Source organism: Streptomyces shaanxiensis (assembly GCF_039537145.1).
Lineage (GTDB): Bacteria > Actinomycetota > Actinomycetes > Streptomycetales > Streptomycetaceae > Streptomyces > Streptomyces shaanxiensis.
The window spans coordinates 229410-287080 of the sequence record NZ_BAAAZY010000024.1; the positions used below are offsets into that span (position 1 = coordinate 229410).

A 57671-nucleotide genomic window follows, 5' to 3' on the forward strand; every position below is an offset into this window, starting at 1 on the left:
GGCGGCACCCAGGGCTGGGCCGGGCTCGGGCACGAACTGCACCGGCCGGCATCGGGCACGCGTGCCGCGTGGGCCATGGAGCGCCAGGTCCGCTTCACCGCGGGCACGATCGTCCTGGCCGGCCTCGCCCTCGGACTCCTGCACCCGGCCTGGCAGTTGCTCTCCGCGGGGGTCGCGGGCGGCCTGGTGTTCTCGGCCCTCACCAACACCTGCGGCATGGCCGCACTGTTGTCGAAGCTGCCGCACAACCGTCCGCGCCCCGCCGACCTGGAAGTGACCCTGGCCGCTCTGGCCGAGCGCGGGCGGCCCGCGGTCACCTGAGGAAGTCCCGGACGGCCCGGGCGAGACCGGCCTCGCCCAGGCCGTCCGTGTCGCCCAGGGCCAGCAGGCGGTGCGGTACGTGGACGAGCGTCTCGGCGACGTGCCGGGCGGACAGTCCGGGCTGCCCGGGCTCGACGAGCACCACGTCCGCATGGTCGGCGGCCAGGACAGCTGTGCGCAGGCCGACCTCGTCGAAGGGCCGGACGGTGGCCGTGTAGAGCACGGTCAGGTCGAGGCCGGCCGTGGCACGCAGGACGGGGTCCAGGGTGGCGCCCACCGCGGCGACGACTCCGTCGAGCCCTTCGCGGACGAGCTCGAAGCCCTCGGTCGCGCCGCGTGGTTCGGCGTTGGAGACGCCGGACACGTGCACGTACGCCCGGTCGCCGCGGCGCACGGCGCGCTCGATCGCGCGGCGCACCTCGGCGGGGTGGCCGGGGACGTGCACGGCCCAGCGGGGGTCGGTGGCGAACCTGGTCAGCTCGTCGGCCGTGCCGTAGCCGACGAGGACGGTGCCGGGCGCCGCGGGCGCGTGGGTGCGGGACCGGGGAAGGGCGTCGGCGGCGGCGAGCAGCATGTCGGAGTTCATGGGGGAACCTCCTGGGAGCGGATTCATCGCGGCGCGTCAGGAATTCGTCAAGAAAGCGTTCTGACGGTCCCTCACGTGCCCATTAATTGCCCGGAGTCACCCGTTCCACCACCATGCGATTGAATCTTTAACAGCCCTACAGGAATATGGCCGTCTCTTTGCCTGATCCGGGCGCACCGCTGGGTGAGCGCATGGGACTCCGGTGCGTAGCTTGAAAGTGGTTCTTTCCAGTACGCCGAGCGGTAGGGGAGTCCCGCCATGGCCGAGAACGAAACACGTCCCGTGGCCCGTCCAGCCGTCCATCTGATCGCGGGGCCGACCGGGGTCGGCAAGAGCGCGGCGGCCACCGCGCTGGCCCGGGCGACCGGCGCCCCGGTCGTCGTCGCGGACCGTCTGCAGTGCTTCACCGACCTGGCCACCACCAGCGCCCGCGCCGGGGCCGACGTACCGGGCGTGTGCCGGTACTGGCTCGGCGACCGGACCTTCGCCGACGGCGACTTGCCCGCGTCCGAGGCGACGGACGCGCTGATCGCGCTGGTCGAGCGGCTTGCCTCCGAGCACCCGCTCGTGATCGTCGAGGGTGGCTCGATCTCGCTGCTGCGAGAGCTGTGCGACCGCCGGGCGGAGCTGTCCTGGCGACTGACGGTCCGTCTCCTGCCCCTGCCCGCGCACGACGAGTACCTCGCCACCCTGACCCGCCGGGCCCACGAGATGCTCACCCCGAGCACCTGCGGCCCCGGCCTCCTCCAGGAACTGGCCACGCTCTGGCGCGATCCCCGCCGGCGGTTGCTCGCGGCCTCCGTGAACGGATTCGAGGCCGTCCTCGAATGCTGCGCGAAATATTCACTGGACGTGGCGAGCATCGACGAACAGGACATCTCCGAGCATGTCCTGAACCGTATCGCCGCGCTCATCGCCGAACGGCACGCGGAGCACGGTTTCCTCCAGCATCGGGTGTTCGGCGAAATCTTCGAAAACCCGGTTCCGGAATCGGATTTCGGAGTGGGTGCGCTGGAGCGTGCGGCATGAATACAACTCCGGATGTGAAGGAGGCGGCCGTCGATTTCGGCCACATCGTCGACTCGCGTCCGCTCGGCGTCCTCACGGCGCCGTCCGCCGCCGCCGTACAGGAACTCCTCTGCTTCGCCGCTCCGCACGGGCTGCCGGTCTCCGCCCGCGGCGGCGGACAGGCCCTGTTCGGACAGGGGCAGGCGCACGGTGGCTACGTCGTCGACATGGCCGCGCTGAACGAGGTGCGGTGCGCGCCGGGCGAACGGACGCTGACCGCCGGGGCCGGCGCGTCGTGGCACGATGTCGTACGGGCCGCGCTCGCCGAGGGCCTGACGCCCCCGGTCCTCCCCGACCACCTCGGCAGCAGCGTCGGCGGGGTGCTGAGCACCGGCGGCTTCGGCGGCTCCAGCCACCGGCACGGTCTGGTCGCCGACCAGGTGCGCGAGGTTGAGGTCGTCACGGGCACCGGCGAGCATCTGACCTGCTCGCCCGACCGGCATCCGGACCTGTTCCGCGCCGTCCTCGCGGGACTCGGCCAGTGCGCGCTGATCGTCGGCGCCACGCTCGCGCTCGTGCCCGCCCCGACCCATGTGCGCCGCTACCGCCTGTACCACGACTCGCCCCACACCTACGTCGCCGACCAGCGGCGGCTGGCCCGCGACGACCGCTTCAGCCATGTCACGGGGCAGGCGCGGCCGGCGCTCGGCGGCGGCTGGCAGTACATGATCGAGGCGGTGGCGCCGTACACCGACCAACCCTGCTTCCGTCAACCGACCGCCGACGACGAGCTGTTGGTCGGCGACCTGGACCACGACCGCGACACCGAGGAGATCGCGGACCTGTCGTACGCCGAGTACCTGCACCGCCTGGACCGCGACGAGCGTCTCCTGCGCGCCACGGGCGAGTGGCACCGCCCGCACCCATGGCTCACGCTGCTGCTCCCGGAGGCGGCCGTGTCCTCCTTCGTCTCGGCCCTGCTGACCGAGGACGCCCAGCACGGCCTGCGTACCTGCGGCACGGTCCAGCTGCGCCCCTTGACCGGCCGGAACCTCCACGCCCCGCTGCTGCGCAGGCCCGCCGGCGAACTCCTGTGCCTCCTCTCCCTGATGCGCACGGCACCGCCCGACCGGCCGGGCGTCGTACGTCGCCTGGTGGCGGCGAACCGGGCGCTGTACGAGCGGTCCAGGACCGTCGGTGGGGTCCTCCACCCGGTCGCCGCCCTGCCCATGGGGCCCGACGACTGGCGCTCCCACTTCGGCCCCGACTGGCCGGAACTCGTCCGCGCCAAGGACCGGTACGACCCGCACCACATCCTGACCAGGGGGTACGGGCTGTGGGCGTGACAACGGTGACCGTCTTCTGCGGGGCCTCCCCCGGCAGTCGGCCGGACCATGTGCGGATCGCCGCCGAGCTCGGCCGTGCCCTGGCCGAGGCGGGCCTGCGGCTGGTGTACGGCGGTGCCCGCATCGGTCTGATGGGGGCCGTCGCGGACGGCGCCCTGGCCGTCGGCGGCTCGGTGACCGGAGTCGTACCGAGCCGCATGGTGCCGTACGAGATCACCCATACCGGGCTCACCGGCCTCGAGGTGGTCGCGGACATCCATCAGCGCAAGGCACGCATGGCCGAGTCGGGTGACGCCTTCGTGGCTCTGCCCGGTGGCCTGGGCACGGCCGAGGAACTGCTGGAGGTGCTGTCGTGGGCGCAGTTGCGGATCCACGACAAGCCGTGCCTGCTCCTCGACCCGTTCGGCTTCTACCGTCCTTTGCTGTCGTTCCTGGAGCATGCGCGGGACGAGGGTTTTCTCCATCCGGGGGATCTGGAGCGGATCGTCGTGTGCGGGTCGGCCGAGGAGGTGGTCGCCCGCCTGACGGACCGGGCCCCGGTGGCCCCGGGCAGGGCGGCCGTGGTGCGGGCACCGGCGGGCCGGACCGCGTTCCTGTTCTCCGCGGCCGGGTCCCAGCAGCCCGGCATGGGGCGCGAACTGTACGGCTCCTCCGCCGTCTTCGCCGACGCTCTCGACGAGGTCTGCGCGCGCCTCGATCCGTATCTCGCCCTGCCCCTGCGGGACATGATGTTCGCACCGGCCGGGACACCCGAGGCCACGCTGCTCGACCGTACCGTGTTCGGATATCCGGCGATCTTCGCGCTGCAGGTCGCGCAGTACCGGCTGCTGGAGGGCCAGGGGCTGGAACCGGACGTGCTGTTCGGGTACTCGGCGGGGCACATGGCGGCCGCGCACGCGGCGGGTGTCTTCTCACTCGCGGACGCCTGCCACGCGGTCGGCACGCTGTCGTGCCTCATGAGCACCTTGCCGGAAGGGGGACGCATGGCAGCGGTGGAGGCCTCCCCCGAGGAGCTGCGCCTGGGGCCTACGGCGGTGATCGCGGCGGTCAACGGACCCCGGTCGGTGGTGGTGTCGGGTGACCACGACGCGGTGACCGAGATCTGCGGGGAGTGGGCGGCCCGCGGTCGCCGCACCCATCTGCTGCGCGCCGACGTGGCGCCCCACTCCCCTCACTTCGAGCCGCTGCTGGCCGACTACGGCCGCGTCCTGGACACGCTGGACCTGCGTGCGCCGCGTGTCCCGCTGGTCTCCGACACCACCGGCGAGCCGGTGGGCGCCGAGGCCGCCCGGCCCCACCACTGGGTGCGGGCACTGCGCGATCCCGTCCGTTTCGCGGACGCGGTCACCCGCATGCGGCGTGACGGTGTGACCGCCTTCGTCGAACTGGGGCCGGGCGAGGTCCTGTCCGGCATGCTCGACGCCTGTCTGCCGCACGGGGACGACCGGCCGATCGTGCTCTCCGTCGCCCGGAACTGGCACGCCCCGCACAGCCGGGCCGACGTAGCCTGAATGCTCCGTCCGACTCCGAAGGAGCGCCGTGAGCACAGACCGGACAGCGACCGACCAGCCCGCTTGGCGGCTGCTCCTCGGCTACGTACGGCCCCACCGGTGGGCCCTGCTGACGGGCGCCCTGCTGTCGCTGGTCACCGGGGCCACGGGGCTGCTCCTTCCGCTGGTGGCGCGGGACTTGATCGACGACCTGTCCCACGACCGGGCCATCACCGGGGCGTTGCTGATCATGTCGGGACTGGTGGTGGCGAACGCTGCGCTGGGCGCGCTGGGCTCGTACGTGCTGCGGCGCACCGCCGAGTCGGTGGTGCTCGGCGCGCGGCGCGCCCTGTCGTCGTATCTGCTGCGGCTGCGCATCACCGCCGTGGACCGCAGTGAGCCGGGCGATCTGATGGCCCGCATCACCTCGGACACGACGCTGCTGCGCGAGGTCACCACCGACTCCCTCGTCGGCCTCGGCACGGGCGGACTCACGCTTGTGGCGACGGTGGCGATGATGGGCCTGGTGGACCCGGTGCTGCTGGCGGTCACGCTCGCCGTGATCCTGGGCGCCGGCACGATCCTCGGCGTGATCGTGCCGCGCATCAACCGGGCCAGCCGCCAGGCGCAGAACGCGGTCGGCGTGATGGGGGCCTCGCTGGAGCGGATACTCGGCGCGCTGCGCACGGTGAAGGCGTCCGGCGCCGAGCACCGGGAGGAGCGGACCCTGCACGAGGCCGCCGAGGAGTCGTGGCGGCAGAGCGTACGGGCCGCCAAGTGGTCGGCCGCGGCGGGCAACACGGCCGGACTCGCCATGCAGATCGCCTTCATCACGGTGCTCGCGGTGGGCGGGGCGCGGGTGGCGACCGGGGCGGTCGACGTCGGCACGCTGGTCGCCTTCCTTCTGTACGTCTTCTATCTGATGTCGCCGATCCAACAGGTCGTCGGCGCGATCACGCAGTACCAGACGGGTTCGGCGGCGCTCGCCCGGATCCAGGAGGCGCTGCAGCTGCCCGCCGAACCGGCCGCCGCGCCCGAGCCGTTGCCCGCCGCCGGGGTGGAGCCCGCCGCGCTCGCCTTCGAGGACGTCCGCTTCCGCTACGCCGACGATCTGCCCTACGTCCACCACGGGGTGACGTTCGCCGTGCCCGCGCAGGGCATGACGGCGTTCGTCGGCCCGTCGGGCGCGGGCAAGACCACCGTCTTCTCCCTCATCGAACGGTTCTACGACCCCGAGTCGGGGACCATCACGCTCGACGGGTGGGACCTTGCGGACTGGGAGCTGCCCCGCCTGCGGTCCGCCATCGGCTACGTGGAGCAGGACGCCCCGGTCCTGTCGGGATCCCTGCGGGACAACCTGCTGCTCGGCAACCCCGACGCGGACGACGACGCCCTCGCGCGGGTGCTGAAGACGACCCGGCTCGACGGCCTGGTCGCCCGGCTGCCCGGCGGTCTCGACACGCTCGTCGGACACCGCGGCACCAAGCTGTCCGGCGGGGAGCGCCAGCGCGTCGCCATCGCCCGCGCCCTGCTGCGCCGCCCCCGTCTGCTGCTGCTCGACGAGGCGACCTCGCAGCTGGACGCGGTGAACGAGGCGGCGTTGCGCGACACCGTCGCCGATGTCGCCCGTACGACCACGGTGCTGGTCGTCGCGCACCGGCTGTCGACGGTGACGATGGCCGACCGGATCGTGGTCATGGACGCGGGGCAGGTGCGCGCGGTGGGCACGCACCGCGAACTCGTCGCGGAGGACCCGCTGTACGCGGAGCTGGCGGCGACGCAGTTCCTGGCGACGGCCGGCTGACGACACCGACCGCGCCGTCGGGGGCTCAGCCCTCCAGCCTGCGCAGCCGTTCCGCGTCGCAGGTGCGGGGGCAGGTGGAGCATGCCTCGTCCGGGCGGATCGTGTAGTACATGCAGCAGCCCGCGCGGGTGCGGGTCGGGTGCCGCTGTCCGTCAGGGGTGGTCAGGTAGCGGAAGTCGGCGCCGCCGGGGTACGGGGCGACGGAACTCGGCAGCAGTGCGGTGGCCGCGCGTACGGCGTCGCCCTCACGGCCGAGGATCCGGCCCAGATACCAGATGCCGGAGACGAGGTCGTCGGAGACCATGCCCCACAGGGCGCGCGGGCCACGCCGTACGAGTGGGCCGATCGCTGCCAGGAGCGGCGCCATGTGGTCGGCGACCACCTTCCTCAACTCTGCGCGCAGCGCCTCTTCGTGAGGGACCGTCAGCGCGTCGGGAAGGCCGGCGTCCGCGTCGTCGGGGAGACAGGCGAAGTCGGTCCCGGGGGTGAGGGTGAACACGGCCGAGTCGAGATCCAGCCGCAGTTCCTCGGCCCGAATGCGCGGCACCCTCCGCTCCAGGTACCAGGGTCCGCTCATGAGCAGCGCGACCGACCAGGCGTAGTCGTGCAGGGCGCGCGAGGCGGCCGCGTCGCGGCGCGCGGCGACCGTGTAGCGGTCCTGGATTCGGGCCGCCTCGGCGTCGACGAACGCTTCGAGGACGGCCGGTTCGGATGCCAACTCGGCCGCTGTCACGCCCGCCTGTCCCGCTTCCTCGCCCGGCTCGGCGACCCGCACGGACAGGACTTCGCAGAGGTCGGTCAGTCGGCGGTAGACGTCACCGAGCGTGCGCCGGGGCGGGGCGTCGGTCGGCGGGGTCGTCAGGGCCAGGGACATCGACGCTCCAGTACGGGATTTTGCACATGCCGGTGAGGTAAGGCTTACCTTATACACGTTGTCGCTGGACAATCACTTGATCACGTCCGGAACGCGATCTTCTATTGCGAACGTCACAGAGATCACACAGCAGTTGAAATCTAAAGCAAGGCTAACCTAATCTCACGGCTTGTGACTGCGACCCAACAGGGCGCACCCCCCACAGGTGTGCCCTTCCGTGCCCTCAGGCACATACCGATCTTCCTCACCGGCATCGCCGCCCTCGCCCTCTGCACCGCCCTGAGCCTCGCCCTCGGCGCCCGTTCGGTGCCCCTGTCCACGGTGGCCGGGGCTCTGTTCGGCGACGCCCATGGGCGGGACGCGCTCGTGGTGACCGGGCTGCGGCTGCCGCGTACGGTCATCGGCCTGGCGGTCGGGGCCGCGCTCGGGGTCGCCGGGGCCGTCGCACAGGGCATCACCCGCAATCCGCTCGCCTCCCCCACAACGCTCGGCATCAACGCGGGCGCCGGTTTCGCGGTCGTCGTCGCCATCTTCGCGCTGAAGCTCAACAGCCCCGCCCAGTACGTGTGGTTCGCGTTCGCGGGCGCGGCAGGCGCCGCCGTGTTCGCCCAGGCGCTGGCCCGGCGCGCCGGGGACATCGACGCCGTACGGCTGGCGTTGGGCGGCACCGTCCTCCAACTGGTGCTGCTGTCCTGGACGTCGGCGGTGATGCTGATGAACCAGCGCACCCTGGACGAGGCCCGCTTCTGGCTGGCCGGGTCGCTCTCCGGCCGCACCCTCGACGTGCTGTGGCCGGTGCTGCCGACCCTGCTGCTCGGCCTCGTGGTCGCACTGGCCGTCTCCCCCGCCCTCAACGCCCTTGCCCTGGGCGACGATTCGGCCCAGGCGCTCGGCGTCCCGGTGGCACGAATCCGGCTGGCCGGCGGCATCGCGGTCGTGCTGCTCGCCGGGTCGGCGGTGGCGGTGGCCGGTCCGGTCGCCTTCATCGGGCTGGCCGCGCCCCATCTCGTACGGCCGCTGCTCGGCGGCGACCACCGGCTGCTGGTGCCCGGCTGTCTGCTCGCCGGTCCCCTGCTGCTGCTCGCGGCCGATGTGCTCGGCCGGATGGTGATCCGCCCCTCGGAGCTGGAGGTCGGCATCGTCACCGCGTTCCTGGGCGCGCCGCTGCTCGCGCTCCTGGCTCGAAGGGTGGCCCGATGAGCACGACGAAAAGTGGCTCCACAAGCGCCACGAAGGGTGGCTCGATGAGCGCCACGACCGTCCCCGTCCGGCCGAGGTCCACGGCTCGTGCCCGGATCCGCCGCCGCGTGCTGCTGTTCGCCACCACCGGTCTCCTCGCCCTCTTCGCCCTGCTCACCGTCTCCCTGACGACGGGTGAGATCCCGATGCCCGCCGGCACCGCGCTGCGCGCGCTGATCGGCCTCGGGGATCCGGGCGACGTGCTGGTGGTGCAGGAGTTCCGGGCGCCGCGCTCGGTGGCCGCGATCGTCGCCGGCGCCGGGCTGGGCGCTGCGGGCTGTGTGCTGCAGCGGCTGTTCCGCAATCCGCTGGCCTCCCCGGACGTCATGGGCATCACGGGCGGCGCGTCACTGGGCGCGGTCGCGTTGATCGCCGCCGGGGCCTCGCAGTCGCTGATCCCGGTCGGGGCCCTGGGCGGCGGGCTGCTCTCGGCGCTGCTGCTGGGCGTGTTCGCCTGGGGCTCGGGCCTCGCTGTCACCCGGCTGGTGCTCACCGGGCTCGCCGTGCAGGCCGGGCTCGCGGCCGCCGTGAACCTGATGATCGTGCGCTTTCCGGCCGAGCTCGCCGGATCCGCGCTGCAGTGGACCACAGGCTCGGTGTACGGGCGGACCTGGGTGGAGGTGTGGGGAGCGGGCGGCGCCATGGTACTGGCGCTCGCCGCCGCCCTGGTGATGAACCGTCAATTGGCCGTGCTCGACCTCGGGGACGACTCGGCGGGCGCGCTCGGTCTGCGCACCTCCCGCGCCCGGCTCCAGCTTCTCGTCCTCGCCGTCGTGCTGGCGTCGCTGGCCGCCGCGCTGGCCGGCCCGGTGACGTTCGTGGCGCTCGCCGTACCGCACATCGTGCGGTTCCTCACCGGGCCGCCGACCGCCGCGTCCCTGGCCCTCGCCGGACTCACCGGCGCGGTCCTGCTGCTCGCCTCCGACCTCGTCGTGCAGCACCTGCTGCCGATCGAGGGGCTACCGGTCGGCGCGGTCACCGCCACGCTCGGCGCACCCTGGCTGCTGGTGCTGATGCTCCGCCAGAGCTCGCCGGTCCAGAGGAGCCACGGATGACCGGCGCGCCGGACGAGCACACGACCGGCCTTCAGGAACCGCACATGCCGCCCACCGGCCGTCAGCAACCGCACCCCCAGGAACCGCACATGCCCCCGACCGGCCCCCAGGAGCCGCAGATGCCCGCCACCGCCAACCAGCTCTCCACCCAGGGCCTCGACCTGCGCTACGGCGACCGGCTGGTGGTCGGCGGTCTCGACCTGACGCTGCCCGGCGGTGCCGTGACGGCCATCGTCGGCCCCAACGCCTGTGGGAAGTCGACCCTGTTGCGGGGCCTCAGCCGGCTCCTCGCCCCGGCCGCCGGGACCGTCACGCTCGACGGGGCCGACATCCACCGGATGTCCGCGCGGACGCTGGCCCTGCGCATGGGTCTGCTCCCGCAGCAGCCGGTCACCCCGGAGGCGATCACCGTCGAAGCGCTCGTACGCCTCGGCCGGTACCCGCATCAGCGGCTGCTGAGCCCCTGGTCCGCCGCCGACCAGAAGGCCGTCGACGAGGCCCTGGAGCGCACCGGCACCGCGGCCCTGCGCGACCACCCCGTCGACCGCCTCTCCGGCGGTCAGCGGCAACGGGCCTGGATCGCACTGGCGTTGGCGCAGGACACCGAACTGCTCCTGCTCGACGAGCCCACCACCTTCCTCGACCTCCGGCACCAGCTCGACGTACTCGACCTGGTCGCCGCCCTGCACTCCGAGGCGGGCCGCACCGTGGTGATGGTGCTGCACGACCTCGGACAGGCCGCCCGCTACGCGGACCACATGGTGGTCCTCAAGGACGGCCGCCTGGCCGCAGCCGGCGCCCCGGCCGACGTCCTCGACGCGGAGCTGGTCAAGTCCGTGTTCGACGTGGACTGCCGGGTGATCCCGGACCCGGAGACCGGCACCCCGCTGGTCGTCCCCAAGAGCAGCGCGGTACGGCACTCCGCCGTGTCCGGCTGATCAACCACTAACAGAAAGTCCCCCACGCTCATGCGCTCTCCCCTGCGCGGATTCGGCCGGCTCCTCGCCGTGCTGCTCTCCGTCCTGCTCGGTACGGCCGTGCTGGCCGCCTGCGGCAGCGAGAAGTCGTCCGACGAGGCCGACACGGCGAAGGCCTCCGGCGCCTCGTCGACCGCTTTCCCCCGCACCCTCAAGACCGTGATGGGCGACGTGAAGATCCCGTCCCAGCCGAAGCGGGTCGTCGTGCTCGACACCGGTGAGCTGGACGACGTCACCCTGCTCGGCATCGACCCGGTCGGCGCGGTCGCCCCGCACTTCAAGACCGAGGGCGGTTTCCCGACCTACCTGGACGGCGAGTTGAAGGACACGGTCGACGTCGGCCCGCTCCTGGAGCCGAACCTGGAGAAGATCGCCTCCCTCAAGCCCGACCTGATCCTGTCCTCCAAGGTCCGGCACGAGAAGGTCTACGACAAGCTCAGCGCGATCGCCCCGACCGTGTTCACCGAGACCACCGGCGGTGTCTGGAAGGAGAACCTCAAGGTCCACGCCGAGGCGCTGGGCCTGGAGAAGGAGGCCGCGGCCAAGCTGAAGGAGTACGAGACGCAGGCCAAGGCGCTCGGTGAGGCCATCAAGAAGAAGGACGGCGGCACCATGCCGACCGCGTCCGTGGTCCGCTTCATCGCCGGTCCGACCCGCCTGTACCAGTCCAACTCCTACAGCGGCGTGGTCCTCAACGACATCGGCCTCCAGCGCCCGAAGACGCAGATCTCCAGCGACCCCGAGGTCACGATGAAGGACGTCAGCCCCGAGCAGATCGACCAGGCCGACGCCGACCTGATCTTCGTCACCGCCGCCGACGCCGAGGACAAGACGCAGAAGGCGCAGGTCGTCTCCAACCCGGTGTGGAAGAGCCTGCCCGCCGTGAAGGACGGCAAGGTCTTCGAGGTCCCGGACGAGACGTGGATGTCCGGCATCGGTGTCCAGGCGGCCGAGGAGATGCTCAAGGACGTGGCGAAGGCCACCGGCGTGGAGCTCCCGGCGAAGTAACCGCCGCTGTTCTTCCGGGGCGGGCCGCGCGCGACCGGCTCGGCCCGCCCCGACCCCCCACCCGCTAGCGGAAGTTGCTGCTCTGCCATGCGCCTGTACCTGCTCGCCCTCAACCCGACCGACTCGGTCACCGAGGGCTTCCTGCCCGCCGCCGCCCGCCTGGGCCTGGACGTCACCGTCCTCACCGACCAGCCCGACGCCCACCGCCGCACCTACCCGGAGATCGAGGTCCTGGAGTGCGACGTCCGGGACCACCGGGCCGTGATCACCCGGATCTCCACCCACCACCGCCCCGACGCCGTCTTCACCAACAGCGACCACCTCCAGACCCAGGCCGCCCTGGCCGCCGCCTACTTCGACCTCCCCGGCAAGGACTGGCGGGCCGCCCTGCGCTGCAAGGACAAGGCCGAGATGCGCCGCCGCCTCGCCGCGGCCGGCGTGGACACCGTCTGGTCGGCCGAGCTGACCGAACCGGTCGCTCCCGGCGACGCGCCGTACCCGTGCGTGGTCAAACCGCGCGAGGGCGTGGCCAGCGAGGACGTCGTCCTCGTCCACGGCCCGGAAGACCTGGTGGCGGAAACCAAGTCGATCCTGGACCGCCGCCCGGACGCGGTCCTGGTCGTCGAGGAGTACCTCCCCGGCGAGCTGTTCACCCTGGAGACCCTCGGCGACGGGAACGTCCGCCATGTGCTCGGCGGCTTCCACACCGAGCTGTCGCCGCCGCCGTACTTCATCGAGGAGCGCCTCACCTTCGTCCCCGCCCACCCCGAGCCGGTCGTCGAGCAGGTCCTGGCGCAACTGGACGCGCTGGGCGTCGGGTTCGGCGCCTGTCACACCGAGTTCGTGGTGCACGAGGGGCGGGCGCGGATCATCGAGGTCAACTACCGCGCCATCGGCGACCAGTGCGATCTGCTGCTGGCCCGCCTGCTGGAGATCCCGCTCTTCGAGCACATCCTGCGCACCCACCTGGGCGAGCCGCTCCCGGCCGACCTGGGTGCCCGGCGCGACGGCGCCGCCCGCCTGGAGTACCCGTGCGCCGACCGCGCCGGCACCCTGGTCGGCGCCCCCGAGGCCACGGACCTCGACGTCGACGGGGTGCATCTGACGTACCGTCCGCTGCGGTCCGTGGGCGAGCGGCACGAGCTGTACATGACCAACCGGGACTACCTCGGGGTGCTGCGGGCCACCGGAACCGACCAGGGCACGGTGGACCGGGCGGTGGCCGACTTCCTGGCCGAACGGCAGTGGGAGATCCAGCCGTGACCGCCCCGACCGTGACGGACACCTGCGAGGCGGAGCTGCTGCTCACCCGTGTGCTGAGCGCCCTGCTGCGCGAGGACGTGGTCGGGCTGCGCACGCGCAGTGTCCTCGAGCACCGGCCGAACGGTGACTGGCTGAGGCTGCCCACACCCGAGGGTGACGCGCTGCTGCTGCCCGTCGAGGAGGACGGCTACCAGTGCGAGTACGCCGCCCGGCTGCCGCTCCTCGTGCGGGAAGCCGACGGCACCGAGCTGACGTCGTACGACACCGTGCTCGGCGCGCTGCGCGAGCTCGCCGAGCCCGTGGACCGGGGCGGCTTCGACGCCTTCGCCGAGGAGTGCCGGCAGACGCTCGCCACGACACGGCTGCACGCGGCGACGCGGACGGAGGTCCTGGCGCGGCTCGAACCCGGGACCGGCCTCGGCGGCGCTCTGGCGTACGACGCGCTCGCCGCTCGCCTCGACCACCCCGTCTACCCGACCGCGCGCGGCCGCTCCGGACTGACGGCGGAGCAACTGCGGGCGTATGCCCCGGAGTTCCACCCGCGCTTCGCGCTGCGGTGGCTCGCTCTGCCCCGGGAGGCGGTCACCCTGACCGGCACGCTCCCGGAGCTCTGGCCCACCCCGGCGACGCTCGGCCTGACCGAGGTGCAGGACACCCATCTCGCACTGCCCGTCCACCCGTTGACCGTCGAAGCATTGTCGGACGCCGACGGCCTCCCGGACGGCGCGGTCCTCGCCGACCGCGCCCACCTCGACGTCGTACCCACCCTGTCGATGCGCACCGTCGCCACGGTCGCGGATCCCTCCCTTCACCTCAAACTCCCCCTGGCCACCGCCACGTTGGGCATGCGCAACAAGCGGACCGTCAAGCCCGGCACACTCGTCGACGGCGCGGTGGGACAGCGGCTGCTGGAGGCCGTGATCGCCCGTGAACCCCGCTTCCGGGACACGATCCTGCACGCCGACGAGACGACGTACGCGCACGCAGGCCACGAGCTGCTCGCCGTCCTGTGCCGCCGCTACCCCGCCGGGCTCGACGACTCGACGGTCGTTCCAATGGCGGCCCTCCTCGCGGAGGCCTCCGGCGGACGGCCGGTCGTCGACCATCTCGCCGACCGCTTCTACGGCGGCGACCCGCTAGCCCTGCTGGACGCCCTCCTGACGCTGCTGTTCGACTGGCAGACCACGCTCTTCGGGTACGGAATCGCGCTGGAGTCGCACCAGCAGAACATCTCGGTGGTGCTCCGGCCGGGCGGCGACCTGCGGCTGCTGTTCAAGGACAACGACGGGCCGCGCATCAACGCCGAGCGGCTGGACGCCGTACTCCCCGGGCCGTGGGACTTCGACGACGCGCGGATCTTCGGTACGGACGACGGGCCGGTGGCCGATGTGTTCGCCACCATCACCGTCCATCTGTGCGCCGGGTCCTACGCGTTCGGACTGCCGAAGCATCGTGACGCCCTGCTGGACCTCATCCGCGACCGGCTGTCGGAGGCCGTGGACCGGCTCGGCGGCGACGCGGCGGCCGTCCTGCGCGCCCGTGTCCTGGACGCGCCGCGGCTGCCGGTGAAGGCGATGGTCTCGGCGGGGACGCTGCTGTCCAAGGAGCGCTCGGGTGCGGCCGACATCAACAAGCACTACACGAGCGGCCCCAACTACCTGCTGCCCGGCGGTGGTTCGGCATGAGCGCGCAGGCGCTGCGCATGCCGCGCTCCGGGTTCGGGCGCGGGCATGTGCAGGCGGTGGCCGGCTGCTACTTCGTGGCGTCGTTCGCGGCTCTGGGGCTGCCGCCGTATCTCACCGAGATCCTGCCGGAGCTGGGCGACCACCAGGCCCGCTGGGCGGGGGTGCTGTACATCGTGCCGACCGTGTTCGGCGCGCTCGGCGCCCCGCTGTGGGGGCGGCTCGCGGACCGGTACGGCCGTAAACGGCTGCTGCTGCGCGCCCAGTTGGGGCTCGCGGTGTCCTTCGTGCTGGCGGGCTGGGCGGACTCGATGGCCACCTTCACGGTGGCGCTGGTGCTGCAGGGAATCCTGGGCGGCACGTTCGCCGCGTCCAACGGCTATCTGGGCGCCGCGCTGGAGGGCCCCGCGCTGTCCAAGGCGCTCACCCTGATGCAGGGCAGCGCGCGGGCGGCGCTGGTCGTGGCGCCGATCGTGGTCGGCTCCCTGTCGGGCTGGCTCTCCCCGCACCGCCAGTACGCACTGCTCGCCGTACTGCCGCTGACGGCCGCGCTGTTGCTCGCCGCGCTGCCCGAGCCCGAGCCCGTAGAGCGGCCACAGAGCCGGCCGGAGGCCGCCGACGAGGCGACCCCGGTGGTCTCACTGAAGGTGCTCTACGCCCTGGAGTTCGCCTTCGTCTTCTCCACGGTCATCTCCTTCCCCTACCTGATCGCGCTCGTCGACGCCCGAATACCGGGGACCTCACCGGTCCTGTCCGGTGTGCTCTTCGCCCTGCCCCACCTGGTCTATCTGGTGTCGGCGCTGGCGGTGCACACCGCGTTCCGGGACCGTCCGCGGGCCGGGATCGCGCTCGGCTTCGCCTGTATCGCGCTCGGCCTCGCCGGACACGGGATTGCCGGTTCCCTGGCCTCGCTGATCCCCGTACGACTGCTGCTGGGTGCCGGACTCACCCTCGGCCTGGTGTGCCTGTCGGTGCTGGCCGCCGACTGCGCCAAGGGCCGTGCGCCGGGCGGCATGTTCGGGTCGCTGGAGTTCTTCTCCAAGGCCGGCGCGATCGCCGCCGGCGTGGCCGCGGCGGCGGGCAGTGCCCGCTTCGGACCGGCCGCGCCCGTGCTGATCGGCGGCGCAGCCGCCGCCGTCACCGTCTTCGCCACGCTCCTCCCCTCCTCACTCCCCACACTGAACCACCGCACCCGCCGGAGCAGCTGATGCCCTCCCTGACCGACTCGCTCGGCAGCGCCCCCAAGCTCTCGACCTCGCTCGAAGAGGTCGGTACCCCCGTCGCCCGCACCTCTCTGCCCACCGCCGAGGACGCGGTGGCCCACACTCTGCTCAACTGCCTGCTGCGCGAGGTCTCCGGCCCCGAGCACCAGACCGTGGTCACCGACGGCCACCTGCTGCTGCGCCTGCCCCGCCGCGGGGTCCTGCTGCGCGCCGCCCTGCGCCGTACCTCGCTGCTCGGGGCGCACCGGTTCACCGGGCCGGTGAGCGAACAGCGCGACGGCGACTGGACCGAGGTGGACTGGCGTCGCCTGGCCGAGTACACGCACGACGAGCTGACGCTGCGCACGGGCGTGCGCAACGAGGAGTTCCTGGAGCAGATCGCCTCCAGCCACGAGGCGGTGGCGACCGCGCTGTCCGGCACGCGGGGTCCCTCGGACTCCGCCTCCGGAGACCGGCTCTCCGCCTACCTCGCCTCCGAGCAGTCCCTGCTCTTCGGCCACCGCTTCCACCCCACGCCCAAGGCCCGCACCGGCGATCCGCGCGCCTGGTCCGCCTACGCCCCGGAGGTCGGGGCCGCCTTCCCGCTGCGGCACCTCGCCGTGCGCGCGGACCTGGTCGCCGAGGAGTACGCCGACGCCTCGGCCGTCGCCCCGCTGGACGGGCAGCGCACGGACCTCCCCGAGGGCTACCGTCTGCTGCCCGCCCACCCGTGGCAGTACGAGACGCTCAGCGAGCACCCGTTGCTCCGCGCGGCCCTCGACCGCGGCGACGTCCTCGACCTCGGCCCCGGCGGACGGCCCTTCGCCGCCACCGCGTCCGTCCGCACCCTGTACGACGGCGACAGCTTCCTGAAATTCAGCCTGAACGTGCGGATCACCAACTGCCTGCGCAAGAACAGCAGTTACGAGCTGTCGGGCGCCGTCGCCCTCACCCGCGTCCTGGCCCCGGCCCTCGCCGACCTGGAAGAGCGGTTCCCCGGCAGCGCGGTGCTGCGCGAGCCCGCCTACCGCACGCTGGCCCTCCCCGGCCCGGACGGGACGCCGGACCGCGAGCTCTTCGAGGGCTTCGGCGTCATCGTCCGCGAGGGCCTGCCGCAGCGGCTCGCGCCGGGCACCACTCCCCTGCTGGCGGCCGCGGTCGCCGACGAGTACCCGACCGGCGCCGCGCACATCTCCCGGCTCCTCGCCGGCGCCGACGAGCAGGCGGCTCTCGACTGGTGGTCGGCGTATCTCGACCTCCTCCTGCCGCCCGTCCTCGCCGCGTACTTCGACCACGGCCTGGTCCTGGAACCCCACCTGCAGAACGTCCTGATCTGCGTCGACGGCGACGGCAGGCCCGCCCAGGTCCTCTTCCGCGACCTGGAGGGCACCAAGCTGGTCCCCGACCACCACGCGGACACGCTCGCCGGGCTGCCGCCCGAGGTCGCGGGCCCGATGACGTACGACGCGCAGCGCGGCTGGGACCGGGTCGTGTACTGCCTGCTGGTCAACCATGTCGCCGAGCTGCTCGCCGCCCTCGCCGACCTGCACCCGGCGGCGGAGGCCGCGCTGTGGGCGCGGGTGCGGGCCACGCTCGAGTCGTACACCGACCGGTTCGGCTGCCCGCCGCGCATGGCGGCCCTGCTCGCGGGCGTGCCACTGCCCGCCAAGGCCAACCTGCTCACCCGCTGGGAGCGCAAGGCCGACCGTGAGGCCGGCTATGTCCGGCTGCCGTCCCCGCTCGCCGAGGCCGTCCTGGGCGGCGCGACGAGGGCCACCGTCCTGCGTGACACGACCGGGGGCACCCGATGACCGAGCCGACACCCGCGGTCCGCGACCGCGCCCTGTCCCTGCGGCCCGCCGAACTGCCCGCGTACATCTACGACTTGGCGTCGCTGCGCGACCACGCCGCCGCCGTGCGGGACGCCCTGCCCGAGCGGGTCGAGCTGTACTACGCCGCGAAGGCCAACCCGGAGCCGGAGATCCTCGCCGCGCTCGGCCCGTACGTCGACGGGTACGAGGTCTCCTCGGGCGGCGAACTCGCCCACGTCGCCGAGGCCGTGCCGGGCCGACCGCTCGCCTTCGGCGGTCCCGGGAAGACGCCGGACGAGGTGGCGGCCGCGCTGGGGGCGGGAGTCGAGCGCTTCCACGTCGAGAGCGCGTACGAGCTGCGCGTGCTAGCCGAGTTGGCGCGGGCGCACGCGCCGGGGCGGCGGGTGGCGGTGCTGCCACGGGTCAACCTGCCGGTGGCCGACGGGTCGTTGGCGGGCAGCTCGCTGGCGATGGGGGGCCGTCCGACGCCCTTCGGGACGGACCCGGCGCAGACCGTCGAGATCGTGCGTGCGCTGACGGACGGGACGTATCCGCACCTCGAACTGCGCGGCATCCACGCCCACTTGGCCAGCGGCCTGGAGGCGGCCGAGCAGGTCGCGGTGGCGGAGTCGATCGTGAGCTGGGCGACGGGCCTGGGTGTGCCGCTCGCCGAGGTGAACGTCGGCGGCGGCATGCACGTCGACTACGCCGACCCGGAGCGCCGCTTCGACTGGGCCGCGTACGGCAAGGGGCTGGCCCGCCTGACCGAGGCGCACCCGGGGCTGACCCTGCGCATCGAGCCGGGCCGGGCGCTCACGGCGTACTGCGGCTGGTACGCCACCGAGGTGCTGGACGTGAAGCGGAGCCACGGCGAGGAGTTCGCCGTCGTGCGGGGCGGCACGCACCATCTGCGGACCCCGGCGACGAAGGGCCACGACCAGCCCTGTTCCGTGCTGCCGGTGGACTCCTGGCCGCACCCCTGGCCGCGGCCCGCGGCGGAGGGCGAGCGGATCACGCTGGCCGGTCAGCTGTGCACGCCGAAGGACGTGCTGGCCCGCCGGGTGCCCGCGGCCGGGCTCCGTGCCGGGGACCTAGTGGTGTTCTCACTGGCGGGCGCCTATGCGTGGAACATCTCCCACCACGACTTCCTGATGCATCCCGGGCCGGGCTTCCACTTCCTGTCGCCGCGGGACGGAAGCGCCGGGTAGCGAGTCGTCACTCTCGGCACACACGAAGGGCCGCCCGGCACGATCCGGGCGGCCCTTTCGGTGTGTCGGTGCCCTAGCGGAGGTGTCCCAGCTGCGCCGGGTTCAGGGCGTTGATGCGGTCGAGGTGCCCCAGCTGCTGGGAGACCCGCGGGACCCGGGTCTTGTGCTGCTCGGGGATGCCGGTCGTGGCGAGCGAGTCGAGCGTGCTGATCGGGTTCAGCGGTCCGCCCGCGTTCCGGGTGTCCACGGGGTGCGCGTTCGCCAGCGGAGCGGCGAGGCCGGTGATGCCGGCGGCGAGACCAACGGCGGCTGCGATACGTCGTGTTGAGATCATGCTTTCAGCAACGCGGGCGGCCCGCCGCCGGACACGGCCGCCCGGCGGCGCTCACCCGTCAGGCCCAGCGCACCGGGCGCGCTTGCCGAGTCCGGCGAGGCGGAGGACTCTCGGAGGAGAGGTCTTCGCGGCCGCCCCTCGTCCTGCCGCGGGCCTCGGAGGAGGTCACCATGGGCACCGCCACAAGCCCTTCGTTCGACACCGAGACACTGCGCCGGGGCATAGAAGGACAGACCCCGGAGACACTTCTGTCGCTGTACGCGGACGACGCGGAACTGCGCGTCGTCAACCGCAACGCCCAGCCCAGCCACCCCAAGGTGCTGCACGGCCGGAACGAGATCGCCGACATGCTCCTCGACGTCTACAGCCGCGACATGACGCACAAGCTGGAGGGATGCGTCATCCAGGGGGACCGGGCGGCCTACAGCGAGTCGTGCGAGTACGCGGACGGGGTGCGCGTCCTGTCCGAGTCCATGATCACGCTGCGCGACGGCAAGATCTCCCGGCAGATCCTGATCGAGGCGTGGGACGAGTAGGAAAGGCGGGAAGGGAACGGCCGACGGTCCAGGCCACCTCACGGCTGACCTGGACCTTCGCCATGGTCTAAGGGGTTCTCAGCGTCGTGACCAGGTCGCGCGGCAGTCCGTGGGTGTCATGGAGGTAGCGGTAGTCCTCGTCGCTCAACGGGCCGTCGAACTCCGGCCTGCCGAGCACCCGGCGCCCCCGCTCCAGCAGCCTGCCGAACCGCCGTTCCTCGTCAAGCAGCACCTCGCGCACCGGACCTGTTCCGCCGGGCCGGCGGAAGTGGTCCAGCGTGTGCCGCAGAACCTCCTCGGGCAGGTCGGAGAGGGTGCGCGAGGGGTCGTCGCGCCACAGAGTGGTGAGGGCACGGCGGATCAGCCTGCGCAGGACGTAGCCGCGTCCGGTGTTGGAGGGCCGTACGCCTTCGCCGATGACGACGATGCCGGACCGCAGGTGGTCACAGACGAGGCGCCGCGACGTCTCGTCCAGGTGCCACAGCGAGGGCAGGACCCTCATCCAGGGTTCGAACAGGTCGCTGTCGTACACGGAGTTGTGGCCCTGCAGCACCGTCACGAGCCGCTCCAGTCCCATACCCGTGTCGACACCGGGCTGTTGGAGGGGCTGGAGACTGCCGTCCCCGAGCCGGCGGTAGCGCATGTTCACGTGGTTCCACACCTCGACCCACCGGGGGTCGGTGGTGGGGGTGCCCTGTGGTGGCGTGCCCGGATCACCGGTCCAGACGAAGATCTCGGAATCGGGGCCGCACAGGCCGACGGGGCCGTGGGACCACCAGTTCTCCTCGCGAGTCAGCTCGACGGGCAGCCCCAACTCCCGCCAGGTGCGCAGCGATTCACTGTCGGGGCCGACCTGGTCGTCTCCCCCGAAGACGGTGACGTACAACCGCTCCGGCGGGACACCGAATCCGTCGCGCAGCAGCTCGTGTCCCCAACGCAGGCTCTGTGAATGGCCGTAGTCGCCCAAGGACCAGGAGCCGAGCATCTCGAACATCGTCAGATGGGTCGGGTCGCCCACCTCGTCGAGGTCGCTGGTGCGCAGACAGCGCTGGACGTTGACCAGGCGCCGTCCCAGGGGATGCGGGCGGCCTTCCAGATAGGGAGTGAGCAAGTGCATGCCCGAGGTGGTGAACAGCACCGGGTCGGAGGGCGGCGGCAGGAGGGTGCCGCCGGTGACCTGCTCGTGGCCCCGTTCGCGGAAGAAGTCGGTGAAGGTGCGGACGATCTGGTCGGTGGTCGGCGTGGTGTTCATCGCGGGTTCCTTCGGGTCGTCGGGGCATGACGACCGGAACGAGCCGCGGAACAGAGTGCGACGAGGAGGATGAGGGTCGCGCACACCGGCGGTCCGTTTCCGGCCGCCGGGAGAAGTGGGATCAGGCGTGGGCAGCCGGGGAGCTGGTCGCTCGCGCGGCTGCGGTGCGGGTGTGCCTGATGACCTTCATGGAATCGACGGTAACAGCCGGGCTCCGAGCCGTCGCCGGGATTTTCCGGGCCCGAGCCTTGAACAGCGTGCGTGGCCTGAGCAGCCTCCGTGGCCGCGGACAGCCTCCGCTATGGTGGCCGTGGGCCGTGACTGGCGCTGAGGTGGAGTACCACCGGGGAGCGGCCTCGCAGAGTCGATGCCGTGCGCCTGGGCGAACCGGACACCCAGCCCAGGAGTGGATCATGACCCAGGCCAGACTCATGGACGGCACCGCGCTCGCCCGGCGCATCGTCGAGGAGACCGCCAAGCGGGCGGCCGACATCACCGAACGCACCGGCACCGCGCCCTGCCTCGCGACCGTACTGGTCGGCGAGGATCCCGCGTCCGTCACCTACGTCCGGATGAAGCGGAACCGGTGCCGCACGGCCGGTATCACCTCACGCCATGTGCCGCTGCCCGCCGACACCACCACCGAGCAACTCGTCGGCACCCTGCGCGAGTTGTCGGCCGATCCCGGTGTGCACGGCATCCTGCTCCAGCACCCGATGGGCCCGCACATCGACGAGCGGGCCGCGTTCGAGGCGATCGCGCCGGAGAAGGACGTCGACGGTGTCACCTTCGCCTCCTTCGCCACGATGAGCTTCGGGCTGCCGGGGTTCGTGTCCTGCACGCCCGGCGGGATCATGCGGCTGCTCGACGAGTACGGTGTCGATCCGGCGGGCCGTCGTGCCGTGGTCGTCGGCCGCAGCGCGATCCTCGGCAAGCCGGCCGGCATGCTGCTGCTCGCGCGCGACGCGACGGTGACGTACTGCCACTCCCGTACGACGGACCTGTCGGCGGCCGTCCGCGAGGCGGACATCGTCGTCGCGGCGGTGGGGCGCCCGCGGCTGATCCGGGGGCAGGACGTCAAGCCCGGCGCCGTGGTGATCGACGCCGGGTACAGCCCCGGCAACGTCGGCGACGTCGACTTCGACTCCGCCGTCAAGCGGGCCTCGCTGATCACGCCGGTGCCGGGCGGCGTCGGTCCGATGACGATCGCCACGCTGCTGGAGCAGACCGTGGACGCCGCCGCCCGGCAGCTCGGGGTGTGATCAGCGCATCCAGGCGCTGTACGACATCACGTCGCCGGCCTTGACGCCGTACTCGGACTCAGCCTTGGTGAAGGTCGTCTCCAGGCCGAGGACGGCGCCGTCGGAGGGGTCCATGATCAGCATGTGGCGGGCGCCGGACGTCTCGTAGACGTACGCCTGCCCGCTCCTCCCCAGCCGGTCCCTGACCTGCCCGACGGGGCGCAGCCCGTCGGCGTCCGCCAGGAGTTCGGCGAGCACAGCGGACTCACGGGCGCCGAGAGTCCAGTGGTCCAGCAGGATCTTCGTGGCATCCAGCAGTTCGGACGTGCTCAGCGGCTCGCTGTGGTCCGACAGGAAGGCACGCACCGCCTCTTCCAGATAGGCGCTCAGCTCTACGGCGTCGTGCGGGGGCGGCGACTTGGGCGGGGCGTCGCTCCAACTCGGCGGGTACGTCCGCCTGCTGAGGACGTGGCCGTCGTCGACGACCCGCGGCTCGCCGCCCCCCTCGACGAGGACGGGCCGGCCCGGATGGCGCGGGTCGGTCGCCACGACGATCTCCGTGTGGCTGTCGTCGGCGTTCCAGCGGACGATGCGCTCCTCGGGGAGGGTGATCGGCGGCTTGTCCTCGGACATGCCCATGCTCCACGACTGCACGTGCGTGCCCTTGCGGAGCCCGGGCGCACCGTCCCGCGCGTCGGCTCTCGCGCGTTCGGCCAGGGTCTTCAGGGACACGGGGGTGGAGTCGGCCCGCACGACCAGCGGGCGGGGGGCGGCGATGGCGGGCGCGGTGGTCTGGCCCGTGAACAGCAACGCCGACACGAGCGCGGCGACCACGCCGGTGGCGGCGAGGCCCCACAGCAGCCGGGGCCCACGGCGGGCGTCGGAAGGGCGCTCGTGCAGCAGCCGGTCGAGGTGCCGTTCGGCGTTGTGGTCGAGCGGCCCGTCGCCGAAGTGAGGGCCGTCGGACGGCACCGGGTTGGCGCCGCGCAGGAGGTCGAGTTCGTCAGCCATGGCCGTGTTCCTTTGCCGGGGTCGTGGGACTCATGCGGTCGATCTCGGCTCTCAGCCGGCGCCGCGCCCGGTGCAGCCGCATCGACGCGGCCCGGCGGCCACAGCCGAGCACGACGGCGACCTCGTCGACACCGAGCTCCTCCCACGCCGTCAGCCGCAGCACCTCCTGGTCGGCCGGGGAGAGGCGGGCGAGCGCGTCGTGCACCCAGGCACCGGGTGACTCGGCGCCGGGGCCGGCCTCGATGTGCCGGCCGTGCGCCGTGTCGTCGTTCCCGAGCCGGTCGACCAGTCGCCGACTGCGCCCGTAGCCGCGTACCGCGTTCGCCAGACAGTTGCGTGCCACGCCGTACAGCCAGGGCAGCGGGGCGGCCGGGAGGTCGTCCCGGCGCCGCCAGGCGACGGTGAACACCTCCGCCACCACTTCCTCGACCTCACTCGTACGCCCGTCCAGTCGCCGCGCGACATAGCGGCTGACCGCCCAGTAGTGCTCGCGATAGGCAGCGGCGAAGATCTCGTCGTTGCTCATGTCCCGTTCGTGTCCGGCACCCGCCGGATCGTCACACCCGCTTCCGTGATTCTTGTCGCGTCCTCAGAGTGTGACCTCCGGTCGAACGCCGGACACAGGCGGGGCGTGAAGACGATCAGAAACGCCAAGAAGGTCAGGGCCGTCCAGTGGCTGACCACCACCGACCACAAGACGATCGGAACGCTGTACCTCGTCACGTCGTTCGCGTTCTTCGTGATCGGCGGCGTGATGGCGCTGCTCATGCGCGCCGAGCTCGCCCGTCCTGGTCTGCAGATCATGTCGAACGAGCAGTTCAACCAGGCGTTCACGATGCACGGCACGATCATGCTGCTGATGTTCGCGACGCCGCTGTTCGCCGGCTTCGCGAACTGGATCATGCCGCTGCAGATCGGCGCGCCGGACGTGGCCTTCCCCCGGCTGAACATGTTCGCCTACTGGCTGTACCTGTTCGGCTCGCTCATCGCGGTCGGCGGCTTCCTCACCCCGCAGGGCGCGGCCGACTTCGGCTGGTTCGCCTACGCCCCGCTGTCCGACGCGGTCCGCAGTCCCGGTGTGGGCGCGGACATGTGGATCATGGGCCTGGCCTTCTCCGGCTTCGGCACCATCCTCGGCTCGGTCAACTTCATCACCACGATCATCTGCATGCGCGCCCCCGGGATGACCATGTTCCGCATGCCGATCTTCACCTGGAACGTGCTGCTGACCGGTGTGCTGGTCCTGCTCGCCTTCCCGGTGCTGGCCGCCGCGCTGTTCGCGCTGGAGGCGGACCGCAAGTTCGGCGCCCACATCTTCGACTCGGCCAACGGCGGAGCGTTGCTGTGGCAACACCTCTTCTGGTTCTTCGGCCATCCAGAGGTGTACATCATCGCCCTGCCGTTCTTCGGCATCATCTCCGAGGTCATCCCGGTCTTCTCCCGCAAGCCGATGTTCGGCTACATGGGTCTGATCGCGGCGACCATCGCGATCGCGGGTCTGTCCGTGACCGTGTGGGCGCACCACATGTACGTCACAGGCGGCGTACTCCTGCCGTTCTTCGCCTTCATGACGTTCCTCATCGCCGTACCGACAGGCGTGAAGTTCTTCAACTGGATCGGCACCATGTGGAACGGCTCGCTGAGTTTCGAGACTCCCATGCTCTGGGCCTTCGGATTCCTGATCACCTTCGTCTTCGGCGGCCTGACCGGCGTCATGCTCGCCTCACCGCCCCTGGACTTCCCGACGTCGGACACCTATTTCGTCGTGGCTCATTTCCACTACGTCATCTTCGGCACCGTCGTCTTCGCGATGTTCGCCGGATTCCACTTCTGGTGGCCGAAGTTCACCGGCAGGATGCTCGACGAGCGCCTCGGCAAGATGACCTTCTGGACGCTGTTCATCGGTTTCCACGGCACGTTCCTCGTCCAGCACTGGCTGGGCGTGAACGGAATGCAGCGCCGGATTCCCGACTATCTGGCGGTGGAGGGGCTGACGCCCCTCAATTCGCTGTCGACGGTGTTCTCGTTCGTGCTCGGGCTGTCCCTCCTGCCGTTCTTCTACAACATCTGGAAGACCGCGAAGTACGGCAAGAAAGTCGAGGCCGACGACCCCTGGGGCTACGGCCGCTCCCTGGAATGGGCGACCTCCTGCCCGCCGCCGCGGCACAACTTCGTCGCCCTGCCGCGGATCCGATCAGAGTCCCCGGCGTTCGATCTGCATCACGCCCCCGCGCCGGAGAGGGAGTTGACCTCACTGTGAGCATCACGGAGAAGTTCCTCAACGACATCGAGGGGCATCTGCTGCTCGCCGCGACCCGCGAGGAAGGCCGTACGGCCGCCGCGCGATTCAGCGCGCCGCTGGACTGGCTGACCGACGCTCAGCGCGGCGAGGTGGAGCGGCGGTTCGAGGCGGAATACCTCGCACTCGCCCGCGCCTCCTGGCAGCACACGGCGGTGCGTGCCGGGAGACTGCGGGACGAGTACGAGGCGACCTACCGTGGCCTGCGGCGCCGTCTGCTGGCCGGCTGGCTGCTGACCTGCGCCCTGGCTTTCGGTTGCCTTGTCGTGGGCGTCGTGCCTCGCCTGGGCCTGGGCTAGCTCACCGTCCACTTCTGGTTGTTCTGGCCGTTGCAGGCCCAGAGCACCAGCTTCGAGCCGTTGGCCGTGGCCGCGCCGTAGGCGTCGAGGCAGAGCCCGGCGTTGACGTTGGTGAGGGTGCCGTCGCTGTTGAGGTTCCACTTCTGGTTGTTCTGGCCGTTGCAGTCCCAGATGACGACCCGGGTGCCGTTGGTGGTGCCCTGGTTGTAGGCGTCGAGGCACTTGTTTCCGTACACCACCAGTTCCTTGCGGGAGCTGTGGTACTGCCACACCTGGTTCTGGCCGCCGCCGCAGTCCCACAGCTGGGCGTCGGTGCCGTTGGCGATGGTGTTGTCGTTGATGTCCACGCAGCGGCCGGACCCGGTCCCCATGATCAGCGTGCCGTTCTTGCCGGGCAGCGGCCGCACGACGATGCCTTCGAGCGTCGGGGCGCCGGAGAAGGAGATCGTGTTGGTGCTGCCCTTGAAGAGGGAGACGTTGACGGAGATGTTGCCCGGGCTCGAGCCGGTCGGCGGGAAGGAGACCTTGGTGGAGGTCTGGCCGTTGACCGTGAGGGTGGCGGTCCGGGCGGTGGAGGTGTTGTTGGTGTAGGAGACCTCGACCGTCTTCAGACCGGCGCTGCCCGCCACCACTCCGGAGAAGCTCGACGTGCCGTTGTACGTGCTCGCGGACTGCTCGGTGCCGCCGGTGACGGTGAGCATCACGGAACCGCCTGCCGGGACGCTGGTGGTGTGACTCGTGCCGGTCGTGGCGACGTTCTGGCGGGCCCACAGGTCACGGACGGTCGCGGAGGCGTTGGTCAGGCCGAGGTCGGACCAGCGGACGGTCATGTTCTGCGTGGTCGAGGTGCGGTTGAGGAGGACGACGGCACGGTTGCCGCTGCCGGAGAGGACCTTGCCGTAGACCTGGAGGCCGGAGGTGTCCTCGGCGACCTTGACGCCCTGCAGGCCGCGTGGGTCCTGGTCGACGGCGATGACCTCGGGGTTGGTCAGGATGCTCGTCGTCTCGGTGGTGAGGGTGGTGAGGTCGAGGCCGGCGAGGAGCGGGGCGCCGGAGATCGCCCACAGGCTCATGTGGCTGCGGCTCTGGGCGGCGGTCAGGCCGTTCATCCCGACGACCATCATGTCGGGGTCGTTGTAATAGCCGGTGTGCTGGGCCGTGGGGTGGATGTTGCGGTCGAAGGCGGTGAGGACGTTGCCGTACGACGGTGTGCCGCCGTGGAAGAAGATGTCCGTGTTCGTCCGCCACATCGGTCCCATGCCCGGCGCCCAGTTCCAGGGGTTGGAGTAGCCCCAGTTGCACAGGGAGAGGGCGAGCGGGCGGCCGGTCGTTGCGGTCGCGGCGGACACCGCGTTACTGATCGCCTGGTAGGTCGTCTTCGGGTCGAGGCCCTCGGCGTCACCGCCGCACCAGTCGACCTTCACGAAGTCGAAGCCCCACCGCGAGAACTGGAGCATGTCCTGCTCGTAGTGGCCCTCGCTGCCCGAACCGGGCGCGGCCGGGCGGCCGGTCGGGAAGTAGTAGCCGCAGCCGTCCTTGCCGGCGTCGGTGTAGATGCCGGCCTTGAGACCCTTGCTGTGGATGTAGTCGGCGATGGCCTTCATGCCGCCGGGCCACTCCGCCTCGTCGACGGTGATGTTGCCGCCGCTGTCACGGGTGCCCTGCCACCAGCCCTCGTCGATGTTGATGTAGTCGTAGCCGGCCTCGGGCAGACCCGCGGCCACGAACGCGTCGACCTGCCGCTTGATGACGTTGTAGTCGACCTTCGCGGCGAACGCGTTCCAGGACGCCCAGCCCATCGGGGCCGTGGGCACGGCTATCTGACGGGACGTCGTCGCCGCCTGGGCCGGTGCGGGCCCCGCGAACAGCAGGGCCGCGGTCGCGGCGAGCACCAGGACGAGGGCGCGTACGGCCGCGGATCTGAGGCGGCGTACGGGATTCATGCGGGGCGGGGGGTACATGCGGCTCCTAAGTGCGGGAGAAACACTCAGCTCGTCCGATATTTCGAACTCAATTCGGCACATCGAACATGTCGCGCCGAAATTAGAGCCACGCGTGGGTGAAGTCAACGGCCGGGACAGACCTGAAGTCGCCTTTTCCCACGTCCCGTTGGCGCACAGGACCGCCCGCACCGCCATACTGGCCGAGTGCGCGTAGCGATCATGACGGCGGGCTCCCGGGGCGATGTGGCCCCCTACACCGGCCTCGGGCACGCCCTGTCCCGGGACGGACACGAGGTCACCCTGGTCACCCACGGCCGCTTCGAACGGCTCGTGGCGGGATCGGGCGTACGCTTCCATCCGCTGCCGGTGGATCCACGGGCGGAGCTGGAGTCCCCACGCGGGCGGAGCCTGCACACGAGCGCGACCGGCGTGGGCAAGCTCGTGCGCGTGGTCGCGCTGGCGCGCGCCCTGGCCGGGCAGATGACCGACGCCATGCTGACGGCCGCGCGGTCCAGTGACGTCCTGCTCCTGGCAGCCTCCACCGCACCACTGGGACAGGCCATCGCCGAGGGCCTTTCGCTGCCGAGCATCGACCTCCCGCTGCAACCGCTGGCCCCCACCCGGGAGTTCGGGCCCCCGATACTCGGCGGCCGCTCCTGGGGAGGCCCTGGCAACCGCATCGCCGGACACGGCGTGAACCTGGCCATCGAGCGCGTCTTCTCGGCGGCCGTACCGGACGTGCGGGCGAGGCTCGGGCTGTCTCGCCGCGGAGCTCCCGGCACCCGAACGGGCCGCGTGCTGCACGGTTTCAGCCCCCTGGTGGTCCCCCGGCCGCGCGACTGGCACCAGGACCTGGAAGTGACGGGTTACTGGTGGCCGTACGACGGTGCGGCTCAACTCCCTTCCGAACTGCGGGACTTCCTGGACGCGGGCCCGCCGCCGGTCTATGTGGGCCTGGGCAGCGCGACCGTGCCCGATGCGGCGGGGCTGAGCGCCGAGGTCGCGGGCGCGCTGCGGCGGGCCGGGCTGCGCGGGGTGATCCAGCGAGGGTGGGGCGGGCTGGAGGCCACCGGCGACGACGTCCTGACCATCGACGACGTACCGCACTCCGCGCTGTTCCCGCGGATGGCCGCCGTGGTCCACCACTGCGGTGCGGGCACGACAGCGGCGGGACTGCGCGCCGGGGTGCCGGCCGTCCCCGTGCCGGTCCAGTTCGACGAGGGCTTCTGGGCAGGCCGCCTGGTCGCGCTGGGCGTGGCGCCCCGGGCCGTACCGTTGCGGAGGTTCACGGCCGAGGCGCTCACGGCGGCCGTACGGCAGGCGACCGGCGATCCGTCCTACGCCCGTCGCGCCCGGGCTCTGGCCGAGGGGCTGCGGGACGAGGACGGGGTGGCTCCCGTACTCGATGCGGTGAACCGGCTCGGCTGAACCATCGTTCAGCTTCATTCAGCGTGCGTTCAGCGGGGGCATCGCATCCTGGAACCGCAGGTCGGACCGCACGGCAGAGCGGGCACGGCACCGCGCGGCACAGGGAGTGGACATGAAGCGCAAGGGCAAGTGGATCGTCGCAGGCGTGATCTCGGCCGCGCTCATAGGCGGCGGAACCGGGCTCGCCGTGGCCACCGCCAGTGGGGACGACGACTCCACCGAGAAGCCGATCACGGGGGTCGCACTGGAGAAGGCGAGCGCCGCCGCGCTGGCGCACATGGGTGGCGGCAAGGTCACGGACACCGAGGTCGGCGACGAGGACGGGTACTACGAGGTCGAGGTCACCCTCAGCGGCAAGCAGAGCGACGTCCACCTCGACAAGGACTTCAAGGTCATCAGCACCGAGGCGGACAGCGAGAACGAGAAGAACGACAAGGACTGACCCTCGAGGGCACCGCAGGCAACGACCCGCTCAGGCCCCGGCGACCCGCGGATCCGCCGGCTGGAGGATGCCGAGGAGCAGACGGACGAGCTCGTCGACGACCTCGTCGAGGGTCGCGTCCACCCACCCCGCGCTCCAGTCGTGCAGCAGACCGTTGACGCTGCCGATGAACGCGGTCACGGCGAGGCGGTAGTCGCGAGGTGCCGCCTCCCCGCGGGCGACGGCGGCCGCCACCTCGGCGCAGACCAGGTCGATCCACTGGGCGCGGCGGGCGAGGCGCTGCTCCTCCAGGCGCGGGCTGACGCCGACGATCTCGACGAAGGTGATGCGGATGCGGCGTGGGTCGGCGGTGACGTTCGCGGCGTACGCGCGGAAGATCGCGGTGGCGCGTTCGGCGAGCGGCCGGTCGACCACGTCGGCGGCCACCGCCAGCACGGCCTCCTCCGACCACCCGTTGACCTGGAGGTGGAGGGCGGCCAGGACGTCCTCCAGGCTGCGGAACTCCTCGTAGAACTGACGGGTCGACAGGCCCGCGGCCTCGCTCAGCGCCGCGACGGTCGTGCCCCGGTAGCCGGGGCTGTCGCCGAACAACTGGAGCGCCGCGTCCAGGAAGCGGCGCCGTCGCTCGGCCTGTCGCTCCTCGGCCGACTTGCCGCCGTAGCGGCCGGTGGGCGCCTTGAGCCTGCCCGCCACACTGTCCTCCCGCCACCTCACCGACCCGACGGCCAATTTTGTCGTGTCCGCGGTCTTGTGGAGAAGGGCACCCCTTCCTTACTTTTCAGTAAGTTGATTCTGAAACCGCTTGTGTTCAGATCCGCAGCAGCTCTGCTCTTGGCATGCCCCACTCATGAAACCCACCCGAGAGGAAGGGAGCAGTCATGCCTGCCATCAGACCCAGGCACCTGTGCTCCGTAGCCGCCGCCCTCGCCCTGACCGTCACCGCCCCCGCGACCGTCGCCACCGCCGCCGACTCCTCCGCCGCCCTGCGTGAGGTGATGTTCGTCGGCAACAACTGGGACGGCACCGCCGATGTCATCAAGTCCTCCGGTGACTTCGCGAAGATCGGTCGCATCAATGTCGTCCCCGACAAGGACGAGCGGATGGCGGAGATCAACGCCGATCCGATCAAGTGGATCTACTTCATGGCGATCCGCAACAGCGTCGGCGAGGGTCACGACCAGTTCGTCGACGACATGTACTCCACTCCCGACGGCACGTCGATGGTCGTCTCCCGGCCGAGCTTCGCCGATGTCGTGTCCATCGACCTGGCCACCGGTGACATCAACTGGCGCTTCCCCGTGTCCGGTTACCGCGCCGACCACATGGCGGTCTCCCCCGACGGCAAACGGGTCGCGGTGTCGGCCTCGACCTCGAACACCGTGCATGTGCTGGACATCGACACGGGCAGGGAGCTGGGCAAGTTCGCGACCGGCGACAAGCCGCACGAGAACATCTTCACGCAGGACGGCAAGTACATCTACAACATGGCGATCGGCGACGTGAACACGCAGACCGACGCCCCCTGGCTGGACTGGACGAAGGGCGACCGGCGTATCACGGTCGTCGACGCGACGACGTACCAGCAGGTCAAGGTCATCGACATGCGTCCGCGCCTCGACGCGATCGGTCTGACGGACTTCTCCGACGCGGTACGGCCCGCCGTGTTCTCGCCGGACGAGTCGAAGCTGTACTTCCAGGTGTCGTTCTTCAACGGCTTCTTCGAGTACGACCTGGCCACGGACAAGATCACCCGCACCAAGACCCTGCCGAAGAACCCCGCGACCAGCGACGACCGCACCACCTTCGTCAACGACTCGCGCCACCACGGCATTTCGATGAGCCCGGACGGCAGCAAGCTGTGCGTCGCGGGCACGATGGACGACTACGCAACCGTCGTCAACCGCACCACCCTCCAGGAGGGCCCGCTCGTCACCGCCTCCAAGCCCTACTGGGCCACCGTCAGCGGTGACGGCAAGTCCTGCGTGGTCTCCGAGAGCGGCACCGACCAGGTCACCGCCATCGACTTCGCCACGGGGCGCAAGACGGTGTCCGTCCCGGTCGGCGATCATCCGCAGCGGGTCCGGCTGGCCCATGTGCCGGCCGACTGGACCGGCCCCTCGGTGAGCTGATCAGCTCAGCGCCTTGAGCACCGCACCCACCCCGTCCTCGGTCGCCATGTGCCGCGCGGCGACCGAGGCGGCACGGGCGTACGTCTGCTGCCGTACGGCCCGACCGAGCGCGTCGGCGAGCCGCTCGACGGTGAGGGCGGCGAACGGGATCGGCGCGGTGGCCGCGCCGATCGACGCCAGCCGTCCCGCCCAGAACGGCTGGTCCGCCGTCACCGGCACCGGGATCGCGGGCACCCCGGCACGCAGGGCCGCCGCCGCGGTGCCCGCCCCGGCGTGATGGACCGCCGCGGCCACCCTCGGGAACAGCAGCGCGTGCGGTACGTCGCCGATGCTCAGGACGTCGTCTCCGCCGTCGGACCCGAGTCCGGCGCTGCCCGCCTGCACGATGCCGCGCACCCCGGCGCGGCGCAGCGCACGGACCGCGATCTCGCTCAGCCGCTCACCGTGCCCGGCCGCCATGCTGCCGAAGCCGATGAACACCGGGCGCGCCCCGGCCGCGAGGAAGTCCTCGACCTCGGCGGGCAGCCGACGGTCCGGCGCGACGTACGGCCACCAGGTGCCGACGACGTCGAGACCCTCGCGCCAGTCCGACGGACGCGGCACCAGCGCCGTACTGAAGCCGTGCAGCACGGGCCGGTTCGCCCGCTCCTGCCGACGGCGTGTCTCGGCAGGGGTCCGCGGTGGCAGGTCCAGGCGGCGGCGCAGTTCGGTGACGGCCTCGGTGTAGACGCGGTCGACCATGCGCAGCGCGATGCGCCCCGCGGTGCGGTTGCCGAGGCGGCCGAGGGAGCGGGTGCCCATGACGTTGGGCGGGAAGTCGCCGGTCGGGGCGGTGGGTTGGAGGTACGCGTCGACGGTCGGGATGCCCATGGCCTCGGCCACGTGCCGGCCGAGCGGTGCGGTGGTGACCGACAGCAGGAGCAGGTTGGTGCCCGGGTCCACCACGTCGGCGAATCCCCGGCCGAGTTCGGTGACGTACGCGGCCGCGGTGCGCATCAGTTCACGTCTGCCCTCGACTCCGCCGTGGGCCTGCGGGCGGGTGGGCAGCCCTCTGAACTCCAGGCCGGCCTCCCGTACAAGGGGCGCGAAAGCGTCGGTCGTGGCCAGGGTGACATCATGCCCGGCCGCGCGCAGGCCCGCCCCCAGGCCCGTGTACGGAGCCACGTCACCCCGCGATCCGGCGGCGGCGATCAGGATCCTCATCTGTCCTCCTCGGGGTCCGCCCGGCGGGCCGCGTTCGCGTGGACGGCCTTGCACAGGTGGGCGGCGAGGCCCGGCCGTTGCTGCGACGGCGGTACGACGAGCGCGAAGGCGCGCGGATCGGCGGCGAAGTCGTCCGCGATGCGCCGGTGCATGTCGGGCGGACAGGTGGTGAACCAGCGGGCGATGTGCAGGCGGTGCTCCTCGGCGAGATCCATGGCCCGCTCGCCGTCGGCGGGCTCCCCCTCGTCGAAGGAAGCGAGCAGTTCCACGCGCCAGGCGGCGGCCTCACGCATCAGCTGCCGCCAGTCCTCCTTGGTATGGGCGGCTGCGCGAGCCATCGACTCCCGATGTCCCGCCGAGTCCTGCCACTTGAGCTGGGCCTCGGTGGCGTAGCTGAGGTCGAAGCTGATCTCGCCGAACACCTCGAAGCGTTCCTCCGGGGTCAGCTCCACGCCCGTCTGCCGGACCTCGATGGCCTGCTCGGCGACCTCGGCCAGGCGCTGCAGCCGGCCGATCTCCTCGCTCAACTGCCGCAGCCGGGCCCGGAGATGCTCCAGGGCATTCGCCTGCGGGTCCTGGAGGATCTCGGCGATCTCGTCGAGGGGGAAGCCGAGTTCGCGGTAGAAGAGGATCTGCTGGAGCCTGGCCAGATCGGCGTCGCTGTACAGCCGGTAACCGGCGCCGCTGCGACCACTGGGCGAAAGAAGTCCCGCCCGGTCGTAGTGGTGCAGCGTGCGCACGGTCACCCCGGCGAAGGCCGAGACCTGCCCCACGGAGTAGCTCATTCACCTGCCCTTTCGTCGAGGTACAGCGTGCGGCCTGACGTAAGGGGAGGGTCAAACGGCGGTTCTATCCGACGGTTCGCGCGGCCCATGCGGAGAGTTCGGATCGTGCGGCGTTCAGCAGAGCGGTCGAAGGTGCGCTCGCCCCGTTCGTCACCAGCGCGTAGTGCAGTACGCCGGAGTCCGCGTCGGTGAGCAACAGGCGGCGGCTGCCCGTACCGCCCGGTTCCGCGGCGACACCGACCGGGGTCGTCGAGGTGTACGACGGCGGCGCGTACGCCGTGCCCAGGTCGGAGACCACGGTCGTGGACCCGGTCGGGAAGGACGCCGGAAGGTGCAGCTCGGTGGGCGCCGTGCCGCTGTTCGAGCGCCACACCAGCAACCCGTACTGGCCCGATCCCACGAGCTGCGCCACGTTCGGCAGTGAGCTCGGCACCGGGTTCCAGGTCAGGGTCGTGTTGCCGTCACGTGAGCGGTCCTCGTAGGTGAAGGCGACGGTCGTCCCGGACGTGGCGCTCGGGTAGATCCGGTCGAGCATCCGGGCGTCCTGGCGCAGCACCGCTGTGCCCGAGTCGTCGAGGCGTACGGCGGACAGGTCCTCGCCGTTCCAGGCGTCGCCGTCGGTCTGCACCTTGTCCGGGTTGTCGTTCATCAGCTCCTGGTGGCGGCCGTTGTAGATGTCCCACTGCCACTGGGAGCCGGAGAGGACGGGGCCGGAGCCCGCCGGGTTCGACCACCAGTTCGCGCCCTTCACCCGGGAGTCGAGGGCCTGGTACATCGCCTTGTAGACCGTCGGCGCCTTGTCGGAGACGGATCCGGTGAGCGGGTGCCCGAACTCGCTGATGATCGCGGTCGTCCCGGTGGCGGAGGCGCGGTCGCGGACGGTCCCGAAGTCGCCCACGTACTGCCCGTCCTCGGCCTTGCCCCACATGAAGACGCCGGAGATGGCCTTCTGGTCGTAGAAGTGGGTGTTGAAGACGTAGCGCGGGCCGAGGGTGCCGGCGTCGAGCAGTCCGCCCTCCTCCTTCTGGAAGTCAATGTTGGCGTTCCAGAAGAGGGTGGGCTCGACGAAGGCCGGCTTGGCCTGCCAGCCCGCCGCGTCCATGCGGGCGCGGAACTTGACGTAGAAGGGCCACAGCACGTCCTTCTCCCACGTCCGGCTGGTCTGGCCGGTGTCGTAGGTGCCGGCGTGCGGCTCGTTCCACGGGTCGAACCCGACGACGCCCGTGAACTGGGCGGCGGTGAGGTTCTGTTTCACATACGCCATCGCCTTCTGGGCGGTGTCGAGGAAGGCGTCCTGGAGGCCGTACTCGTTGTGCCAGAAGTCGTACGTCGACTGCTTCACGGCCTCGTTCGAGGTGATGTTCTGGCCCCAGAACGGGCAGATCCCGCAGTATTCGTCGGGATAGTCACCGAGGTCGACCGCCCACTTGGGGGCGCCGTCGCCGGTGTACCAGCTGTCCGCGTCGAACAGCCAGCGGGAGTAGAGGTCCTGGTGGAAGTCGGGGTACACGCGGATCCCGGCGTCCAGGAACGCGCGCATCTGGTCGGTGGCCTTCGCTAGGTAGGCGGTGTCGACCTGGCCGCGCACGGGCTCCGCGTAGGCCCAGGAGAGCAGGAAGCGCACCGAGTTGCCGCCGCCCAGCGCGCGCAGCGCGGTCGCGGACTTCTTCGCGTCGGCGGTCGACGCGAAGGGCAGACCGTTGTTCTCCTTCAGTTTCGTCTCGCCGGAGACGTTGTAGCCGCGCAGCACGACCTCACGGCCGTTGCCGTCGACGAAGCGGCCGTTCTGCACGGTGAGGGGGGTTTCGTCGAACCAGAGGGAGCCGGGAAGGGTGGCGGCGGTGGCGGGAGTGGGGCCCGCCACCGTCAGGGATCCGAAGAGGACGACCAGGACAACCAGCAGTCGCGACCGTATGTTCGGCATGTCCACTACAGTCCGGTGATTTCAGGACACAGTCAACACCCCTGACTCTGGAGTAAGTTCAGTCTCGGCCACCACCCGGGTCTCATCCCTCGCTGGACAGACCGAGTTCCTCACGAGCCTCCCCGACCCACCGCAGGAGACTTCTCAGCTCCCGACCCTGCGCGTCAGGTTCAGCAGGTACTCCTTTCGGTTCAGCGGGTTGAGGTCGGTGCGCCGACGTCCCGGGAGCGTGCCGCGTGGGGCGGGTGCGTAGTGGTCGAAGGCGCTCTCCAGCTCGCCCTCGCCGCGCGTGAGCCCCGGTAGGTGCTGCTCCAGTTCGTGCACGTGGGCCGCGGGCACCGAGCCCTCCAGCGAGCAGGTCTCGCCCCGCGTCTGCGTGCTCTGCGGCACCGCGCGCAGCCTGGTCAGTACCGGCAGCAGGGCGGCCAGGGTGTCGGTCGGGGCCTCGAGGCGGAAGCGGTGCATCGGCTCGTGGACCTGGGTGCCGGCCCGGCGCAGCGCCTCGACCAGGACCAGCGGGGTCAGACCGCGGAAGTCCTGGCCGGTGCTGGACATGCTCTTGTCGAAGCCCTGGTGGGCGTGGCTCTGCCGGGGCGAGTAGCCGGAATGGGTCATGGTGACCGTGCAGTCGGGGATCTGCCAGCCGTGCAGGCCCTGGCCGAGGGTCTCGCGGACGGTGTCCTCGACCGCCTTGAAGAAGGCGTACGGCATGGAGCCCAGCTCCACCTCCAGGCGGAACTCCACTCCGGATCCGACCGGCGCCGGGTCGACACGCAGGCCGACCGTGGCGAGGAACGGGTTCGCGTCCTTCTTGTTGAACTCGACCGCCGCGCCCGGGCCGACCGGCCGCTCGACGCACAGCGGCGTCGTCTCGCGGAAGGTGACGTCGAGGCCGAAGTCGTCGGCGAGCGTGGCCTGGATGACCTCCTTCTGCACCTCGCCGTAGAGGGAGACGAACGTCTCCTGCCGTACCTCGTCGTGGCGCAGGTCGATGAGCGGGTCCTGTTCGGCCAGGCGGGTGAGGGCACGGTGCAGGGCCCGCCGATCCGTGCCGCCCGCCGGGTCGACCACCGTTTCGAGGGTGGGCGGCGCGAAGTGGTGCCCGTAGGCCTTGCGGGGCTCGCCGATCGCGTCGCCGATCCTGATGTCGGCCAGGCCCCACAGCTTGGCGATGCGGCCCGCCGCCACCTGGTCGTTCGTCACGTCCGTGCCCTGGTCGAAGACGCTGATCGCGGTGATCCGGCCCTCCGCACGGGAGTCACCGAGGGCGCCCGTGTCGCCGGTTTCTCCCGCGGCGCCGAAGCGGATGCGGTCACGGGTGCGCAGCGTGCCGGAGAACATCCGCGCGTAGGCGACCTTCTCCCCCGCCGCTCCCCGCTCGACCTTGAAGACGGTGCCCGAGACCGGGCCCTCGGCGACGCCGTCCGCGGCGGGGAGCAGTTCCCTGATCCCGCCGACCAGCTCCGCCACTCCGGCGCCCGTGACGGCGGACCCGAAGTACACCGGGTGGACCAGCGCCTGCCGGGTCTGGTCGGCGAGGGCGGCGCGGAGGCGGTCGTACGAGAGCGTCTCCTCGACGTACGCCGTCAGCAGTTCGTCGTCGTGGTCGGCCAGGACGTCGAGTGCCGAAGGGGCGAGGCCCGGGACGAACCGGGCGTCGCGCGTGCCCAGGCCGTGGGCCGTGCCCATCGGCACCCCGGCCGACGTCAGCCGTTCCGAGACGGCCCGCAGGACGGCGTCGTACCGCGCGCCGCGTCGGTCGATCTTGTTGACGAAGACGAGGGTCGGGATGCGCAGCCGTTGCAGCGTGCGCATCAGCACCCGGGTCTGCGGCTGGACGCCCTCGACGGCCGAGACGACCAGCACGGCGCCGTCCAGGACGCCGAGCACCCGCTCCACCTCGGCGATGAAGTCCGGGTGGCCCGGGGTGTCGATGAGGTTGACCGTCACGTCGTCGAGCGTGAAGGAGACGACGGCGGACTTGATGGTGATGCCGCGCTGCCGCTCCAGCGCGAGGGAATCGGTCTGCGTGTTCCCGGCGTCGACGCTGCCGATCTCGTCGATCACGCCCGCGGTGTGCAGCAGGCGTTCGGTCAGGCTGGTCTTACCGGCGTCGACATGGGCGAGGATCCCGAGGTTGAGCAAGTGCACGAAGCGTCATGTCCTTCGATGAGGGGGTCATTCCTTCCGGGGTGGACATGAACGCAGTGCGCATTGCTGCTCCTTCTTGGGTGACGATCTCGAGTGACGACGGACCCGTGCAGTGCAGCAGGACCGGGCCCGCACAAGCAATGGATTAACGCTCAACGAACCCCGTCGCGGCCCTTGCCGCAGCACTCGCCGCGTCACCGCCGCCGCCATAGAGTGACGTACATCACGTTCGGCCGATGTTTCTTCTCCATTCCCGCCCGAACGGCCCTTGGAGGGCACATGACTCACATCTCGCTGAAGGTGGACGGCACGACCTACGAGGACGACGTGGAGCCCCGTCTCCTCCTGATCCACTACCTGCGCGACCGCCTCGGTCTGACCGGGACCCCGATCGGGTGCGACACCTCGAACTGCGGGACCTGCACGGTCGAGCTGGACGGCACGGCCGTCAAGAGCTGCACCGTGCTCGCCGTCCAGGCGGACGGGAGCGAGGTGACCACCGTCCAGGGGCTCGCCCATGACGGCGAGTGGACGGCCCTGCAGCGGGCGTTCCACGAGCGGCACGCGCTCCAGTGCGGCTACTGCACCCCGGGGATGATCATGGCCGCCCGCGATCTGCTGCGCGAGCACCCGCATCCCACGCCGGACGAGGTGCGTCATGGGCTGGAGGGCAACATCTGCCGCTGCACCGGCTACCAGAACATCGTCCGGGCGGTCCTGGACGCCTCCGAGGAGGAGGTCACGGCATGACCGAGACGACCGAGCGGGAGGTCGGCCGCGCCCGGACCCGCAAGGAGGACGCGCACCTGATCACCGGGCAGACCAACTGGACCGACAACATCAGCGTCAACGGACTGCTGCACCTGGCGATCCTGCGCAGTCCGATGGCTCACGCCCGGATCGACCGCGTCGACGTCTCTGCGGCGCTCGAACGCCCGGGAGTCATCGCCGCGTTCAGCGGACGCGACGTCGCGGAGTCGATGGGGTCCCTGCCCTGCGCGTGGCCCGTCGCCGAGGGCACCGTGGTGCCGGACCACCCGCCGATCGCCGTCGACGAGGTGCGCTACGCCGGTGACCCGGTGGCCGTGGTGGTGGCCCGCGACCGGTACACGGCCGCCGACGCGCTGGAGGCCGTCGAGGTCGACTACACCCCGCTGCCCGCCGCCCTGGACATCGAGGGGGCGCTGGCCGAGGGCAGCCCGCTGGTCCACTCGGACAAGGGCACCAACCGCTGCTACGACTACCGCACGTCCGACGGCGACTACGCGGCCGCCAAGGCCCGGGCCGACGTCGTCGTGACCCGCCGCTACCACCAGCAGCGCCTCATCCCCACCGCGATGGAGCCGCGCGCCGTCGTGGTCACCCCGCTCGCCGCGTCCGGCGAGTTCACGCTCTACTCCTCCACCCAGATCCCGCACGTCCTGCGGGTCCTGCTCGCCGTCACCACCGGCATCCCGGAGAACAAGATCCGCGTCGTCGCCCCCGACGTGGGCGGCGGATTCGGCTCCAAGCTCCAGGTGTACGGCGAGGAAGTGATCACCCTGGTGCTGGCCAGGCGCCTCGGCCGGCCGCTGAAGTGGACCGAGTCCCGCTCCGAGGCCAACGTCGCCACCCACCACGGCCGCAGCCAGGTCCAGGACATCGAGGTCGCCGCCCGCCGCGACGGCACCGTGCTGGGCCTGAAGGTCTCGCTGCTGGCCGACATGGGCGCCTACCTGATGCTGCTCAGCCCGGGCATCCCGATCCTCGGCGCCTCCATGTACCCGGCGATCTACAAGATGGGCGCCTACGAGTTCTCCTGCACCGGCGTCTTCACCAACCGCACCCCGATCGACGCCTACCGCGGAGCGGGCCGCCCGGAGGCGACGTTCGCGATCGAGCGGATCATGGACGACCTGGCCGCCGAGCTCGGCATGGACCCCGTCGACCTGCGGCGCCACAACTGGATCCGGCACGAGGAGTTCCCGTACACCACGATCGCGGGGCTCACCTACGACAGCGGCAACTACGAGGCCGCCACCGACAGGGCGCTCGCGCTGTTCGACTACGACAAACTGCGCGCCGAGCAGGCGGACCGCGTCGACCACGCGGACACCGTACGCCTCGGCATCGGCGTGTCCACGTACACCGAGATGTGCGGCCTCGCGCCGAGCCGCTGGCTGGGCGAGATGCGCTATGCCGCGGGCGGCTGGGAGGCGGCGAGCATCCGGGTGCTGCCCACCGGCAAGGTCGAGGTCATCACCGGGACCAGCCCGCACGGCCAGGGCCATGTGACCTCCTGGAGCCAGATCGCCGCCGACGCCCTCGGGGTGCCGTTCGACGACGTCGAGGTCATGCACGGTGACACCATGCTGGCCCCCCATGGCATGGACACCTACGGCTCGCGCTCGCTCGTCGTCGGCGGTGTCGCCGTCCACGAGGCGGCGCGCAAGGTGGTGGACAAGGCCCGCAAGGTCGCGGCTCACCTGCTGGAGGCCAACGAGGCGGACGTCGACTTCGCGGACGGCGTCTTCTCCGTCAAGGGCTCGCCCGAGGCGCGCAAGACCATCCAGGAGGTGGCCTTCGCGACCTTCTCCTCGCACGACCTGCCCGACGGCATGGAACCGTCGATCAACGCCGAGCACGTCCTCGACCCCGACACGTTCTCGTTCCCGCACGGCACCCATCTGTGCGCGGCCGAGGTCGACACCGAGACGGGTGCCGTGCACATCCGGTCGTACGTGTGCGTCGACGACGTCGGCAAGGTCATCAACCCGATGATCGTCGAGGGCCAGCTGCACGGCGGCATCGCCCAGGGCATCGCCCAGGCGCTCTACGAGGAGGCCGTGTACGACGAGGAGGGCAACCTGGTCACCGGCACGCTGGCCGACTACCTGGTGCCGGGCGCCCCGGACCTGCCCGAGTTCGTCACCGACCGTACCGAGACACCGGCCACCTCCAACCCGCTCGGAGTCAAGGGGGTCGGCGAGGCGGGCACGATCGCCTCGACGCCGGCCGTGGTCAACGCGGTCGTGGACGCCCTGCGGCCCTTCGGAGTCCAGGACATCCGGATGCCCTGCACACCGGAACGGGTCTGGCAGGCCGTTCGGTCCGGTCGGTCCGATCAGTCCGGTTCCTCGGCTCGGTCCGGGAAGGAGGCGTCGGCATGATTCCCGCCGCATTCGAGTACGCCCGTCCCAGCAGCGTCGACGAGGCGGTACGCACGCTCGCGGACGCCGGCGAGGACGCGAAGGTGCTGGCCGGCGGGCAGAGCCTGCTCCCGCTCATGCGGCTGCGGCTGGCCTTCCCGGAGCTCGTCGTGGACGTCAACCGGATCCCCGAGCTGCGCGGGGTCCGGGAGGACGGCGACACCCTGGTCATCGGCGCGATGACCACGCACCACGACGTCATCGCGGATCCGCTGGTCCGGCGGCACGCGGGGCTCCTGGCCGCCGCCACCTCCACGGTCGCGGACCCCGCCGTACGGCATCGCGGCACCTTCGGCGGCTCGCTCGCACACGCCGACCCCGCCGGGGACCTGCCCGCGGTGGTGCTGGTGATGAACGGTGAGCTGGTGGCCCAGGGGCCGCGCGGGCGGCGCACGATCCCGGCGCGGGAGTTCTTCGTCGACTATCTCCAGTCCGCGCTGGAGCCCGACGAGCTGCTGGTCGAGGTCCGGATCCCGAAGGCGGACGGCTGGGGCTTCCGCTACGAGAAGTTCCACCGGATCGCCCAGGCCTGGCCGATCGTCGGCGTGGCCGCGCTGGTGCGCCGCGGCGACGGGCACATCGCCGAGGCGCGGGTCGGGCTGACCAACATGGGCACGACCCCCTTGCGGGCGGCGGCCGCCGAGGAGGCGCTGTCCGGCGCCGGTGATCCGGACGCGGTCGCGCAGGCCGCCCAGGAGGCGACGCAGGGCACCCGGCCGACCCAGGACAGCTCGGCCTCGCCCGAGTACCGGGCCCATCTGGCACGGGTGCTCACCAAGCGGGCGGTGCTGGCGGCCGCCGGGATGGGGTGAGCGACGATCACCGGCATGGACGGCCCGGAGCAGGTGCGAGCCCGCCTGGAGGAGACGGGGTACCTCGTCGACGACGGGCTGGCCATCGCCTGCTTCCTGGCCCTGCGCCTGGGCCGGCCGCTGTTCTGCGAGGGCGACGCGGGCGTCGGCAAGACCGCGCTCGCCTCCGCCCTCGCCGAGGCGCTCGACGCCCCGCTGATCCGGTTGCAGTGCCACGAGGGCATCGACGCCTCGCAGGCCTTGTACGACTGGGACTTCCCGCGCCAGCTGCTGCACCTGCGGGCCGCCGAGGCAGCCGGTGTCACCGACGCCGACCGGCTGGAGGGCGAGCTGTACGACCGGCGTTTCCTGGTCGCCCGGCCCCTGCTCAAGGCGCTTCAGACGCAGCCGTCGGTGCTCCTGGTCGACGAGATCGACCGCGCCGACGACGAGTTCGAGGCGTTCCTGCTGGAGCTGCTGTCGGAGTTCTCGGTCACCATCCCCGAGCTCGGCACGCTGCGGGCCGAGACGCCCCCGGTGGTCGTGCTCACCTCCAACCGCACCCGCGAAGTGCACGACGCGCTGAAGCGGCGCTGCCTGTACCACTGGTTCGACCATCCCGACTTCGCCCGCGAACTGGCCATCGTCCGGCGGCGGTTGCCACACGTGTCGGCACGGCTGGCCGAGCAGGTCACCGCCCTGGTGCAGCGGCTGCGCGGCCACGACCTGCTCAAGCCGCCGGGTGTCGCCGAGACGATCGACTGGGCCGAGGCCCTGGACGCGCTGGGCGCGCGTGAGGTCGACGCGGAGCTGGCGGTGGCGACGCTGGGGTCGGTCCTCAAGTACCGGGAGGACGCGGAGCGGGCGCGGGGCCTGGACTTCGCGGCGGTGCTCGCGGCGCGAGGGGCGTGACGGCCGTGCTCGCCGGGGACGCCGCGCTCCTCGGCTTCGCCCGTGCCCTGCGTGCGGCGGGCGTCGACGCGAGTGCCGAGCGGGTGCACGCGTTCCTGTGCGCGGTGGACGTGCTGCGGCCGGGGATACGGGCGGACGTGTACTGGGCGGGGCGGCTGACGCTGTGCGGGGACCGGGACGATCTGGAGCGGTACGAGCGGGTGTTCGCGGCGTGCTTCGGGGGTGGAGAGCCGGCCGAGCGGAGGGGGGCCGCGGCTCCCGCCCCACGTCTGCGGCTCGTCGTGGGAGACGCGGGTGCCGAGCGCCGTGCTCCTGGAGCGGCCGACCCCGCTACCCCGCCCGCCGCCTCCCTCGCCAGCTCCGCCGAGGTCCTGCGTCACCGCGACGTCGCCGACCTGGACGCGGCCGAGCGCGACCAGGTGCGCCGGCTGCTGGCCGCCTTCGCGCTGCGCGGCGAGGCACGGCGCTCCGCGCGACGGCGCCCCGACCGGCGCGGGGCCGTCGATCCGCATCGCACCGTACGGGAGCTGCTGCGGCACGGCGGTGAGCCCGCGCTGCTGCGCCGGCACACCCGCACCGAGCAGCCGCGCCGGGTGGTGCTGCTGGTGGACGTCAGCGGCTCCATGGCGCCGTACGCCGACGCGCTGCTGCGCTTCGCGCACGCCGCCGCGCGAGGCGGTCGTACGGAGGTGTTCACGATCGGCACTCGTCTGACCCGGGTGACGCGGGAGCTGACGCACCGGGACCCGGACCTGGCGATGGCGGCGGTCGCGGCGGCGGTGCCCGACTGGCGCGGGGGTACCCGGCTGGGCGAGCTGCTGCGGGCGTTCCTGGACCGCTGGGGACAGCGCGGCATGGCGCGTGGTGCGATCGTGGTGGTGCTGTCCGACGGCTGGGAGCGCGGCGATCCGGAGCTGCTCGCGGGCCAGATGCGGCGCCTGCACCGACTGGCGCACCGGGTGATCTGGGCCAACCCGCGCAAGGCCCGCCCCGGCTACGCGCCCCTGGCGGCCGGGATGGCGGCGGCGCTGCCCAGCGTGGACGCGTTCGTCGAGGGGCACAGTCTGGCCGCCCTGGAGCGGCTGGCGGCCGTGGTGAGAGGAGCGGACGATGCGTGAGATTCTCCCGGTGCTCGGCGGCTGGTACGCGGCCCGGGTGCCGTTCGGGCTCGCCACGGTGGTCGCCACGAGCCGCAGCGCCCCGCGTCACCCCGGTGCCGCGATGGCCGTCGGTCCGGACGACGAGGTCGTGGGCAGTGTGTCCGGCGGCTGTGTCGAGGGGGCCGTCTTCGAGCTCGCGCAGGAGGTGGTGGCGAGCGGCGAGGCGCGGCTGGAGACCTTCGGGTACAGCGACGAGGACGCGTTCGCGGTCGGGCTGACCTGCGGTGGGGAGATCACCCTGCTGGTGCGGCCCGTGACGCCGGCGAGCGATCCGTCGTTCGGCGAGGTCGCGGAGTCGGTCGCGGCAGGTCGTCCGGTGACCGTGGCGACGGTGACCGACGGGCCCGCGCCGCGCGGGGCGACACTGGTGGTGTGGCCGGACCGGGTCACGGGCACGCTCGGCACGTCCGGCCTCGACGTGGCGGTCACCGCCGACGCGCGCGGCGAACTCGCCCTCGGCGCCACGGGGTTGAGGCACTACGGCCCGCACGGCGAGCGCCGCGAGGACGACGTCACCGTCTTCCTGCACTCCTTCGCACCGCCGCCCCGCATGCTGGTCTTCGGCGCGATCGACTACGCGGCCGCGGTCGCGCGCATCGGGGACTTCCTCGGCTACCGGGTGACGGTGTGCGACGCCCGGCCGGTCTTCGCCACGCCGAAGCGCTTCCCGGAGGGCGTGGAGGTGGTCGTGGACTGGCCGCACCGTTACCTCAGCGGCACGGACACCGACGAGCGCACGGTGATCTGCGTGCTCACCCACGACCCGAAGTTCGACGTGCCGCTGCTGGAGGAGGCCCTGCGCCGCCCGGCGGCCTACATCGGGGCGATGGGCAGCCGCCGTACGCACGACGACCGCATGAAGCGGCTGGCCGAAGTCGGGCTCGCCGAGGGCGAGTTGGCCCGACTGCGCTCCCCGGTCGGGCTCGACCTCGGAGCCCGTACGCCCGAGGAGGTCGCCGTGTCCGTCGCCGCCGAGATCGTCGCGCTGCGGTGGGGCGGCACGGGCGTCCCGCTGACGGCCACTGCGGGCGCGATCCATCCATCGTCGTAGCAGCCGGTTGGAGGAAGTCATGGAGCTGCACCACGAGTTCACCGTCCCCGTCCCGGTCGACGAGGCCTGGCGCGCGCTCCTCGACATCGAGCGCGTCGCGCCCTGCATGCCCGGGGCGAGCGTCGAGGAGTACGACGGCAAGACCGTGTCCGGCGCGGTGAAGGTCAAGGTGGGGCCGATCACCGTCACGTACAAGGGCACCGCGGTCTTCGAGGAGCAGGACGAGACGGCGCACCGCATGGTGCTGATCGCGAGCGGCCGGGAGACGCACGGGCAGGGCACCGCACGGGCCACGATGACGGGCACGCTCGGCGAGAGCGACGGCGGTACGGCCGTGTCCGTGCACACCGATCTGACGGTGACCGGGCGCCCGGCGCAGTTCGGGCGCGGGGTGATGGCCGAGGTGGGCGACCGGCTGGTCGGGCAGTTCGCCACGTGCCTGTCGGAGCGGCTGGCCGAGCCCGCCGGGAGGGCGGCGGCGGCCGACGAGCAGCCGGGCGAGCCGCTCGACCTGCTCCGCACGGCCGGGGTGCCGGTGGCCAAGCGGGCCGCGGCGGTGGTGGCGGTGGTAGTGGGGGTGCTGGTGGTGGCACGGGTACGGAAGTGGCGGCGAGGCGGACGTAAATGAGCGCCGTCAGCCGGTGTAAGGCGGGCGCGAAGGGGTAGTCACGCCACAACGGAGGCATCCGTGCCTCCGAGCCACAGCCTCTGAGCGGGAAGGAGGTCCATGACAGCGCATAACCAGCGCCGGGCCGCTTCCCACGCACGGAGCGGCCCGGACCCTTTGTCCGGCCGTCAGCGCTGAGGCAGCCGGTGCAGCTGCACGTCCGTGAGCCGGCCTTCTTCCACGATCGCGGTCATGTAGGTGCAGTGGGGCTGTCGGCGGCGGTCCGTCGGGGAGCCGGGGTTGAGCAGGCGCAGGCCTGAGGGCGCGGTGGTGTCCCAGGGGATGTGGCTGTGCCCGAAGACCAGGACGTCCAGGTCGGGGAAACGGGCGGCGCAGCGCGCCTCGCGGCCCTGGGCGGGGCCGGTCTCGTGGATCATGCCGAATCGCAGGCCGCCGAGTTCGACGTACGCCACTTCGGGGAGGCGGGCGCGCAGGTCGGGTCCGTCGTTGTTGCCGTAGACGCCGACGAGCCGGGCGCAGCGGCTTTCCAGCAGGTCGAGCGTGGCCGTGTCGACCCAGTCCCCGGCATGGAACACGACGTCGGCGCGCGGGAGTTCGGCGAGCAGCGCGGCCGGCAGAACCTTGGCGCGTTTGGGCAGGTGAGTATCGGACATCAGCAGCAGACGCACCTCGTCAGGCTATCGACGGGGACGAGCAGAGTACGTTTCCGCCGTGGTTGAGCGGTGGACAAACCCGGTGACAGGGTTAGGATCTGGCCACGAGCACCTCAATCTGACTCAAACGCACAGCGACCTCTGGGGGCTGGGAGCCGGATGCCGGTCAAGGTCAGCGTCGTCGTCCCCGTGTACAACCCCGGGGTCTACATCGAGAACTGCATCGCCTCGCTGCTCGGACAGTCACTGCCGCCGGACGACTACGAAGTGATCTTCGTGAACGACGGTTCCACCGACGACACACCCGCCCGGCTCGACGCGCTCGCCGCCTCCGACCCCCGGGTGACCGTCGTCCACCAGGAGAACTCCGGCTGGTCGGGCAAGCCCCGCAACGTCGGCATCGCGGCCGCCCGGGGCGAGTACGTGATGTTCGTCGACAACGACGACCACCTCGGCGACGAGGCCCTCGAGCGGATGTACGACTACGGCGTGGCCAACGCCGCCGACGTCGTGGTCGGCAAGATGGCCGGCAAGGGGCGCGGGGTGCCGGTGGAGCTGTTCCGCCGCAACCGCCCGCGCGCCACCGTCGAGAACGCTCCGCTGATCGACAGCCTCACCCCGCACAAGATGTTCCGCCGCGCCTTCCTCGACGACATCGGCCTGCGCTTCCCCGAGGGCAGGCGGCGCCTGGAGGACCACGTCTTCGTCACGGAGGCGTACCTGCGCGCGAGCAACGTCTCCGTGATCGGCGACTACGTCTGCTACTACCACGTGCGTCGCGACGACGCCTCGAACGCCGGTTTCCAGCGCTTCGACCCCGGCGGCTACTTCAAGAACCTCCGGGAGGCCCTGGACGTCGTCGAGCGGTACACCGAGCCGGGCCCGCTGCGTGACCGGCTGTTCCGGCGGTGGCTGCGGGTGGAGATGGTCGAGCGGATGCGCGGGGGCCGTTTCCGTGCGATGCCGACGGACTGGCGCCGGGAACTGTTCGAGGAGATCCACCAGGTCGTCGTGGAGCGCTTCGGCCCCGGCGTGGCGGCCGGGCTGCAGCCGACGCAGCAGGTCGTGGCCGCGCTGATCGCGGCGGACCGGTACGACGACGTCGAGGCCTTCGCCGAGTGGGAGGCCGGCATCGCCCTCAGAGCCGTTCCCGAGCACGTGGTGTGGGCGAACGGCACGCTGCGGGTCGGTTTCACCGCCGAGTACACGGTCGCCGGTGAGCCGATGGCCTTCGCCGCCGACCCGGCCCGTATGCCGCTCGACGGACCGCCCGAGGACCTGGCCGCGGCCATCGCATGGGTGGGCTCCGACACCCTGGCCAAGTTCGACAGGGCCACCGCGGATCTGCTGCTGCGCGAGCGGGCCAGTGCGGCCCAGTACTTCCAGCCGGTGGAGTTCACCCGGGAAGAGGTGCCCGCCGAGGAGGGGGGCCGGGTCCGGCTGGTGCTGCGCGCAACCGCCGCCGTCGACCCCGCCACCCTCACCCGCGACGGCCTGTGGGACGCCTTCGTCCGCGTCAGGCTGGGCGGCTGGACCAAGGAGTGCCGCCTCGGCCCCGCCCCGCGCAAGGACCGCCCCGCCCTGCCCGCCGGTGTGGCCGGCGGCCACGTGGTCCTGCCGTACTGGACCTCACCGCACACGAACCTCGCCCTGGACGTGGACCGCGCGACCCACCGCGTCGGCCTGGGCGCCCTCGCGCCGGACGACGTCACGATCGTGGCCGGGCGACTGCGCGCACCGCTCCCCCTGTACGTCCCCGACGAAGGCACGCAGGTGTCGCTCAGCCTCACCTCGTCCGGCTCCTCCCACGTGGTGCCCGCCACGCTCTCCCCGCACGGCTCCCGGGCCCTGCTGGAGGCCGTCCTGCCGCTCGGGGACCTGCGGCGAGCGACCTGGCGCACGGCCCTCGGCACGCCCGGCCCGCGCTTCCTCACGCTGCCGTTCGCCCTGCGCGCCGGCGCCCGCGGAGTACGCGTGACACGGACTCCCCGCTCCGGCACGCTGCGCAGACTGGTCCGCAGGGCGCGGCGCATCCTCGGCACGGCCCTGGGCCGCACGGCGGCCCGGCTGCGGGTCCGAGCCCACGCCCGCAGGAGGTGACGGCATGCGATCCCTCGGCATCGAAGGCGCCTGGGCGCTGGAGCCCAAGGTCTTCCCGGACGACCGGGGCAGCTTCCACGAGTGGTACCGCGGCGAGGAGTTCCGCGAGGCCACCGGCTACGACCTGTCCCTGGCACAGGCCAACTGCTCGGTCTCCCGCTGGGGCGTCCTGCGGGGCGTGCACTTCTCCGACGTGCCGCCCGGCCAGGCCAAGTACGTGACCTGTCTGCGCGGCGCCGTCCTCGACGTGGTCGTCGACATCCGCGTCGGCTCCCCCACCTTCGGCCGCTGGGAGGCCCTGCGCCTCGACGACGACAGCCACCACGCCGTGTTCCTCGCGGAGGGCCTCGGCCACGCCTTCATGGCGCTCACCGACCACGCCACGGTGGCCTACCTGTGCTCGACGGGCTACGCCCCGGAGCGCGAACACGGGGTGCACCCGCTGGATCCGGAGCTGGGCATCGCGTGGCCCGGGCAGATCCCGCCGGTGCTGTCACCGAAGGACGCGCAGGCGCCGACGCTGGCCGAAGCCGAGCGGGCGGGCCTGCTCCCGTCCTACGAGACCTGCACGGCCCGCTACGACCAGCTGCGCAACGCGCGACACAGGGACGGCTGACGGCAAGGGCAACGCCGTAAGGGGCGGGGCAACGCCGTAAGGAGCGCGGGGCTGTATCGATGTGCGGCTCCGCCGCGTGGGCGCGACCGGCCACGACGCACCCGCAGACGCACAACGACACATCTCGGCACCACCGGAACGCACCGTTCAGCTGCCGCCGGCAACCCGCTGAACCGCCGCGCGCAACGGCTCCCAGCCTCGTGAGCGCCCGACGCCAAGCGTGCGCGCCCGAGCCAACGGCCGCCAGAAGCTCCCGCCGAGCAGCACCTCCGGCGCCACCGCCCCCGCCCGCTCCAGAATCGCCTCGGGCACCTTCTGCGGATCCGGCACGTCGTACTCGGCGACGATCTCCTCGTACCGATCCCGCAGCACCGTGTTCCGGCGGTCCGCGCCGAAGACGACGAGCTGCCCGGTCGGCCGGGTGTCGACCAGCACGGTCACCAGGTCGGGCCGGTACCGGGCCAGAATCTCGGCGATCTTGTACACGTCACCGGTCCACGCCCCGGTGTGCCGGTCACGGGCCGCCTCGTCGACATTGCGGGGCAACATGTCGTCGAAGACGATCACACTCGTCCAGTCCGAGTACCGCTCGATGTTCATGAAGTCCCGCAGCGCGTACTCGAACAGATGCATGCCGTCGATGAACGACAGGTCGAGGACGGTACGCCGCCAGTACCCGAGCGGACGGCGCCCGCGCCGCAGATTGCGGAGCGGATGGCGGCCACCCCTGAGGTGGATGAACGGGTTGTCGCGGGCGAAGAAGTCGTCGCTGGTGGCCTTCACCAGATGCACGTCGCAGCGGATCTCCGTGACCACCTTGAAGGCGGGGTCGACGGCGATGGTGGGGACGCGGGAGAGCCGGAGGCTGCGGCCGTCGTTGACGCCGATCTCCAGGTAGTTGCGGTTGCCGCTGACCTTGTGCAGTTCCCTCAGGAACTCATGGCGTTTCACGAAGGGTCTCCTTGCGGATCCGGGGAAGTGCTTCGTGCAGGGCGGCGCGCCAGTCGCGCGGTGGGGCGAGGCCGAGCCGCTGCCGACGGCCGTGCGCGAGGACGCTGTACGCGGGGCGGGCCGCGGGCCGGGGAAAGGCCTCGCTCGGGACGGGGCGCACCCGGTCGGGGTCGGCGCCGAGGAGCCGGAACACCTCGCGGGCCAGGTCGTACCAGGTGGCCTCGCCGGAGTTGGTGGCGTGGAGGACGCCGGTCGCGTCACGGCCGACGCGCGGGCCGAGGTCGGCGACGAGCGCGGCGACGTCGGCGCTCCACGTGGGCTGGCCACGCTGGTCGTCCACGACGTCCACGGTGTCGCGGCGGGCCTCGGCCTCGATCATCGTACGGACGAAGCTGCGGCCGTGGACGCCGTAGAGCCAGGCGGTGCGCACCAGCGCGCTCGCGGCCGGGAGTTCGTCCGAGACGCCCCGCTCACCCGCCAGTTTGGTGCGGCCGTAGGCGGTGCGGGGGCCGGGGGGAGCGTCCTCGGAGTACGGGGTTCGGGCGTCCCCGGCGAAGACGTAGTCGGTGGAGACGTGGATCAGACGGACGTCGTACGCCGCGCAGGCCCGGGCCAGCAGGCGCGGCCCGTCGCCGTTGACCCGCAGGGCCCGTTCCTCGTCCGTCTCGGCGTCGTCGACGGCCGTGTACGCGGCGCAGTTGACGACCACGTCGGGGTCGTACCCGGCGAGGGCGTGGTCGACGGCCTCGGGGCTGGTGATGTCGAGGTCCGCGTGGCCGAGGCCGGTCACCTGCTCGCCGCGGGCGAGGAGTTCCTCGACCGTGTCGCGGCCGAGCATGCCGCCCGCGCCGGTGACCAGCCACCTCATCCGTGCTCCTCACCCGCGCGCCGTTTGAGGGGTTCCCACCAGGCGCGGTGGTCGCGGTACCAGGCGACGGTGGCGGCGAGGCCGGACGCGAAGTCGTGGCGGGGCCGGTAGCCGAGTTCGGTGCGGGCCTTGGTCCAGTCGACGGAGTAGCGCAGGTCGTGGCCCTTGCGGTCCTCGACGTGCTCCACCCGGTCCCAGTCGGCGCCGCAGGCTGCCAGCAACTGGGCGGTGAGGTCCCTGTTGGTCAGTTCCGTGCCGCCGCCGATGTTGTAGATCTCGCCGGGGCTGCCTTTGGTGCGGACGAGTTCCACGCCGTGGCAGTGGTCGTCGACGTGCAGCCAGTCGCGGACGTTGAGGCCCTCGCCGTAGAGGGGGACCCGTTCGCCGTCGAGGAGGTTGGTGATGAACAGCGGGACGACCTTCTCGGGGAACTGGTGCGGGCCGTAGTTGTTGGAGCAGCGGGTGACACGGACGTCGAGGCCGTGGGTGCGGTGGTAGGCGAGGGCGAGCAGGTCGGAGGAGGCCTTGGAGGCGGAGTACGGCGAGCTGGGCCGCAGGGGGTCCTCCTCGGTGGCGGAACCCGTCTCGACGGAGCCGTAGACCTCGTCCGTCGATATGTGCACGAAGGGCGCGACGCCGTAGCGCAGGGCGGCGTCCAGCAGGGTCTGGGTGCCGACGACGTTGGTGAGGACGAAGTCGCCGGCGCCGGTTATCGAGCGGTCCACATGGGACTCGGCGGCGAAGTGCACGACCTGGTCAGCCTCGGCCATCAGCTTGTCGACGAGTTCGGCGTCCCGGATGTCACCACGCACGAACTCCAGCCGGGGGTGGCCGAGTTCGAGATTGTCCAGGGTGCCGGCGTAGGTGAGCTTGTCCAGCACGGTGATCCGTGGCGCGGCGGGGGCGTCGGGTGCCTCGCGGGCGAGCAGATTGCGGACGTAGGTCGAGCCGATGAAGCCGGCGGCGCCGGTGACGAGAAGGTTCATGTGTGGATCTGCACCTTGCTGTGGTCTCCGAGGACGAGGCGGTGGGCGCTGGGGACGCTGGGCGCGGGCGTGACCTGGACGTGCCGCCCGATGAGCGAGGACTCGATCCGGCCCACCCCGTCGATGGAGGCGTCGTGCAGCACGATGGAGAACTCCAACTCGCTGTCGGTGATGCGGCAGTTCTCCGCGATGGAGGTGAACGGCCCGACGTAGGAGTCCTCGACGACGGTGCCCGCGCCGACGACGGCGGGGCCGACGATGCGCGAGTTGACGATGCGCGCGCCCTCCTCGACGACGACCCGTCCGACGGTCTCCGAGGCGTCGTCGACGTCACCGTCGATGCGGCGCGCGAGGCCCTCCAGGACGGTCCGGTTGACCTCCAGCATGTCGGCGACGTTCCCGGTGTCCTTCCAGTAGCCCTTGATGACCGTGCAGCGCACGTCGGCGCGGGAGTCGATGAGGTGCTGGAGGGCGTGGGTGATCTCCAACTCGCCGCGCCAGGACGGTTCGATGGCGCGGACCGCGTCGTGGATCAGCGGGGTGAACAGGTAGACGCCGACGAGGGCGAGGTCGCTCTTGGGGTGCGCCGGTTTCTCCTCCAGGCCGATGACCTGGCCGAGGTCGTCGAGTTCGGCGACGCCGAAGGAGCGCGGGTCCTCGACGCGGGTGAGCAGGATCTGGGCGTCGGGGCGGTTGTCGCGGAACTCGTCGACGAGGTCGGCGATTCCGCCGACGATGAAGTTGTCGCCGAGGTACATCACGAAGTCGTCGTCGCCGAGGTAGTCACGGGCGATGAGGACGGCGTGGGCCAGCCCCAGCGGTCGTTCCTGCGGGATGTAGGTGATGTCCAGCCCGAATCTGGTGCCGTCGCCGACGGCGTCCTGGATCTCCGCGGCCGTGTCGCCGACGATCACGCCGACGTCGGTGATGCCGGCGTCGGCGATGGATTCCAGCCCGTAGAAGAGCACGGCCTTGTTGGCCACCGGAACGAGCTGTTTGGCCGAAGTGTGCGTGATCGGCCGCAGCCGTGTACCGGCGCCGCCGGACAGCACAAGAGCCTTCATCGGTTCACCTTAGCCCGGATCTGGCCGATTTGACGGGGTCGGGATTGGCTTGTTCGTCATGCCAGTACCCCCGGGCGTTCACCTGATTCCGGCCTCACCGCCCAGCGCGATCTCGCTCCACACCTGTTTTCCGCCACTGACCGGCACCGTTCCCCAGGTGGCCGACACGGCCTCGACCAGGAGGATGCCGCGGCCGCCGGTGGCCTCCCAGCTGATGCTGGTGGGCTTGACCGGGGTTCTGGGTGAGGCGTCGGTGACGGCGACGCGCAGCCGGTCGTTGACGAGGGTGAGGTCGAGGCGGACCCGGCCGTCGGTGTGCACGAGGGCGTTGGTGACGAGTTCGCAGACGACGAGCAGTACGGCGTCCATGTCCCGCGGTGGCACGCCCCAGCCGCGCAGGGTGCGCCGGGTGAAGCGGCGGGCGTGGCCGACGGCCTCCGGGACGCGCCAGACCGTCCAGGTCTCGCGCAGCGGGCGCACGGCCATGCCGTCGTAGCGCATGAGGAGCAGCGCGATGTCGTCGCTGCGGCGCGCGCCCACGAGCAGGGCGTCGGCGACGAGGCCGAGGTGGGCGGGGTCGGAGAGGGCGAGTTCGTGGGCGAGCCGGTCCATGCCGTCGTCGATGTCGGCGTCGGCCGACTCGACGAGGCCGTCGGTGGTGAGGGCGACGACGGTGCCGGGCCGCAGCCGCAGCGGGCTCATCGGGAACTCGGCCTGCCGCAGCACGCCGAGCGGCGGGCCGCCCTCCGACTCGGCGATCTCCGTGGTGCCGTCCGGGTGGCGCAGCACCGGCGGGAGGTGTCCGGCGCGCACGCACCAGGCGGAGCCCTCCTCCAGGTCGACGTCGACGTAGGCGCAGGTGGCGAAGAGGTCGGTCTCCATGTCCATGAGGAGGCGGTTGGCGTGGTGGACGACCACGTCCGGCGGGTGCCCCTCGGCGGCGTAGGCGCGCAGGGCGGTGCGCATCTGGCCCATGAGGGTGGCGGCGGCCGCGCTGTGGCCCTGGACGTCGCCGATGACGAGGGCCACGTGGTTGTCGGGCAGTGGGATCACGTCGTACCAGTCGCCGCCGACCTCCAGGCCCGCCGTGGTCGGCAGATAGCGGGCGACGGCCTCCGCGCCGGGCAGCCGGGGCAGGCGGCGCGGCAGAAGCTGGCGCTGGAGCATGCCGACGAGTTCGTGCTCGGCGTCGAAGGCGTGGGCGCGCAGCAGGGCTTGTCCGGCGAGGCCCGCTGATGCGGTGAGCAGGGCGCGTTCGTCGGGGCCGAACTCGTGCGGGGCGTCCCAGCCGATCAGGCACGCGCCGGCCATGCGGCCTGCGGCGGGCAGCGGCAGGACGGCGAGGCCGCCGGGGCCGACGTCGGCGAGGGCGGGCTCCAGCGGGGTGCCGGCCGGCCAGATCCGGGCGCGGCCCTCGCGCAGGGCCGCGGCGAGGGTGGGCATGGCGCGCACGGGAGCGTCGGGCCATTCGGTACGCCACTCCAGGCGCCACAGCTGAGGCCAGGACTCGGGTTCGGGCGGGTCGAGGACGGTGACGACGAGCCGGTCGTTCTCCAGCTCGGCGAGCGCGATGCGGTCGGCGCGCAGCGGCTTGCGCAGGGCGGCGACCACGGCGTGGCCGACGTCCCGGACGGTGACGGCGGTGGCGAGGGCGGCGGCGAGGCGCTGGACGCGGGCCACGTCGGTGACCTCGGCGCGCAGGGTGGAGGCGTCGGCGACGGTGCCGACGAGGCGGGCCGGGACGCCCTCGCCGCCGGGCAGGAGGCGGCCGCGCAGCCTGAGCCACCTGGGTGGGCCGGTCGGCTGCAGGATCCGGAACTCCAGCTCGCGGTCGCCGATGGACATGTGGTCGGCCTCGACGACGGACATCAGCGACGGCAGGTCCTCCGGGACGGTCAGGCCCAGCAGGGTCTCGACCTTGCCGTCGAACTCGGCCGGGCCGAGGCCGAACAGCGCGAGGATGTCGTCGCCGACGTCGACGCGGCCGGTGTCCATGGCGAGGCTGAAGGCGCCGGCCGGGAGTGCGCCTCCCTCCGTGGCCGCGGGCAGCGCGGGGAAGGCGACGGCGTCGGCGACCAGTTCCAGGCACTCCCGGTCGTCGGTGCCGAAGCCGCCGGGGCTCTCGCTCACGGCGAGCAGACAGCCGCCGCCGTCGCCGCCGCGCGCGGGCAGGGCGGCCAGGAAGAAGTCCCGTGCGGGAGCCCTTCGCGACTCGGCGAGCTCCGCCGGGGCGAGCCAGCGGGACCGGCCGGTGTGGTGGACGTCGGCGACCGGGGAGCGTCCGGCGAGGGCGTAGCTGTCGCGCAGGCCGTACAGGGTGCGGGGCACGCCGACGGACTCGACGAGGCACAGCAGCTCGTCGTCCTCGCTGGGCGTGTACACGGCGGCGAAGGTGGCTCCGCCGTAGACGAGCGCCTGCTCCAGGACCCGGCGCAGCCGCTCGGGCGAGTCGGGCTCGGCAGAAAGCGCCTTCAGGGCGCCCTCGGCACGCGGACGCCTCGTCCTGCGTCCCGCAGCGCCCTCATTGACCACGTCCGCCATTACAGCGCTTGTGGGCCACCTGCGCAGCCCTTGTGACCGTTCGATGGAGCGTTGACGTGGGATGCGCTCGAAACCCTCCGAACAGTTCTTGACGCATGCGTTCCGCACGGTGATCTCGTGACAGCCATGACTGTCCGTGCCCGCCGGCCCGCTGGAAGTCTCGGCGTGGGGCCAAGGAGGGGGAGGCATGGACAAGCGGTACGAGGTGTACGCGCTCGCCGACCGGCACTTCTACGAGACGCCGGAACGCGTGTCCGCGGGGACACGGGACGCCGAGCGGCTGTACGAGACGGCGCGGCGTGCGGTGCCGGAGGGCTGGGAGTCGGCGCGGATCGGCGACTGGCTCGCGCTCACGCCGCTCGGCTCGGACGGGGCGCCGGTGCCCGGCCCGTCCCAGGGCTGGAAGGTCCATGCCTCGGCCACCCGGGCGAACGCGGAGCGGATCGCCGCGATCGTGTGGGACTACTGCGTGCCCCGCCGCATCCCGTTCAAGTTCGTGCCGGGCCCGCAGCTGCTGCACCTGCGCAACACCAAGTACGCGGCCCGTGACTCCAGCGGCAAGTTCGTCACGGTCTACCCGGCCGACGAGGAGCAGCTGCACGACGTGCTGCGCGAGCTCGGCAAGCTCCTGGAGGGCTTCGAAGGGCCGTACATCCTCACTGATCTGCGCTGGTACGACGGCCCGCTCTATGTCCGCTACGGCGCTTTCGCGCGCACCTTCGTCGTCGACGAGCGCGGCTCGCTGGTGCCGGCGGTGCTGGACGGCGAGGGGAAGCGGGTACCGGACCGGCGGGCGCCGTCCTTCCAGGTCCCGGAGTGGGTGACGCTGCCGGGCTTCCTGGAGCCGCATCTGGCGGCACGCAACACCACGACGGTGGGCGGGCTGCCGTACCGCATCGAGAAGGCGCTGCACTTCTCCAATGGCGGCGGGGTGTACGCGGGCACCGACACCCGCGACGGGCGCCGGGTCGTGCTCAAGGAGGGGCGGCCGCACGCGGGGCTGGCCGCCGACGGGGCGGACGCGATCGCGCGCCTGGAGCGGGAGAAGGACGCCCTGGAGCAGTTGGCGGGGACGGGGGTGGTGCCCGAGGTGCGGGACTGGTTCATGCTCGGCGACCACCGGTTCCTCGTCATGGACTTCCTGGAGGGTCGCCCGCTGAACTCGTTCTTCGCTGAGCGGCATCCGCTGCTCACCCCGGACCCCGATCCGAAGGCGGTGGCCGAGTACACGGCGTGGGCGGTGCGCATCCACGGGGCCGTCGAGCGGGCGGTGGAGGAGGTGCACGCGCGCGGGATCGCCTTCAACGACCTGCACGTCTTCAACATCATGGTCGGAACCGACGAGGAGTCGGTGTCCCTGCTCGACTTCGAGGCGGCGGCGCCGATCTCCGAGCAGGGCCGGCAGGTGGTCGCCCATCCCGGCTTCTTCGCCCCGCCGGACCGCACCGGCGCCGACGTGGACCGCTACGCGCTGGCGTGTCTGCGGCTCGCCCTGTTCCTGCCGGTGACCACGCTGTTCGTGGTCGACCGGGGCAAGGCGGCCCACCTCGCCGACGTGATCGCACGCGAATTCCCGGACGTGCCCCGGGAGTTCCTGGACGAGGCGGTCGCGGAGATCACGCGTGGCACCCCGGCGCCGGCACCGTCCTTCGTGTCGCCCGGCGACTGGCCCTACAGCCGCGACTCCATGGTCAAGGCGCTCCTCGCCTCGGCGACCCCGGAGCGCGAGGACCGGCTCTTCCCCGGCGACATCACGCAGTTCTCCGACGGCGGCGGACTCGGGCTGGCGCACGGTGCGGCCGGGGTGCTGTACGCGCTGGACGCGGTCGGTGCCGAGCGCTACGAGGAGGGCGAGCGCTGGCTCCTGGCCCGCACCGCACCGCCGCCGACGGGCACGCCGCTCGGGCTGTACGACGGTCTCGCGGGCGTCGCCCACGTCCTGGACCGGCTCGGTCACCGGCAGCGGGCCCTGGACCTGGTCGAGAGGATCCTCCAGGAGCGGTGGCAGAACCTCTCCGACGACCTGCACGGCGGACTGGCCGGACTCGGCCTCGTCCTCGGCGAGTTGGCCCACACGACCGGCGAGACGGAGCTGCGGGACCGTGCCGCCGAGGCCGCCGACATCCTCGTACGACGACTCGCGCAGCCTCTCCCCGACACTCCCCGGCGGCGCCGGGCCGGGCTGCTGCGGGGCGCGAGCGGCCCCGCTCTGTTCCTGCTGCGGCAGTACGAACGGACCGGTGAGCCGGGGCTGTTGACGGCGGCCGGGGTGGCGCTCAGGCGGGACCTGGAGTGCTGTATGACGCACCCG

Annotated in this window: 49 protein-coding genes and 1 riboswitch (2 of these 50 cut by a window edge); of the genes, 31 read left to right on the forward strand and 18 right to left on the reverse strand. The window is 71.8% G+C overall.

From position 1 onward, the window contains the following. Positions 1-321 carry the 3' portion of a rhodanese-like domain-containing protein gene (locus ABD932_RS35415; RefSeq protein ID WP_345019305.1) on the forward strand. Its footprint begins 303 nt before the window's first position, so 321 of the gene's 624 nt are visible here — the last part of the coding sequence; its start codon lies beyond the left edge, outside the window; the stop codon is at positions 319-321. Here ABD932_RS35415 and ABD932_RS35420 read toward each other — a convergent pair. Further along, positions 314-907: a transketolase gene (locus tag ABD932_RS35420; protein WP_345019307.1), complete on the reverse strand. Its 594-nt coding sequence runs from the start codon at positions 905-907 to the stop codon at positions 314-316. The two genes, ABD932_RS35415 and ABD932_RS35420, sit on opposite strands and share 8 nt — an antisense overlap. 258 nt (positions 908-1165) lie before the next feature. On the opposite strand from ABD932_RS35420, the gene ABD932_RS35425 reads away from it, so the two are divergent. The 4 genes from ABD932_RS35425 to ABD932_RS35440 are packed head-to-tail and all read left to right on the forward strand — an operon-like array spanning position 1166 to position 6555. Continuing rightward, on the forward strand, positions 1166-1936 hold the full coding sequence (locus ABD932_RS35425; RefSeq protein WP_345019308.1) for an isopentenyl transferase family protein: 771 nt from the start codon (positions 1166-1168) through the stop codon (positions 1934-1936). Next, positions 1933-3261: an FAD-binding protein gene (locus ABD932_RS35430; RefSeq protein ID WP_345019310.1), complete on the forward strand. Its 1329-nt coding sequence runs from the start codon at positions 1933-1935 to the stop codon at positions 3259-3261. Before ABD932_RS35425 ends, ABD932_RS35430 begins: the two co-directional genes overlap by 4 nt. Then, entirely contained in the window at positions 3258-4772 is a 1515-nt protein-coding gene (locus tag ABD932_RS35435) for a TIGR00730 family Rossman fold protein (RefSeq protein WP_345019311.1), read from the forward strand. Before ABD932_RS35430 ends, ABD932_RS35435 begins: the two co-directional genes overlap by 4 nt. Before the next feature lie 28 nt (positions 4773-4800). Next, positions 4801-6555, forward strand: coding sequence for an ABC transporter ATP-binding protein (locus ABD932_RS35440; protein ID WP_345019313.1), 1755 nt, complete (start codon positions 4801-4803; stop codon positions 6553-6555). A 25-nt stretch (positions 6556-6580) separates the two neighbouring features. Here the strand turns inward: ABD932_RS35440 and ABD932_RS35445 are convergent, their stop codons facing one another. Then, positions 6581-7429, reverse strand: coding sequence for a (2Fe-2S)-binding protein (locus ABD932_RS35445; protein WP_345019314.1), 849 nt, complete (start codon positions 7427-7429; stop codon positions 6581-6583). Between the two features lie 171 nt (positions 7430-7600). Here ABD932_RS35445 and ABD932_RS35450 point away from each other — a divergent pair, with 171 nt between their 5' ends. From ABD932_RS35450 to ABD932_RS35490, 9 genes are all read left to right on the forward strand, one after another. After that, positions 7601-8629 carry a FecCD family ABC transporter permease gene (locus ABD932_RS35450; protein ID WP_425587567.1) on the forward strand — a complete coding sequence of 343 codons (1029 nt, stop codon included), beginning with the start codon at positions 7601-7603 and terminating at the stop codon, positions 8627-8629. A 44-nt stretch (positions 8630-8673) separates the two neighbouring features. Continuing rightward, positions 8674-9723: a FecCD family ABC transporter permease gene (locus ABD932_RS35455; RefSeq protein WP_345019316.1), complete on the forward strand. Its 1050-nt coding sequence runs from the start codon at positions 8674-8676 to the stop codon at positions 9721-9723. 119 nt (positions 9724-9842) lie between these two features. Beyond that, complete coding sequence (locus tag ABD932_RS35460) at positions 9843-10661, forward strand: ABC transporter ATP-binding protein (RefSeq protein ID WP_345019824.1); 819 nt, start codon at positions 9843-9845, stop codon at positions 10659-10661. 30 nt (positions 10662-10691) lie between these two features. After that, on the forward strand, positions 10692-11708 hold the full coding sequence (locus tag ABD932_RS35465) for an ABC transporter substrate-binding protein (protein WP_345019317.1): 1017 nt from the start codon (positions 10692-10694) through the stop codon (positions 11706-11708). Between the two features lie 87 nt (positions 11709-11795). Next, entirely contained in the window at positions 11796-12971 is a 1176-nt protein-coding gene (locus tag ABD932_RS35470; RefSeq protein ID WP_345019319.1) for an ATP-grasp domain-containing protein, read from the forward strand. Further along, positions 12968-14656 (forward strand): IucA/IucC family protein, encoded by a 1689-nt coding sequence (locus tag ABD932_RS35475; protein ID WP_345019320.1) that lies wholly within the window; start codon positions 12968-12970, stop codon positions 14654-14656. The genes ABD932_RS35470 and ABD932_RS35475 overlap by 4 nt, the downstream gene beginning before the upstream one ends. Then, entirely contained in the window at positions 14653-15861 is a 1209-nt protein-coding gene (locus ABD932_RS35480) for an MFS transporter (RefSeq protein WP_345019322.1), read from the forward strand. Before ABD932_RS35475 ends, ABD932_RS35480 begins: the two co-directional genes overlap by 4 nt. Further along, positions 15861-17666, forward strand: coding sequence for an IucA/IucC family protein (locus ABD932_RS35485; RefSeq protein ID WP_345019324.1), 1806 nt, complete (start codon positions 15861-15863; stop codon positions 17664-17666). Before ABD932_RS35480 ends, ABD932_RS35485 begins: the two co-directional genes overlap by 1 nt. Next, the gene (locus tag ABD932_RS35490) at positions 17663-18874 is read left to right on the forward strand and encodes a type III PLP-dependent enzyme (RefSeq protein ID WP_345019326.1); all 1212 of its coding nucleotides are present in this window, start codon (positions 17663-17665) and stop codon (positions 18872-18874) included. Before ABD932_RS35485 ends, ABD932_RS35490 begins: the two co-directional genes overlap by 4 nt. A 73-nt stretch (positions 18875-18947) precedes the next feature. Here ABD932_RS35490 and ABD932_RS35495 read toward each other — a convergent pair whose 3' ends face one another. Then, positions 18948-19208: a hypothetical protein gene (locus tag ABD932_RS35495; protein ID WP_126388268.1), complete on the reverse strand. Its 261-nt coding sequence runs from the start codon at positions 19206-19208 to the stop codon at positions 18948-18950. A 170-nt stretch (positions 19209-19378) separates the two neighbouring features. Here ABD932_RS35495 and ABD932_RS35500 point away from each other — a divergent pair, with 170 nt between their 5' ends. After that, a complete protein-coding gene (locus ABD932_RS35500) occupies positions 19379-19744 on the forward strand; it encodes a nuclear transport factor 2 family protein (protein WP_345019328.1) in 366 nt (121 codons plus the stop codon). 67 nt (positions 19745-19811) lie between these two features. Here the strand turns inward: ABD932_RS35500 and ABD932_RS35505 are convergent, their stop codons facing one another. Next, positions 19812-20996, reverse strand: a complete 1185-nt coding sequence (locus tag ABD932_RS35505) for an alanine--tRNA ligase-related protein (RefSeq protein WP_345019329.1) — start codon at positions 20994-20996, stop codon at positions 19812-19814. Between the two features lie 307 nt (positions 20997-21303). Further along, positions 21304-21387, forward strand: a riboswitch (ZMP/ZTP riboswitch). A gap of 22 nt (positions 21388-21409) precedes the next feature. Between ABD932_RS35505 and ABD932_RS35510 the strand changes: the two genes are divergently transcribed. Beyond that, complete coding sequence (locus tag ABD932_RS35510) at positions 21410-22258, forward strand: bifunctional 5,10-methylenetetrahydrofolate dehydrogenase/5,10-methenyltetrahydrofolate cyclohydrolase (protein ID WP_345019331.1); 849 nt, start codon at positions 21410-21412, stop codon at positions 22256-22258. Here ABD932_RS35510 and ABD932_RS35515 read toward each other — a convergent pair whose 3' ends face one another. Both ABD932_RS35515 and ABD932_RS35520 read right to left on the reverse strand, forming a co-directional pair. Beyond that, entirely contained in the window at positions 22259-23248 is a 990-nt protein-coding gene (locus ABD932_RS35515; RefSeq protein ID WP_345019332.1) for a CU044_5270 family protein, read from the reverse strand. Continuing rightward, complete coding sequence (locus ABD932_RS35520) at positions 23241-23774, reverse strand: RNA polymerase sigma factor (RefSeq protein WP_345019334.1); 534 nt, start codon at positions 23772-23774, stop codon at positions 23241-23243. Before ABD932_RS35520 ends, ABD932_RS35515 begins: the two co-directional genes overlap by 8 nt. 105 nt (positions 23775-23879) lie before the next feature. On the opposite strand from ABD932_RS35520, the gene ctaD reads away from it, so the two are divergent. After that, a complete protein-coding gene (gene ctaD, locus ABD932_RS35525; protein ID WP_345019335.1) occupies positions 23880-25508 on the forward strand; it encodes an aa3-type cytochrome oxidase subunit I in 1629 nt (542 codons plus the stop codon). After that, a complete protein-coding gene (locus tag ABD932_RS35530) occupies positions 25505-25846 on the forward strand; it encodes a hypothetical protein (protein WP_345019336.1) in 342 nt (113 codons plus the stop codon). Before ctaD ends, ABD932_RS35530 begins: the two co-directional genes overlap by 4 nt. Here the strand turns inward: ABD932_RS35530 and ABD932_RS35535 are convergent. Next, positions 25843-27807, reverse strand: a complete 1965-nt coding sequence (locus ABD932_RS35535; protein WP_345019338.1) for an RICIN domain-containing protein — start codon at positions 27805-27807, stop codon at positions 25843-25845. The genes ABD932_RS35530 and ABD932_RS35535 overlap by 4 nt on opposite strands. A 201-nt stretch (positions 27808-28008) precedes the next feature. Here ABD932_RS35535 and ABD932_RS35540 point away from each other — a divergent pair, with 201 nt between their 5' ends. Together ABD932_RS35540 and ABD932_RS35545 are read left to right on the forward strand one after the other, a co-directional pair. Continuing rightward, complete coding sequence (locus ABD932_RS35540) at positions 28009-29217, forward strand: glycosyltransferase (RefSeq protein WP_345019826.1); 1209 nt, start codon at positions 28009-28011, stop codon at positions 29215-29217. Positions 29218-29329: 112 nt separating this feature from the next. Then, a complete protein-coding gene (locus tag ABD932_RS35545; protein WP_345019339.1) occupies positions 29330-29659 on the forward strand; it encodes a PepSY domain-containing protein in 330 nt (109 codons plus the stop codon). 30 nt (positions 29660-29689) lie between these two features. Here the strand turns inward: ABD932_RS35545 and ABD932_RS35550 are convergent, their stop codons facing one another. Next, complete coding sequence (locus tag ABD932_RS35550) at positions 29690-30352, reverse strand: TetR/AcrR family transcriptional regulator (protein ID WP_345019341.1); 663 nt, start codon at positions 30350-30352, stop codon at positions 29690-29692. A gap of 185 nt (positions 30353-30537) precedes the next feature. On the opposite strand from ABD932_RS35550, the gene ABD932_RS35555 reads away from it, so the two are divergent. After that, entirely contained in the window at positions 30538-31788 is a 1251-nt protein-coding gene (locus ABD932_RS35555; protein ID WP_345019343.1) for a YncE family protein, read from the forward strand. On the opposite strand, the gene ABD932_RS35560 is transcribed toward ABD932_RS35555, so the two are convergent. From ABD932_RS35560 to ABD932_RS35575, 4 genes are all read right to left on the reverse strand, one after another. Continuing rightward, positions 31789-32991 (reverse strand): glycosyltransferase, encoded by a 1203-nt coding sequence (locus tag ABD932_RS35560; protein ID WP_345019345.1) that lies wholly within the window; start codon positions 32989-32991, stop codon positions 31789-31791. Beyond that, positions 32988-33776 (reverse strand): MerR family transcriptional regulator, encoded by a 789-nt coding sequence (locus ABD932_RS35565; RefSeq protein ID WP_345019347.1) that lies wholly within the window; start codon positions 33774-33776, stop codon positions 32988-32990. The genes ABD932_RS35560 and ABD932_RS35565 overlap by 4 nt, the downstream gene beginning before the upstream one ends. Before the next feature lie 64 nt (positions 33777-33840). Continuing rightward, on the reverse strand, positions 33841-35700 hold the full coding sequence (locus ABD932_RS35570; RefSeq protein WP_345019349.1) for a cellulase family glycosylhydrolase: 1860 nt from the start codon (positions 35698-35700) through the stop codon (positions 33841-33843). Between the two features lie 144 nt (positions 35701-35844). Continuing rightward, complete coding sequence (locus ABD932_RS35575) at positions 35845-37851, reverse strand: GTP-binding protein (protein WP_345019351.1); 2007 nt, start codon at positions 37849-37851, stop codon at positions 35845-35847. A 279-nt stretch (positions 37852-38130) separates the two neighbouring features. On the opposite strand from ABD932_RS35575, the gene ABD932_RS35580 reads away from it, so the two are divergent. The 7 genes from ABD932_RS35580 to ABD932_RS35610 are packed head-to-tail and all read left to right on the forward strand — an operon-like array spanning position 38131 to position 45581. Further along, the gene (locus ABD932_RS35580; RefSeq protein WP_345019352.1) at positions 38131-38601 is read left to right on the forward strand and encodes a (2Fe-2S)-binding protein; all 471 of its coding nucleotides are present in this window, start codon (positions 38131-38133) and stop codon (positions 38599-38601) included. Then, positions 38598-41000: a xanthine dehydrogenase family protein molybdopterin-binding subunit gene (locus tag ABD932_RS35585; protein ID WP_345019354.1), complete on the forward strand. Its 2403-nt coding sequence runs from the start codon at positions 38598-38600 to the stop codon at positions 40998-41000. The genes ABD932_RS35580 and ABD932_RS35585 overlap by 4 nt, the downstream gene beginning before the upstream one ends. After that, a complete protein-coding gene (locus tag ABD932_RS35590) occupies positions 40997-41851 on the forward strand; it encodes an FAD binding domain-containing protein (protein WP_345019355.1) in 855 nt (284 codons plus the stop codon). The genes ABD932_RS35585 and ABD932_RS35590 overlap by 4 nt, the downstream gene beginning before the upstream one ends. 15 nt (positions 41852-41866) lie before the next feature. After that, complete coding sequence (locus ABD932_RS35595) at positions 41867-42742, forward strand: AAA family ATPase (protein WP_345019357.1); 876 nt, start codon at positions 41867-41869, stop codon at positions 42740-42742. Beyond that, positions 42739-43860 (forward strand): vWA domain-containing protein, encoded by a 1122-nt coding sequence (locus ABD932_RS35600; protein ID WP_345019358.1) that lies wholly within the window; start codon positions 42739-42741, stop codon positions 43858-43860. Before ABD932_RS35595 ends, ABD932_RS35600 begins: the two co-directional genes overlap by 4 nt. Beyond that, positions 43853-44953, forward strand: coding sequence for an XdhC family protein (locus tag ABD932_RS35605; protein WP_345019360.1), 1101 nt, complete (start codon positions 43853-43855; stop codon positions 44951-44953). The genes ABD932_RS35600 and ABD932_RS35605 overlap by 8 nt, the downstream gene beginning before the upstream one ends. A gap of 19 nt (positions 44954-44972) precedes the next feature. Then, on the forward strand, positions 44973-45581 hold the full coding sequence (locus tag ABD932_RS35610) for an SRPBCC family protein (RefSeq protein WP_345019362.1): 609 nt from the start codon (positions 44973-44975) through the stop codon (positions 45579-45581). A 167-nt stretch (positions 45582-45748) separates the two neighbouring features. Here the strand turns inward: ABD932_RS35610 and ABD932_RS35615 are convergent, their stop codons facing one another. After that, positions 45749-46249 carry a metallophosphoesterase family protein gene (locus ABD932_RS35615; RefSeq protein ID WP_345019364.1) on the reverse strand — a complete coding sequence of 167 codons (501 nt, stop codon included), beginning with the start codon at positions 46247-46249 and terminating at the stop codon, positions 45749-45751. A 144-nt stretch (positions 46250-46393) separates the two neighbouring features. On the opposite strand from ABD932_RS35615, the gene ABD932_RS35620 reads away from it, so the two are divergent. Both ABD932_RS35620 and rfbC read left to right on the forward strand, forming a co-directional pair. Continuing rightward, positions 46394-48334 carry a glycosyltransferase family 2 protein gene (locus ABD932_RS35620; RefSeq protein WP_345019366.1) on the forward strand — a complete coding sequence of 647 codons (1941 nt, stop codon included), beginning with the start codon at positions 46394-46396 and terminating at the stop codon, positions 48332-48334. A gap of 4 nt (positions 48335-48338) precedes the next feature. Then, complete coding sequence (gene rfbC, locus ABD932_RS35625; RefSeq protein WP_345019368.1) at positions 48339-48950, forward strand: dTDP-4-dehydrorhamnose 3,5-epimerase; 612 nt, start codon at positions 48339-48341, stop codon at positions 48948-48950. A 147-nt stretch (positions 48951-49097) separates the two neighbouring features. Here rfbC and ABD932_RS35630 read toward each other — a convergent pair whose 3' ends face one another. From ABD932_RS35630 to ABD932_RS35650, 5 genes are all read right to left on the reverse strand, one after another. Continuing rightward, entirely contained in the window at positions 49098-49901 is an 804-nt protein-coding gene (locus ABD932_RS35630) for a class I SAM-dependent methyltransferase (protein WP_345019370.1), read from the reverse strand. Further along, a complete protein-coding gene (gene rfbD / locus ABD932_RS35635) occupies positions 49888-50769 on the reverse strand; it encodes a dTDP-4-dehydrorhamnose reductase (protein ID WP_345019371.1) in 882 nt (293 codons plus the stop codon). The genes ABD932_RS35630 and rfbD overlap by 14 nt, the downstream gene beginning before the upstream one ends. Further along, positions 50766-51755: a dTDP-glucose 4,6-dehydratase gene (rfbB, locus tag ABD932_RS35640; protein WP_345019373.1), complete on the reverse strand. Its 990-nt coding sequence runs from the start codon at positions 51753-51755 to the stop codon at positions 50766-50768. Before rfbB ends, rfbD begins: the two co-directional genes overlap by 4 nt. Beyond that, positions 51752-52819 carry a glucose-1-phosphate thymidylyltransferase gene (locus tag ABD932_RS35645; RefSeq protein WP_345019375.1) on the reverse strand — a complete coding sequence of 356 codons (1068 nt, stop codon included), beginning with the start codon at positions 52817-52819 and terminating at the stop codon, positions 51752-51754. Before ABD932_RS35645 ends, rfbB begins: the two co-directional genes overlap by 4 nt. Before the next feature lie 78 nt (positions 52820-52897). Further along, the gene (locus ABD932_RS35650) at positions 52898-55360 is read right to left on the reverse strand and encodes a SpoIIE family protein phosphatase (protein ID WP_345019377.1); all 2463 of its coding nucleotides are present in this window, start codon (positions 55358-55360) and stop codon (positions 52898-52900) included. A gap of 187 nt (positions 55361-55547) precedes the next feature. On the opposite strand from ABD932_RS35650, the gene lanKC reads away from it, so the two are divergent. Continuing rightward, positions 55548-57671, forward strand: partial view of a class III lanthionine synthetase LanKC gene (lanKC, locus tag ABD932_RS35655; protein ID WP_345019379.1) — the 5' portion only. 483 nt of this gene lie beyond the right edge of the window; only the first 2124 of its 2607 coding nucleotides appear in the window; it begins with the start codon at positions 55548-55550; its stop codon lies off the right edge, out of view.

Coding starts and splice junctions, on each gene's coding strand:
- ABD932_RS35470 (WP_345019319.1), top strand. CDS start 11,796: ATGCGCCTGTACCTGCTCGCCCTCAACCCGACCGACTCGGTCACCGAG.
- ABD932_RS35620 (WP_345019366.1), top strand. CDS start 46,394: ATGCCGGTCAAGGTCAGCGTCGTCGTCCCCGTGTACAACCCCGGGGTC.
- ABD932_RS35570 (WP_345019349.1), bottom strand. CDS start 35,700: ATGCCGAACATACGGTCGCGACTGCTGGTTGTCCTGGTCGTCCTCTTC.
- ABD932_RS35610 (WP_345019362.1), top strand. CDS start 44,973: ATGGAGCTGCACCACGAGTTCACCGTCCCCGTCCCGGTCGACGAGGCC.
- ABD932_RS35485 (WP_345019324.1), top strand. CDS start 15,861: ATGCCCTCCCTGACCGACTCGCTCGGCAGCGCCCCCAAGCTCTCGACC.
- ABD932_RS35540 (WP_345019826.1), top strand. CDS start 28,009: ATGACGGCGGGCTCCCGGGGCGATGTGGCCCCCTACACCGGCCTCGGG.
- rfbB (WP_345019373.1), bottom strand. CDS start 51,755: ATGAACCTTCTCGTCACCGGCGCCGCCGGCTTCATCGGCTCGACCTAC.
- ABD932_RS35465 (WP_345019317.1), top strand. CDS start 10,692: ATGCGCTCTCCCCTGCGCGGATTCGGCCGGCTCCTCGCCGTGCTGCTC.
- ABD932_RS35595 (WP_345019357.1), top strand. CDS start 41,867: ATGGACGGCCCGGAGCAGGTGCGAGCCCGCCTGGAGGAGACGGGGTAC.
- ABD932_RS35480 (WP_345019322.1), top strand. CDS start 14,653: ATGAGCGCGCAGGCGCTGCGCATGCCGCGCTCCGGGTTCGGGCGCGGG.
- ABD932_RS35590 (WP_345019355.1), top strand. CDS start 40,997: ATGATTCCCGCCGCATTCGAGTACGCCCGTCCCAGCAGCGTCGACGAG.
- ABD932_RS35505 (WP_345019329.1), bottom strand. CDS start 20,996: ATGAACACCACGCCGACCACCGACCAGATCGTCCGCACCTTCACCGAC.
- ABD932_RS35430 (WP_345019310.1), top strand. CDS start 1,933: ATGAATACAACTCCGGATGTGAAGGAGGCGGCCGTCGATTTCGGCCAC.
- rfbC (WP_345019368.1), top strand. CDS start 48,339: ATGCGATCCCTCGGCATCGAAGGCGCCTGGGCGCTGGAGCCCAAGGTC.
- ABD932_RS35500 (WP_345019328.1), top strand. CDS start 19,379: ATGGGCACCGCCACAAGCCCTTCGTTCGACACCGAGACACTGCGCCGG.
- ABD932_RS35425 (WP_345019308.1), top strand. CDS start 1,166: ATGGCCGAGAACGAAACACGTCCCGTGGCCCGTCCAGCCGTCCATCTG.
- ABD932_RS35455 (WP_345019316.1), top strand. CDS start 8,674: ATGAGCGCCACGACCGTCCCCGTCCGGCCGAGGTCCACGGCTCGTGCC.
- ABD932_RS35580 (WP_345019352.1), top strand. CDS start 38,131: ATGACTCACATCTCGCTGAAGGTGGACGGCACGACCTACGAGGACGAC.
- ABD932_RS35510 (WP_345019331.1), top strand. CDS start 21,410: ATGACCCAGGCCAGACTCATGGACGGCACCGCGCTCGCCCGGCGCATC.
- ABD932_RS35650 (WP_345019377.1), bottom strand. CDS start 55,360: ATGGCGGACGTGGTCAATGAGGGCGCTGCGGGACGCAGGACGAGGCGT.
- ABD932_RS35545 (WP_345019339.1), top strand. CDS start 29,330: ATGAAGCGCAAGGGCAAGTGGATCGTCGCAGGCGTGATCTCGGCCGCG.
- rfbD (WP_345019371.1), bottom strand. CDS start 50,769: ATGAGGTGGCTGGTCACCGGCGCGGGCGGCATGCTCGGCCGCGACACG.
- ABD932_RS35460 (WP_345019824.1), top strand. CDS start 9,843: ATGCCCGCCACCGCCAACCAGCTCTCCACCCAGGGCCTCGACCTGCGC.
- ABD932_RS35535 (WP_345019338.1), bottom strand. CDS start 27,807: ATGTACCCCCCGCCCCGCATGAATCCCGTACGCCGCCTCAGATCCGCG.
- ABD932_RS35605 (WP_345019360.1), top strand. CDS start 43,853: ATGCGTGAGATTCTCCCGGTGCTCGGCGGCTGGTACGCGGCCCGGGTG.
- ABD932_RS35560 (WP_345019345.1), bottom strand. CDS start 32,991: ATGAGGATCCTGATCGCCGCCGCCGGATCGCGGGGTGACGTGGCTCCG.
- ABD932_RS35490 (WP_345019326.1), top strand. CDS start 17,663: ATGACCGAGCCGACACCCGCGGTCCGCGACCGCGCCCTGTCCCTGCGG.
- ABD932_RS35585 (WP_345019354.1), top strand. CDS start 38,598: ATGACCGAGACGACCGAGCGGGAGGTCGGCCGCGCCCGGACCCGCAAG.
- ABD932_RS35420 (WP_345019307.1), bottom strand. CDS start 907: ATGAACTCCGACATGCTGCTCGCCGCCGCCGACGCCCTTCCCCGGTCC.
- ABD932_RS35555 (WP_345019343.1), top strand. CDS start 30,538: ATGCCTGCCATCAGACCCAGGCACCTGTGCTCCGTAGCCGCCGCCCTC.
- ABD932_RS35445 (WP_345019314.1), bottom strand. CDS start 7,429: ATGTCCCTGGCCCTGACGACCCCGCCGACCGACGCCCCGCCCCGGCGC.
- ABD932_RS35495 (WP_126388268.1), bottom strand. CDS start 19,208: ATGATCTCAACACGACGTATCGCAGCCGCCGTTGGTCTCGCCGCCGGC.
- ABD932_RS35520 (WP_345019334.1), bottom strand. CDS start 23,774: ATGAGCAACGACGAGATCTTCGCCGCTGCCTATCGCGAGCACTACTGG.
- ABD932_RS35565 (WP_345019347.1), bottom strand. CDS start 33,776: ATGAGCTACTCCGTGGGGCAGGTCTCGGCCTTCGCCGGGGTGACCGTG.
- ABD932_RS35515 (WP_345019332.1), bottom strand. CDS start 23,248: ATGGCTGACGAACTCGACCTCCTGCGCGGCGCCAACCCGGTGCCGTCC.
- ABD932_RS35645 (WP_345019375.1), bottom strand. CDS start 52,819: ATGAAGGCTCTTGTGCTGTCCGGCGGCGCCGGTACACGGCTGCGGCCG.